Here is a 57671-nt window from a genome sequence, read left to right on the forward strand (position 1 = left end):
GCCCGCCTCGTGCTCCTTCAGAATGCCGATAATCTGTTCGTCTGTAAAACACTTGCGCTTCATTCCCTGGTCCTCTCAATGGGCCAGAGCTTACTTCAAAATGGATCATTTCAACGGGCAAGGTCAGTGGACCAGGTTGTCACTGCGTACACGCCCAAGACGGGAAACGCCTATTTTGAAGCCCAGAAGGGCGACAAAATTGCAGCGTATGGCGCCATGACTGTTTTTGCGGGTATTCTCGGAGTTAAGTATGGCAAGGCGGTTGGCGCGGGTGCAATTGCTGTCGCCCTCATATTCCTAAAGAAGCTCTGGTTCATTCTCTTGCTACCGCTTGTCTGGCTGAAGAGTCTGTTCGGCAAGAAGCGAAATGAGTAGTGGTTCCCTCTATTCCGAGGGCGAACTTGAGGAAATGAGCCCTAACGGCAATTCCCCGGGAGAGCCGCGCGAGCCTGGCTGGGCATATGGGTGCTGGTGGCGCTCGCTATGCTCGGAGCGATCGTCGGCGTCATCGCCAGTTTGGCGAGGCTGTTCGGTTTCGTCGGCTGAAGCTCACGGTACGCTACCAGACCGGACCATCAACGGAATCTAATAGTTTTGCACCATGGACGAAGTGGCGCAGCCCGTTGGGCGCGCTGCGTTGTTCCAATCATGTTGCGGGATTTGGAGGTTGTTCCTGCGCATGAGGGGCGACAGGGCTCGCTTTCCGTAGGGCGGGCCCTCGTCCTCTGACTAACCTCTGAAGCAAAATCTGGTTGGACTGGACGCCAAATTGGAGTGACCCCCGTAAGGCGGCCGCGGTCTTGCAAGCACAGAAGGAAGCCTTCAATACCATGATTTTCGCCCGATCAATTCAGAGTTCGGGTGGGCGTTCGACCGTTTCGGCCAGCCGAATTAAACGTGTGGCGAACGGACCGTTGATCGCGCCCTGCGGAATCTCCCCCCTTACAAGGCGAGCCATTTGTTCCACCACATCCTCCGCCTGATACCTGCGCGCCTCTGCCGTAACCCCTCCGATGTGCGGTGTGACGACGGCGTTATCTCGATTGTGGAACCGCATTGTGGGTCTCTGATCCGCGCCGAGCCCGACATCCAATGCTGCGCCAGCGATCTCGTGGGTGTCGAGGGCATTCGCCAACGCATCCTCGTCGACAAGGATGCCGCGCGACAGATTGATAAAATAGGCGCTTTCCTTCATCGCCGCGAATTGAGCGGCGCCGAAAAGGCCTGCCGTCTCGGTATTGGCGGCCGCGAGACAGACGACGAAATCCGAGATGTCCAACACACCCGGAAGATCCAGCTTCTCCACGGATGGGGTCGTCTCAACCGGATGTGGGTCATAGGCGACCACCCGCATTCCCAAGGCCAGTGCTATTTCCGCCAGCCGACGGCCGATCCGTCCGAACCCAACGATGCCGAGCGTGCGGCCACGGAGCTGAAGACCGAGCCGAATGGGCATGGCCGAAATGGACTGCGCTCGGCTGTAGCGGGATATCCCGCGAGCCAGGTCAAGCATGAGAGCGACCCCAAGTTCGGCAACAGCGTCGGAGAACCCTGCTGCGGCCCGCGTGACAAGGATTCCATGCTTTGACGCAGCGTCGATATCGATCGTGCTGACATCCACCGCCGACCTCATGAATGCGACCAGCTGCGGAGCGATCTCGAACGTGCTTGCCAGACCCGGAACAGACCGATGCGCGATGATGATCTGGCATCCTTCCGCAGCTTTTGCCAGCTCCGCTCCGCTCTGGGTATCGCGTTGCCGGTTGTGGACGAGATCCGCGAGCCGCCCAAGCGCCTCGACACAGTCCGGAGGAAACGCGTTGCCGAGTTCGTCTGGCGTATGGGTAATGTAGGCGCGAAGTCTCAAGATGCAGCATCCGTTTGATCGATTTGCCGGGCAGTTGCAGGAAACCCGTATAGTTTGCACGGATTTTCGACGAGTATTCTCCAGCGCAGATCGTCCGAAGGCGCCCAGGCTCCGAGCATATTAAACAGGGCGACATCATCTGGAACAGGCATCTCCCCGGCAAGTGCGGCGGGATGCGGCCAATCAGTCCCCCACAAAAGCCGCTCCGGCGCCGTTGCGATCCAGGCTTGTGCAATCGCCGCAGTGTCGGAGTAGAACTCCGGCCCCTCACGGCTGTCCAGATAGACGCCCGAAAGCTTGATCCATGTCTTTCCGGCGTCCACCAGGCGCCGCAGGTCATTCCATGACGAGTCGGTCAATCCGGCAGGCTGCGGCAGGCGGCCCATGTGGTCGATCACGACCGGAACCGGCAGAGCCAGCAGCCGGTGCGCGAGTTCCGCGACAAACGGACCGCGCGCATTCAACTGCACATGCCAGCCAAAGGGTTCAATCCGGCGTGCCAACGCCTCCAACGAGTCGATGCTCGTGTCGACCTCTCGGGCCGGACTGAACCGGATTGCGCGTACTCCCAGGTCATGCATACGAACCAGCTCTCGCTGGCTCGTATGCTCGGTAATCACGGCGACGCCTCTTGCACTCGACCCCAGCAGATCCAGGTGATGAAGCAGGCAGGCGTTGTCGAAACCGTAGGTCGAGGGCTGAACGACGACGCAGCGCTCTAGACCAAGCGCCTCTTGCACGTGCCGATAGCGTTCGAGCGTCATTCCTTGCGGTTGAAGCTTGGCCCGTGGATCTGCGGCAAACCGATCGTCGTAGAGATGGATATGGCAATCGACGGATCCGGAGGGTGCTCGCCAATTGACATCCGAGCGCTGCACGACACTCATTTCACGCGGTCCCTCATGCCCAGCGCATCGACCGTGAGCGCAAGGAGCCCGCCCAGGAAGACCACCACGGAGAGGAACACAAGGGGCATAGACATGGCTTCCGGTGTAGTTCTTGATCCACCCCATGACGAAGGGCGCCACAAAGCCGGACAAATTGCCGAGCGAACTGACGAGCGCGAGCCCTCCGACGCTGACGCCACCGCTAAGCCCCTCAGTCATCAGCGAGAGAGACGGGCCCTTGACGGCATAAATACCTATACCGGCCACCGCAACCATCGTCATCTGTGCGACCAAGCTGTCGCTGAAGATGCAGGAGGCCATAGCGCCAGCTGCGAGAAAGCAGGGAATTGCCGTGAACCAGCGCCTTTCGAGCTGACGATCGGACAAATAGCCCCAGGCAACCATGGCCAAGCATCCAAGTGCGAATGGAATAGCGGTCAACAAACCTACAACCAGATTACTGACACCGAATCCCTTGATGATCTGCGGCAGCCAAAAGCTCAGACCGACGCTGGATGCCGTGGTGGTGAAGTAAAGGAGCGCATAGAAAAGCACACGGCGATCGGCAAGCAGGCCAAGGCCCAAACCATGTCGAGAGACATAAGCGCCTTGGACATTTTCCCGATCCAGTCGAGCCTGCAGGATCTGCCGCTCGCGAGGGCTCAGCCATCTGGATTGAGCCGGGCGGTCCTCGAGATAGTAGAGGGCAAACACACCGAGCAGGACCGCAGGCAACGCCTCAAGAACATAAAGCCACTACCAGCCATGCAGGCCGAGGACGCCGTCCATGCCGAGGATTGCGCCCGAGATCGGTCCGCCTATCACACTGGACAGCGGTATCCCGACTTGGAATGTGGCGATGATGCGCGCGCGATACGCCCGCGGAAACCAGAATGTGAGGTAAAGAAGCACGCCGGGGAAAAAACCGGCTTCGGCGGCTCCCAGAATGATGCGGACGAAATAGAAGGAATATGGTCCGACCACTAAGGCCATCGACGCGGCGATCAATCCGAAGGTGATCATGATCCGCGCAATCCAGAGGCGCGCGCCAACGCGCATCATGATCTTATTGCTCGGATATTCGCACAGGAAATATGCCAGGAAAAAAATGCTCACGCCGAAGGAATATTGTATCGTGCTTATTCCGAGGGCCTGGTTGGCCGTAATCGAGGCGAAGCCTAGGTTGACGCGATCGAGATAGGCAAGAAGCTGTGCAGCGATCAGAAGCGGAACGAGCCGCACTGACAGTTTCCAAACGATCGCCTTAATCTCGGTATCCGTTTCATCAATATTTTTCGCCGCAATTGCCGCGTCTGAAATTCCATTTTGGCTCAACATCCAAACCTCCTCCTTGATATTACTTCCGAGGCCGACATAAGCCCGTCGGCAGGGCTCCGCAGATTGGTATGCGCGTCTGGTGGGCAGTGGATTGCGCAATACGCAACCACCTGCCCAGCGCACGTCTCCTTCAGTGGTAACTGTCTTCGATGATCTCGCAGCCTTTGGCCGCCAGTTCCTTGTCGATCCAGGACGTGTCAATGGTTCCGGCGAGGATCGACTTCATCTTCTCCGCTTCAGCCGCTTGCTTTTTCTTTGCCTTTTCCACGATGCCGGCTGCATCCCCGGGGCGAACGACCACCACGCCATCGTCGTCGCCGACCAGAATATCGCCGGGCATGATGACGACGCTGCCGAGCGAAATCGGCACGTTGATTTCGCCAGGTCCCTCCTTGTACGGCCCCGCCGGCGTAACGCCAGCCGCAAAGATGGGCAGTTCCATCTCGCGAAGCGTAGCGAGGTCGCGAATTGCGCCGTCAATGATGATGCCGCCGAGTTTCTTTCTTGCGGCGGTCTGCATCATCAGTTCGCCTGTGATCGCATTGGTGATATCGCCATGCGCATCGAAGACGATCACGTCGCCGACTTCGGCCATGTCCAGCGCCTTGTGAAGCAAGAGATTATCGCCGGCGCGCGACTTCACAGTGAAGGCTGGTCCGAAAAGGTTACCCTTGCTGATCTTGCGGATGCGAGCGTCGACCATGGAGGCGCGGTTCATGCAGTCGCCGATGTTGGCAACGGGAAGGTCCTTGAAGCCGTCGACCAGGGCGGCAGGCGGCCGATTGATCTTTGTAAAAATACGGAAGCCGGGATTCGGCATGACAGTCATCCTTCTGCTTTCGGTGTCTCTAGGCGTTCAGCACCGAGAATATCTCGTGATAATCGACAGGCGGCTTGCCCCGGAAATGCTCCTTGAAGCGGTGCTCGACGCACCAGGCGAGCTTTGCCTTTGCGGCGCGAGACATGGTGTCATCGACACCGAGGCTCCGCAGCGTCGCGATCACCTCGTCCATTTCGTGTTCGCGGCGCTCGGCATGGATGACACCTCGTGCAATGAGGTCATTGGCGTTCCGCAAGAAATCTCCGCCGGTGATCGTATCGCGGATCGAGGCCAACACGTCGTCCTCGAGCCCAAACTGGCGACCGGCAATCACCGCCTCGAGCAACAGCATCACGTAGCCCTTCATGAAGATGCTTCGGAACATCTTCGACGCCGACGCCTTGCCGGCGGGGCCGGCCAACGCTGTCACGCTCATGCCGTAGCCGTTGCAGAATTCCGCGAAGGTGCTCGCGCCTTTTCCCGACGCCAGCATCGGCACTTTGTGACGGTTGCCGGGTACTGTTCCCATGACGGCGACGTCCACGAATGTCGCATGCGGCGAAACGACCCTGTCGACCGCGACCTTGGTGTCCGGCCCTGCGGAGTTGATGTCGACATAAAGCTGGTCTGGCCTCAGCAGGGGCGCGCATTGCTCGGCGATCGGAAGTGCCAAATTGGCGCTGATCGAACAGACGACGATATCGGATTTTTCGACCAGATCCTGCAGTGTCGGTTCCAGCACGACATCGGCTTTGGCCGCGCGCGTTTTAATGAGTTCGGATTGCGGCACCTTCTGCCAGGCCGCATCATAGGCGCGGATTCCTTTCAGGCCCTCGCCGCGCAATCCCTCGGCAATGTTAAACGATGCCTCGCCAAAACCGAGGAAGCCGATCGTCTTCATCGTGTCGAACCTTTCTTGTCAAAATTGAAGTGCGGCCAGCACCAAGAGGCTGGCCAGGGAGCAAAATCCCCGGCGCTCCGCCGCTGAGAAAATCTCGATGTTCGTCCATCAGCAGGAACAGAGAGGCTATCCGCGGCCTGCTCCCGTGGTTGCCGAGCCCCGCTCGGCCGTTACTGAGTCCTCCGTGCGACGACCGGTCCCGGCCACCATCGCTTTGCAGGTCATCAGCCCGGCACGACTCATAACCAAAATTTCTCGACCAGCCTTTGGAAAAGCTGCGCCGTTGATTTCTGCGACTATTGACCGATAGAAACCGGGGCGTCTATTGGTAATATTTCAAGTACTCATTACTTTCAGTTATCAAATGGACATTCGCGATATTCGATATTTCCTAAAGGTGGCAGAGTACTGCCATCTCGGCAGGGCTGCGGAAGAACTCCACATCTCCCAGCCGGCGCTCTCGAAATGCATCAGCCGGCTGGAACAATCCTATGGGGTCCAGCTGTTCGACCGGGTTGGCCGACGGATCGCGTTGACAGAGTCCGGACAGCTGCTGCGCGAGCGGTATCAACTCCTTCAACAGGATCTGCAGGAGATCCAGCGCGAGGTGTCATCATATCGCAGCGGCATCGCCGGCGTGGTGCGCGTCGGCTGTGCAGCATCGATTGCCTCGTTCGTTTTGCCGGACGTCTGCCGCTCGATGCAGGAGAAGGCACCGGACCTCCGGCTGCAGATTCGTGTCGCCATGGACGATGTGCTGCAGGAGGCGTTGAGAGCTGGAGCGATCGACATCACGATCAGTCCGCACCGTACCGATGAACCGGACGATGCGATCGTATCTAACCGCCTCCTGTCGGATACCGTAGTCGTTGTGGCCCGACGCGGTCACCCTCTCGCAGGTCGCCAGTCGTCACTACGGGAAATGTCCGAGTTCGGCTGGGTATTGCCAACGCCATCCGTCTCTACCCGGCAGTGGCTCGACGCCGTCTTCGTCAAGGCAGGTCTACCGCAGCCAGAAACGATCATATCCGCGTCTCCCCTGGTCGCTGCACCCGCTATCACGGTGAAGACCGATCTCTTGAGTTTCATGTCGCGGCGAAATCTCCAAGTAGGCGAGATTGAAGAAGTCGAAAACGCGGCAACGACCTTGCACCGGTTCTTCGATATCGCCCATCGGGCCAGAAGCTTTATGTCGCCTGCGGCAAGGTATCTTATTGCATTGCTGGAGCGCGAGGTGGAGATGATCGCTTAATGCTTGCGGCGAGAAGGCTTTGGATGGCAGATGCAAACGCTGAGGCTGTTCGTCGGCAAGGTCGTGAGGTGTATCAAGTGCGCAGAAGCGCCGCTGGCGATAATGGTGGCTGAACGCTCTAGTTCACCTGCCGGACACGTCAGTTTATGGCTTACAGCAGAGCTGCGGGCAGACCACCCAGAACCATGCATCTTCTGGACGGCGTAACGCTGGACGGGGTCGTCATGCTCTCTGACTATGCGGGGGCCGCCGACGGACCTCGTCCGTCGTTGTGACGCGGCCATGAACAACCTGAACGATGGCACATCCTTGGTTTGGTAAAAAAGATGCTCCTTCAAGATCAGACGTCTAGCGGAGTTGACTTGCTCTCCATAGGCGATGGGGTGAATTTTCCTCGTAGCCGAGCTTGTCGAAGCTTGCGACCTCCAGCATAGCCCCCATGGTGCCCGAAAATAGGTCCAGTCGAAGCCCGCCAAGGGGCTGTCTCCATGTGCTCGGCCCGGTGGATATTTTGGTTCTGTCGTAAACCCGCATTGAAGATGCGAAATGCCGTCCGACCGATGGTCATGCAGTAAGGATCTCGAATTGCTCTGCGATCGATGGCGCTGGAATATTGGCGTAATTCGCCTGTCGTTTGCGCATCATGTGGACCAATTCAATGCCTGACAAAATGGTCGCGGCTGTGGCCCTGGACTTAAAACCGAGCATCGGTCTGACCGTCGCTTGATCCGTCGGTGATCCTGCTCGATGCGGTTGTTATCAGGCATGAATAGGCGCGACGCGCCAATCCGCATTTTCCTGCCCGGATGGATCGGGTACCCTCGGCCTACCGGGATTGGGGTGTCGGGAGCACGCATGGCGGGCAGGCCGAAGTATCTCATGAGCTGCGAGCTCGAGTTGTTATCTGGCCGCCCCCTTCGACTTGCCCGGTTGCGCTGCGAGCGCGGATCCGTAGTTGTCGTGTAGCCCGCCGGCTCCCATGGTTGCTGACCCTGGAAAGGAGCCGGGAATGAGAATCATTGCTCTGGATGTCCACCGATCATTCGCTCAAATGGCAATCCTGGAGAAAGGCAAGATCCGGGATGCCGGGAGGGTCGATCTCGAACGCAGCCGCCTGCTGCAGTTTGCCACGACGCTCAAGCCGGATGACGAGATCGTCATCGAAGCGACAGGCAATACGAGTGCGATCGTGCGATTATTGTTGCCTTTTGTAGGCCGAGTGATCATCGCCAATCCGATTCTGGTCCGGGCCATTGCCTGGGCCAAGGTCAAGACCGACAAAATTGACGCGGCAGTGCTGGCCAAGCTCCACGCGAGTGGCTTTCTACCCGAAGTCTGGATGCCGGACGAGGAAACCGAGACGCGCCGTCGCGTCGTGGCGGAACGAACGCAGCTCGTCTCTCAGATGACCCGTCTCAAGAACCGGATCCACTCGGTTCTGCACGCCAACCTGATCCCGCCTTACAAAGGCACGCTGTTTTCGAAACGCGGCAAGGCTTGGCTGGTAGCCCAGCCGCTTGCCGACGATCAGCGGCGAGTCGTCCTGCGCCATGTCGGAGAACTCGAGCGCCTTGGTGGTGAGCTTGCACAGGTTGACAGGAGCCTTGCGCAGACGGCTCTCCGGGAACCTCGGGTCAAGCGACTAATGACGATCACCGGCATCAATGTCACGGTGGCACTGAGTATCGTGGCAGCGATCGGCGACATCGAGCGGTTCTCTTCTCCGGAAAAGCTCGTCAGCTACGTCGGGCTCAACCCGCGGGTCCGGCAGTCCGGCGACAGGCCGGCCTACCACGGCCGCATCACCAAACAAGGCCGAACCCACGCGCGATCGATGCTGGTCGAGGCGGCATGGGTCATTTCTGGCGTGCCCGGCCCGCTGCGCGCTTTCTTCATGCGCATCCGCGACAAACGCGGCAAGCATGTCGCCGCAGTCGCAACGGCACGGAAACTCGCGATCATCGTCTGGCACATGCTAATGAAGGAAGAGGATTATACCTGGATCCGCCCGGCGCTGCTCCAGGGGAAACTGCGGCATTTGGAACTGACGGCAGGTCATCCTTCTCACCGCGGCGGCAAGCAGAAGGGGTCGGCTGCAGCCTACAGCAACAAAGCGGTGCGCGACAGTGAACGGGAAATGATCGGCCAGGCGGAAGATGTTTACCGACGCTTTGTCGCAGCGTGGAAGCAGCGACCACCGAACAGGTGCCCGGGTGCCGCCAATGAGGTGCGACAAACGTAAGCTGCGCGACAGGGTTGCAACCTCGGACCTGTGCTTCGCCACGGGGTCACCCGAGCCGCTGCAGCATAGCAAAATCACCGGTGGCACGCCACTTCAAGCAATGTCACAGACGCGGGTCTGTTGCCTGACGTTTACCTCAGCGATCCACCATCAATGAGCGGCAGCATCGTCAGCCAAAAGCCTTCTCGTCGGATAAAGAATTACCTTGTCAATTACATCCGTACATCCGTGCGATATTGGCTCCGCCAGATACGGATCGGCCTCAGTATTCGGCCCGATCGATCCCGTAGCCTGTTTTCATCATCGCAGGCGATGATGGCCGCGCGGTTTGTTGGGCTGCCGTCAATGACGATTAGATCAGGTCGACCATGGCGCTCCAACGCCATACAAACGAAGCGTTTGGCAGCCAAAAGGTCACGGTGCTCGCTGAAGAAGAATTCGACGGTGTCACCAACGCCGTCGATGGCGCGGTAGAGATACATCCAGTGACCGCGAACCTTGATGTAAGTCTCATCCATATGCCACTGGCCAGTGACCGAACGTTTCCGCTGATTGAAGCGCTCGAGCAACAATGGCGCAAAACGTACGACCCGCCGATGAATCGTGGAATGGTCGACACAAAACCGCGCTCGATCATCATCTCTTCCAAATCGCGCAGACTGAGATTGTAAGCCAGGTACCAACGTACGCACAGCAGGATCACCGAGCGTTCGAAATGACGGCCTTTGAACATCGAAGAGCTCTCCCGAAATGGAAGAGCCTTCATGCCTCAGTGGTGGTTGACGATAAGCTTGCGACAGAACCTTTCCAGAGCTGTAGCGGACACGCTGTATCGTCAATTGGCCGACGGTTTCAAACCTTGCTGGATCAAGATCACCGGAGTTGACCTGCGGAGATACATGAATGGTCCGTGGGCTAACGAGACCTCGGTGATGCTCCGTGAAGCGCGCTGACCGCGAGGCAGTTGCCGATTAGGCGCTGCTTATCGAGCACAGCGAGAGGATCGAGCTCGGATGCATACGCGACCTGTAACGCTTTCCCGGATCCCAGCAAAACAACAGAAACGAAAAAAGCCTGCCGCGGGAGGAGGTGCGGCAGGCTTTTGAAAAATTCGAACAGCGATTGGGAGGAGGAGTATCGCTGTTCCCTCAGGCGTCCCTTGGGAGGAGGAACGGTCCGCCTGAAAATACGAAGCTTTGCGGGAGGAGGTGCATCGCTTCGTTGGAGTTAGTTATACGGGCTCGCCGGAAAACGCGAAAGATGCTGCGCCGCAACACAGACATGCGCATCATGCATAGGCGCACGAGCTTGTGCCCAACTCCCAGCCATTAAGCCCTGAAGCGGTCGAATGCCGTCAAATACCGGGTCGGCGGATCCGCCTCAGGATAGCGATAGATCTCGCTTCTCAGATAGCGAAGCTCTTCTTCAAGTTCAGGTTCATCGACTTCGATCCACCAGGACTTGGGCCTTCCTTCACTTCCGTCCGACCATCGATAGCCGCGTGCCTTCAGGTGATCCTTGAGATCGAAGGGGCTGTTCTCGGCGAAAATCCGGACCCGGCATCTCTGGCTTGCCTCATAAAGTTCGGCCAACGGCGTCACCATTTCAGCGCCCGTATCCCGAACGAGCGCTTCCAGCAAAGCAAAACAGTCATCCACCGCTCGATGGCCGTCGTGAAAGAATCCTGCCTGGCCGATCAGATAGCCGAGCTTCGTCCCCTCGAAACCGCGCGAAGACCAGTCGATCTCGGTGTTCGAACATGCCCACGCCTTGTTGGAAAATAGTGAGGAGAATGTTTCGCAGAACGGACGGTCGAACCCGGCATTGTGGGCAATGATCAGGTCCGCCGGCTCGATCAGCGACCGCATAGCCTCCATATCGATCGTCTGCCCCGCGACCATCTCGTCGGTGATGCCGGTCAGCCTGGTGATATCGGGAGGGATCGGAACGCTCGGCTGTCGAAGGCCACCGTAGACCCCGGTGACGTCGCCAATCCGACCCTCGTCATCGAAGGAGAACGCGATCGCGCCGATTTCGATGATCTCGTCCTTGCGGTGATTGAGCCCCGTCGTCTCCGTGTCGAGGATGACGCCGAACATCGGAAACTGTGGCCGGAGCGTTTGGGCGACCTGCCGTGGTGGGAGCTTGTGCAAAATACGATAGCGGCCGGTCGCCGTCAGGTGCGAGACCATGTCCGCCTCATCCATTATCCCGGCAGGCCTCTTCGAAGGCCGGTCGGAAACGGGGATGGCCTCGCGAACGGGCAGCACCTCCGCAAACATGTCGAATTGGGCAGGCGTCACGAGAATTTCCGGTCGGGTCATCGCTGGAGACTTAGCATGAAGGGGACCCGCCGTCATTACCGCAAGCATCTGTGAAAGCGGGCAAGAAATAGCTCAGGTAAAATTATTCTCCACTTCCTCCGCTTTGAACGCAATCGAACCGGCGATGGCTAATCGTCTTTTGCGTAAGCACCTGATAGATCACAGACCGCTGAGTATGAGCTGTCTGGCACCATCTTCAGAGTAGAGAAACCTCGGACCGGACTGGAGACTATTGATGGGTTGGAAAACACCGAAGATTGAATACGTGAATGGTTATAAGATTGTTGAAGTTGATGGGCCTACCTTCAAAGTCTACGATGGCGACCGTCAGTTCGGGGATGATTTCCCCTATCCCGGCGAGGCTGCTGCTTACGCAACCTCTTTGCCAAAACGGGATCATCCACGCAGCTAGGCGAGAAGCCGCGGAAAATGATTGAAAAACCCTTTATGGCAGCCTTACCGTATGCGGAACAAGATTTGACCAGCTCCCACCCTTCTTCACCGCTGGAACTGCTTGGGTGGTCTGAATTCTTCGCGGATCAGGTCCAGCCCGGCGAAGCGCACCTGATCCCCAGACGCGTCGCTTCAGTTCACCGGGCACGCATCGAGGCGATCGATGTCACCGGGCCTGTCGGACTGAAACGTCCAGCCAATACCAACACTGCCGACCACGCGGTAACGACTGGGTTCTTGCCGATCCACTGACTGACATACTGATCAGCCGTCTTGACCGAAAAAGCATCTTTCAACGACGCCAGGAAGGCGGACGTGGCCAGCAACTTGTTGCCGTCAACGTCGATACCCTGTTGATCGTGACCTCGTGCAACGCAGATTTTAATCTTGCTCGGCTGGAACGTTACCTGATCATGGCCAACCAGGCCGGGAGCAATCCGGTGATTGTGCTGACGAAGGCTGACACCGCGGAAGATGCTGGCGTGTTCCAGGCTCAAGCCGAGGCTCTGCAGCGTGACCTGTCTTGTCATTGCCTTGAATGGGCGCTCCGCGGACGCCGTTTTCCTGTTGGGGCCCTGGTGCGGCGTTGGCCAGACGTTGCGCTGGTGGGATCCTCCGGTGTCGGAAAATCGACGCTGGTGAACACCATGACTGCGCCTGAATCCGACACAAACCAGAAAACCGGCACTATCCGCGAATACGACGCGCAGGGTCGACACACTACCACGGCGCGATCGCTGCATGCTATTTCAGGCGGCGGCTTTGTCATAAACACCCCGGGAATAAGAACGCTATACTCGAGTGATGTCACCGATGGTATAGACACTCTCTTTGCGGAAACAACCGATCTGGCGCCGCTTTGCCGATTTCGCGATTGTACACATGCCCATGAACCGGGGTGCGCGGTTCAGGCAGCTGTCTCAAGCGGTGCCCTGCTCGCCGATCGCTTGGAACGCCGGCCGGCTCTGGTTACAGAAAACCGCGACCGAACACCGGTCGTAAGCGGACTACGTGGCAACAAGATCGTTCGCAAGAAGAAATATTGAGAGTTTTGATCGTTTGCGTCGGTGCTCATCGGCGTTAGCCACGATCCGCCGCCTTGGTGAATTGACTGGCTGTGGTCACCGCGTCAGGACTCAATGATTGGGATAGCGGTCAAGAGGAAGAAGCTGGAAGCGGCCGCTCCCGCTTATAAGGGGTATGTCTTTGAACAACCGCTATATGAGGCGCGGTCGCAATCCTTGCCTCTCATCGATGAGGAGAAATGACATCCTCTTTATCTCGATCGTGATCACGCCTGCATTGTCATGGCGACGATAATTCCCCGAATCGATCGCATGGAATCCGTTTTCCACCGCCCAGGCGGCTATCATATCCGCGTTCATCAAGGTCCTGCTTTAGGAGATTCGGACGTGCTTTCTCTAGCTGTCCCGCTCGTGCAAATCGCTTTGCAGTCCTACGGATACCGTAACTGAAACGCTCCAATCCAGCTAAATCCGTCCAAGATTACAGTTCCCGCTTAGGTGTTGCGAGAAAGACTCGCAGCAATCGGTACGACTCTGCCGTGGCCCCGCCCGTTTGGTGCTCTTGAAGGGATCTGAACTAGCGATCCCCTTTGGACCACTCGACAACAACGATTTATTGGCCCTACGCTCAGGCAATCTCGCCTTCGTCCAAAAATCATTCGTTCAGACGACCAGCCAAACGCTTCATGAGATCCATTCGTTCATGAAGAATTGCCACGATGAGGGCGGGCCCATCCCCTCGAAGCAAACAAAAGACGTAGTGATGTTCGCATCGCGCCATTCGTAACGCCGGATAAAGCGCGCTCATATCCTTGAAAGGAGCTTTGCCCTCGGCAAGGTTAGCGATACCGCGCTCCAACGCCGAGACGTAGCGGCGTACCTGGGCGGCACTCCATTGAGCGCGGGTGTAGCGGATTACCGAACGTAGATCCGATTCCGCCTCTGCGGTAAGAATGTAGGCCGTCAAGCGCGACCCTCGGCAATCTCCTCGTCGAGGATCTCACCTACGGTTTTGGTCGAAAGTTTTCCGGCGAGCCCGTCGTTGATGCGCGCGTTCATCAATGTCTTCAGCTCCTCCCAGGCTCGTTCTCCATCTGTGTCGCCGGGAAAGAGGCGCTCAAGTGCATACTGCTTGATTGTCTTGCCTTGCAAAGCGGCCAGCGCCTTTAAGCTTTGATGTTGCTGGTCCGTTATGTCGATCGTCAATCGGCTCATCTAACGTGTTCCTAAACTATGAAACCCCACATTAACACATATGTGGGTATGTGGCCACCGCCGTGAAGCTCTGATCCGATGTCGCTTGGACGGACCTGCTATCTCGAAGAAGATGCCGACCCGCCTAGCGGAGCCAAGGACCTAACCTGCACCCTCGTTGCCGATAGCACGACGACAGCCCAGAGCGGCGTGGCGCTAGGCGTCAATCTCTTGAGGTGGGAGTTAGTGGGCCATGATGCGCCCTTCGACGACCTCACCTTAAAATGCCGATGAATGGCCTCAACGGCGAGGACCTAGACGGAAACCCAGCCGGTCACACAACAGGAATATAGATCGACGACGGCGAGATAGGCGAAGCCCTCACAGGTCCGGATATAGGTGATGTACGTGACCCACGCCGTGTCTGAGCCTCGACGTCGAACTGCCGGTCGAGCGCATTATCTACGACGACTGAAGGCCCGCCGCCGTAGATGCCGGGACGGCGTTTGTAGCCAATCTGCGCCTTGATCCCGGAAAGGCGGGTCAGATGCGCAATCCAATTCGGACAGCACATCTCGCCCTGATCGAGAAGATTGTCGTGCAGCTTGCGATAGACGTTACCGCTTTCCTCCCACGCCTTCAGGAGCAGATCGGTCTGTCGCTTGTCCTCGCTGGCTCGCCGGCTCAACGGGTTCTTCCCCCAGGCATAAAATCCGCTCGGATGAACCCGCAAAAGACGGCACATCGTCCGCCCCGAGAATTGCAAGCGATGCAGGGCAATGAACGCGTACGACGACAAACGTGGGAATGGCCCCGAACTGATGCTCAAGATCAGCTGGTCCAGAGCTTGCTGAATTGCGTCGCGACTATCTCGTCTGGATCCAGCTTTCGCTCTGTCAGCCCATTGGCGCCAGCGAACCTGTTAAGCCCTTCGATTGCCTCCGCCCCGATGTCCGCAGTGTAATAAGGACTATCCCGGGCCACGAGGGTGGGAATGAGTTCGGTCTGATCCTTAGGGAAGAGGAGGTCGGCACCCACCTGTCGTGCGAGGGATGCGTCCGCTTTCAACGCCTCCTGTGTCGCCCGTATTGCGCGGATGGCGGCGGCGGCAATTTCAGGTTCATTCTTGATCAGCGCGTCTGTGACTGTGAGGGCAGCGAAGTTGTAGTATTGCGCTCCGCGCGGTCCATCGCCACGTCGCAGATCGAGATGCAACTTGGCGAGACCGGCCTTCTCTGCCAAGGCAAGCCGCATGCCATTGCCCCAAAACGCATCCGCATGGTTTTGCTCGATGGCTTTGACGCCATCGAGACTATGCCATTCCGACTCCGACGCTAGGCTCTCGACGATCTGCACGTCATCCAGGTTCAAGCCCGCCTCCATCAGCATGTGTCGCAGCGCCGTCCGGGGAAACTTGAACGAGGATGCTATGCGCAGACCCTTAAGGGCAGCGACGTCACCGCGAGGAATGTCGATATCCTTGCGGATACCCATGAACCAGTAGGAATATTGCGCGAGGGCGCATAAGAGCTTGGCGCCTTTCCACATTGGAAAGGCTCGCGTCGCCGCGAACGCCGGGCCGCCAAAAAAGTGGATTGAACCGTCTTTGAGTTTCTCTGGCCCGCTTTTAGCGCCATATTCCGGCACGAATTCTACATCGACGCCCTCCGCCTTGAAGAACCCCAGTTTTACGGCCGCCGTCGCGACGAAATATGAAGGGGAATCCACATCAGCAACCATCAACCTATACATTTTACCCTCCAATAGCTTCAATCTTTTGATAGCTCTAACTTTTTGCGGTTTCGAATTAAGGCTGGCGCCTTGCCGTAGGCGCCACCGATCTTCCAAGGCGGGTCAATTGTCGGGTCGCAAATTGAGATTGAGCGACCAATTTATCCGCGCAGACGTGCAACTTCCCGACGCCGTTATCGCAACAGGTTTTCAATCCCGGAACTCACACTGAAGACCGCTGTGTCGTGTCCTGGCAAGCCTGCAATCGTTAGACCCGTGGGTGCGTCGCCTTGTCTGTGCATTGGAATTGAGATAGCGCATCCATCCAACAGATTGATCGTCGTTGAGTTTCTGAGCACAAGAAGATTCTGGTCGGTGAACGACTGGTCGTCGTTCAGCTCCGAAATCGCCGGAGCGACTATCGGAACGGTGGGGAAGAGGATGGCATCGAAGTCTCGGATCCTTCGGGTCACACCGGCGATGTAGGCTTTGCGGGCAGCCTGTAGATCTATGTAGTCTGCGGCAGACATCTGCTGGCCGCGCTCAATCCGCATCTTGATGCGCGGATCGTAGCGATCCGGATACCGGTTCAACAAGTCGCGATGCCAAGCAAAACTTTCCGCGGCGGCAAAGCCGCCCTTGGCATTGATGCGGGCGATATCGGCAAATTCGGGGATGTCGATCTTCGTGATCCTAGCACCGGCTCTCGATAGAACGGACAAAGCGCGATCGAAGTCGGCGGAAACCGTCGCGTCCATCCGGTCGAGGACCAGCGTGTTCGGCACGGCAAGCCGTAATCCTTCGATGGATGCGCGCACAATATTTCCAAGCGAGCTGTCGGCGATAACAGCATCCAACGCTGCGCAGCAGGCAACGCTCCGGGCCAGCGGGCCGACGGAATCGAGACTGGTCGACAGCGGAACTGCTCCATCTGTCGGCACGCGCCGTGCGGTCGGCTTGAAGCCGACAATGCCGGTAAAGGCAGCCGGAATCCGGCATGATCCGCCCGTATCCGTGCCGAGGGTCGCATATGCCATTCCGTCGACGACCGACACGGCGCCACCGGAAGTCGAGCCACCAGGAACGCGCCCCGTTTTCCTGTCCCAAGGGTTGCGTGGCGTATCGAAATGCGGATTGAGACCCAGGCCGGAAAAAGCGAACTCGCTCATGTTGGCGCGGCCGATCAATACGAAACCGGCACTGCGGAGACGTGCCACAGCCGGCGCATCCTCCGTTGCAGGCTTCGCCTCCGACAGTACTTTGGCGCCAGCTTTGGTGACCTGACCCCTAACGTCGAACAGGTCTTTGATCGATATGGGAATGCCGGCGTACCGGGAGGGTTCCGCGCCTACCGCCCGAAGCCTGTCCATTGCATCTGCCTGAGCGAGCGCAGTTTCTCGATCGGCCGCGATGAAGGCCCGCCGACCCTCACCCGCCGGATCTTCAATCCTCTGGAGGCAGGCTTCGACAAGCGCGCGACTCGTCGTCCTGCCATGCGCCAGATCTTCGGAAAGGCTTTTCAAAGTGGCATTGGGGGACATCGCGCTACGCCTCAAGCCGGATCGAAATAGTGAATTTCGAGGAGCAGGCAGCCGGTCTTCGACAGGAAGGGACCATGGAATGCGCCCGGCGGACGGCAGGCATAGGTAAAGGGCGCGAAGGCTTCTCCGCCCTGCCCGTTTTCGTCGTTACCGACAGTCAGATCACCGGAGACAAGGAAGACCTCTTCCCAATAATCGTGAACGAAGGGCTTGGTCGTGAAGGTGCCGGCGTCGAAACGCAGCAGGCGTGTGCGACTGCCTTTCTTGTTCGTCTCGTCCAATGAGCCGGATATGATTTTCTGCTGGATGCCGGAAGGATAGCCTTGTGGTACTTCCCAGCCGGAAGACATATCCAACGTATGAAATTCGTCGTGTAATTTATTGATTGCCATGGATTCATTTCCTTTCGTATTGCGAATTACGCAGCGTTCCAGAAGTGGCTGAACCGGGTCGCCACGATGTCGTCATAGTCGACGTCGTTCTTGAGAAGCCCGAGATCGCGTGTGAAGCGGTTCATCCCCGAAACGGCCTTTTGGGAGATCCGTGGGCTGTAATAGGGAAGATCACGGCGGATCAGCTCGGTGATGAGACCCGCCTCGGTTGGCGGGAAGAGCGCCTTGCCTGCCGTCCCCGCCCGTCCGACGTCGGCCCTAAGAGCCTTCTGCGTGGCGACGATGCCCTTTACCATGGCCGCGGCGGCTTCCGGCTTCTCGGAGATGAGACGGTCGCTGGTCGCAATAGACGAAAACGTATAGTCGAAGCAGCCTGCGGGTCCGTCGCCGCGGCGGACATCCAGCACGACCTTGCCGACGCCGCGTGTCACGGCCACTTCCGTGCCCATGCCGTTCGCCCAGAAGCCGTCGATCTTGCCTTCTCCTAGCGCTTTCGCCGCAGTCAGCCCGAAGTTGACACCGGCACCAACTGCGCCCGGTACCGGCGCAATGGTAACCTCGTCGCGCTGTTCATCGATACCGGCAGCCTTCAGCAGTTCCTTCAAGCCCATATCGACCCAGGGGGCCGCACCGATGCGCTTGCCCTTGACGATGCTGAGATCACCTTCCACGGGGTTGAGATCGGCGCGCATGACAAGAAACCAGTACATGCCCTGCGCCTGCGCGCAGAGAAGCTTACAGCCCTTCCAGTCGGGAAATGCCGCAAGAGCCGAATGGGCAGATCCGCCAACGAAGTCGACTTCGCCGTCGCGGAGCGCTTCATACGCTTTGCTCACCGGAAAAATCAGTTCGAGGCTGATATCGAGGCCGAGGTCTCGAAGGAGCCCTAGTTCGACTGCCGCGGCGGCGGGAAAATATGAATTGGAAATGAGATCGGGGACAGCGATACGCATGGTCCTGCTCCAATTTCTGTTACAGGTCTATCGGAATGAGATGAAAGTAGCGGATCGCTTAATTGCGATCCGTCAGTTCGTATTGCCACGGCGCCACCCAGCGCTCGACGAGGCTCACGAGGCCGTTGAGCAGCGTCGCCAGGATCATCAGGACGAAGATCGGCACGAACATTGTCGCCGTGTCGAAATTGTTGGCGGAGTTGATGATGATGCCGCCGAGACCCGAGATCGCGGTGAAGAATTCGGCGATCACCATCGCTACCACGGCGCGGCCGACGGCAAGCTTGATGCCCGTCATGATGTAGGGCAGCGTCGCCGGCAGCACGATCCTGCGGATGATCACCGAATTCGGAGCCACCAGGGCACGGCCGACTTCAATCAGCGTTTTCGGCACAGCCCGAACGCCAAGCCACGTGTTGATGCAGATCGGGAAGACCGACATCAGGAAGACGATCGCAGCCTTGACCATGAAGCCCAGTCCGAACCAGAGGATCAGCAGCGGGACAAAAGCAACGAGCGGCATCGCGTTGCCGGCGGTGATGTAGACACCGACGGCATTTTCGAGAATGCGTGACCGACCGATGATGAGACCAAGCGGCACGCCAATGACGATCGACAGCGCAAAGCCGACGGCAAAGGCCTGCATGCTCGTCATCAGCGCTGTCGGCAGCTCTCCGGAAACAAGAAGTCCCCAGAAGGCGATCGCGATTGCGGATGGGTAGGATCCGAAGATCGGATTGATGTCCTGACCGAAAATCTGCCAGACGGCGATAATAACCACGAGCGAGATCGTCGTGATCATCCAGCCGGGCATCTCTCGGGGCTTTGGAGGCTCGATATCGTCTTCGGCAGTTTGCTGCGTTTCCGATCGAAAGGCCGGTGTTGCCATGATGCTGTTTCCTTTCATCGTTCAACCTTCAGTGCACGCTATCGGGCAGTTCGTGGAGCGCGCGCCAGATCCGGTAGCGCGCCGCCGCAAATTCCGGCGAACCGCGCAAGGCCCCGAGGTCGCCTCTCGGGCGGGGCAGGTTGATGTCGATAACTTCCTGAACCGTGCCGCTGCGCATGACGATAACGCGATCCGCCAGAAGCACGGCCTCGTCCAAATCGTGGGTCACGAACAGGATCGTCTTGTTCGTTCGTGCGTGAACTTCCAGAAGCTCGCTCTGCAATCCTTCCCGCGTCTGGGCGTCGAGAGCGCCGAAAGGCTCGTCCATCAGGAGAACAGACGGATCGATAGCGAGAGCGCGGGCAATGCCAACGCGCTGTTTCATGCCACCCGACAATTGGTGTGGCCGCCGGTCGGCTGACTCTGCCAACCCGACCAGATCCAGGTAGCGCATCGCGGTTTCCTGCAGCTGCGCGCCGCGCATTCCCTTCATTTCCAGGCCGAACATCACGTTCTGCAGGGCGCTCAGCCACGGCAGCAATTCTGCATGCTGGAAGACAAGGCCGCGGTCATGGCCGCAGCCGTTGACATCGCGACCATCAACGACCACGCGGCCGCGCGTCGCCGATTCCAGTCCCATGGCGATCCGCAAGGCAGTCGTTTTCCCGCATCCACTGGGTCCGATGAGGACGGCGATTTCACCGTCCCTGATGTCGATATTGACCGATGATAGGGCCCTTACCGTTTTGATTTCATTGTTGATGCGCAAGTTGAAACGCTTGGACACATCGACGAGGCTGACTTGGCCCATCTTCGATCCCCTTGTTACTTTTTGACGAGCGCCAGCGCCTGATCACGGGCGCTGGTATCGATGAGCTTGGTGAGGTCATTGGGCGTCTTAAGGTTCTTGGTCTTGACGAGCAGATCCTGCATCCAGCTAAGCTTTTCGGCGGAGACAGGCATCGTGCTGTCGACCGCATGGTATTTCTGCACTTCGTCGAACATATCGGCGGCGCGCGTATCGTTTGGATCGGCCTTGGTCAGTGTCTTGGTCAGCGCGATCGACTCGTCACGATGATCGAGCGCGTATTGAACGCCTTGCATCTGCGCGGCCAGATAATGCGCGAGCTCATCCTTGCGGGTTTCGAGCGTCTTGCTGGTCACATAGGTGCAGAAGCGCAGGAAGTTCGGGGCCACGTCCTGAGCGTGGACGAGCAGCTTGACGTTGTGTTCCTTCGCGAAGTCGATGAACTCGGTCGAGGCGGCGGCGGCATCGACGACCCCTGTCGTCAATGCGCGCATGCGATCGACATCGCTACCCATCTGCGTGAAGCTTACCGACGACGAAGCAAGGTCGTTTGCCTGAAGAACGGCGCGAGTGATCAGATCCGGCAGCGAGCCGGGGCCGGAAATCGCCAGCGTCTTTCCGGACAGGTCCTTGGCGGAGTTCAGGCTCGGCTTGGAGAAGATCGCGTAGGTCAGACCCGGCCAATAGCAGCCGACGATCTTGATGTCGGCGCCGCGCGAGGCTGCCAGAAGCGGGCCGCCCGGGCTGCCTTCATAGCTGTCCAGTTCACCGGCGATGAGAGCCTTGAGCGCCAGCGCGTCTCCGGTGAACTGCATGACATTGAGATCAACGCCCTGGCCTTTGGCGAAGCCCTTGTGATCGGCCATCAGCACGATCCCGGCATCGCTCTTGGCCTGGACGATCCCGTGGCGCCACGGCTTTGCATCTTCGGCAGAGGCTGTACTGAATGCTGCACAGGACAGCGATGCGGTTGCCATGAAGGCGATGATGTTTCTGATGCGGTTATTCATGTTCCACTCCTATTTTTATATGGGCTCTATGGCCGGTTTTGCGTTTATCCGCTGGTGCTTGCGATAATGGGGATCAGGCGGTGTCCCCCAGGCTCTTCATGTCCGAAAGATGCGCGATGATCTCGTCGACATGCATGACGTCGGCATATTTGTGGTGCATATCGAAGAGGTTGACCTTGTGAGTGAGCGGTGCCCGGTCGAAGGTGCATTCTTCGGCGATCGTCACATGCAGTCCGGAGGAAAAGGCCTCGATCACGCTGGCGCGCACGCAACCCGACGTCGCTTCGCCGCAGACAATTACACTGCGGACCCCGAGCAGGTTCAGATGCGAGAGCAGCGGCGTGCTCTGGAACATGCTGGCACGCTGCTTGCGGATCACAACATCGGTCGGGAGCACCTCGAATTCGGGATAGATGTCATAGTCGCCGGGCATGACCGGATGCTGGGTCCGCTTGGTCGACACCGTATTCGGCGGTTTGCTATGCGCGGCAATGTCCTTGGTGCAGAAGAAGACCGGCAGTCCGGCCTGGCGCGCGGCGGCAAGCAGGTGTTTCGTCGGTTCGATCGCCTGATGGGCATAGATGCCGCAGCTGTTGGGATATTGCTTTTCCAGCTCGTAAGGGGAGCCCGGACCACCCTTGTAGACGATATTGTAGTGATCGATCATAAGGAGCGCCGGACGTGGGCCGACGAAGGTCTCTCGCCGATAGGTCGCGTAGAGCTGGATATCCTCCTGAGGAATGACGTCCTTCCAGCAGTGATCTTCGAATTTGTCGATTGACGCCATGCGATTTTTACTCCGCTATCGATCCCATCCGGCCTTCACCGCGCGTTGCGGCCGGTGAGGCATATTGTCCGTATCCCCGCCGTGGGCGCGGCAAAGGATGGTTCATGGCAACGTCGCTCGGCAAGGCGATGCAGCGACGATGCCGCATCGCGTCGCCAGACTTCCGCTTGCCGAACGCTGCCCTTAAGCTGAATGGCGATGACGGAATAACTGCGCTCCGGCCCGCCGGACGGTGCATATGTGTTCAGGGAGGCAGGAACGGACGACGGTTTTTCCGGCATGATGCGACGTCCCTAGTTGAGGTGATCCGAAAGCCAGGCGGCGAGGGAAAAGAGGTTCTCGTCGGCACCGGCAAATCCGATAATCTGCAGGCCGAGCGGCAGCTTTCCCATCCGCAGCAAAGGCAGTGACAGTGCCGGCACGCCGAGCAGCGAGGCCGGAACGGCGAAGGTGGCGTCGCCCGTCGAGGCGAGGCCGAGCGGCGCGACATCCGGCGCCGACAGCGTGATGGCGGCGTCGTAATGCCCGGCGACCAGAGCATGGACACGCCGCGCGGCATCGCGCTCGGCAAGCGCCCTGCCGTAATCCTCCTGGAACATGGCTTCCGCCTGCTCCAGTCTGGCCTCCATCACGGGGCTCAGCTTAGCGAAATCGCGATCCCGATATGTATTGAGCGGCCAGCGCGACTCCCAGGCGTTGATCCGCCGGCTGAGTTCCTGTGCGTGCTCGATGGCACTTTCCAGCTCAGCGAGCTGCGGATCGCTTTCGGCATCGGCGATATCCAGTCCGACGAGGGCCAGCCGATCACAGGCGCGAGAAAAGGCATCGATCGCCTCCTGCGGCGCGGATGGCCAGCCGGCCGTGCGCACCAGGGCAAGCCGGGCGGGACGCTGCATCTTCGGCAGGGCCATCGGGCCGGACAGGCCCTGGTATCCCGCATCTCCGCCGCAGCGTGCGGCAATTTCGCGGGCCACCTGCCAGGTATCGGCGAGATCCGCGCCCAATACGCCGATCGCGCTCTGGCTCATATAATCGTGGCTGCCGCCGCGATTGAGGGCGTGGACCGTCGGCTTGAAGCCGATACAGCCACAATAACCGGCCGGTCGGATAATGGATCCGATGACCTGGGTTCCAAGCGCCGCGCTGAGCATGCCGCAGCCCACCGCCGCAGCAGAACCGCTGCTCGATCCGCCGGGTGTCCGCTCACGGTCGTGAGGATTGCGCGTCTTGCCTGGCTGGGTTGCCGCAAATTCCGTGGTCACCGTCTTGCCGACGATGATTGCACCGGCTTCCCGCAGAGCTTTTACACTCGCCGCATCGCGGCCCGATCGCCAGCCTTCGAACAGAGGCGACCCCATGCCGGTCGGCATGTCGATCGTCTCGATGATATCCTTGATGCCGAGCGGCATCCCGTCGATCGGCGAGATCGCCCTTCCCGACCGCCAGCGATCCGCCGCTGCATCTGCCGTCTTGCGCGCGCCCGCCACATCCAGGTCGACGAAGGCGCCGATATCGGCCTCCCGCTCGTCGATGACGGCCAGACACCGTTCCAGAAACGCGCGCGGGGTATCATTCCCTGCGGCGAAAGCCGAAGCAGCCTTGAGATAGGGCCGTGTGCTGGAAGGGGCCGCGGCAGAGGACATTAGGCCGCCTCCAGGCTCAGGTTTGCGACCCGGCGCTGGGCCGACAGCATCGAGGCGCGCAGCAGGAACCCGCGTGCCTTGTCCGGATCGGCCGCGACCTGCGACAGCTGGTCGAAATTGCGCTGACGCGTTTCCTCGTCGCGCGCCTCGAGCTGACGCTTGTTGGCGATCGACTGCTCCTGGACGAAATCCACTGCGACGGTGCGACGCTGCAGACTATAGAGGTCGAGCAGCCGGTCATCGGCGCCGTTCAGCAGGATCTGGAGCAGCTTCTTGCAGAGGTTGCCGGCATCCTGAAGGCCGCCGTTCAGCCCCATGCCACCAATCGGATTGTTGACATGCGCCGCATCGCCGGCCAGCACCACACGGCCCGACCGGAAGGTCGTCGCGACGCGCTGATGCGTCGTGTAGAGATTGCGGTGGACGATGTCGTAGCGCTGGTCCGACGGGAAGAATTTCTGCAGCCGCGCCTGCACCGCCTCGTCGTTCATCAGTTCGGCTTCCGCAAGCGCCGGATCGGTCGGGAATACGGTGCGCCACAGGCCGGGCGGACCGTCGGCGGCAACCTTGAAGCAATTGCACCATTCGTCCGGATCGGCGAAATAGCTGCGATAGGAATAGCCGCGATGCTTGAGGAAATCGAATGGCGTCGTGAGGACGATGAAACGTTCGTTCCAGGTGAAGCCGTCGAAGGAGATATTGCACTGCTTGCGCACGACGCTGCGGCCGCCATCGGCGCCGATCAGATAGGACCCCTTGTGCGTGGTAATACCGTCCGGCCCTCTGACCGAAACCAGGACGCCGTCAGCCACCTGCTCGACCTGGAGCACGTCGTGCTCGAAGAAAACCTCGACATTGGCAAGCTGCTGCACCCGTTCGAGCAAAAGCTTCGACGTCTTGAACTGCTCGCACTGGATCACATAGGGAAAATCAGTCTCGCCGGCGAGCAACGCATGGTCGAATTCCGCCACAAGGCGGCCCGAAGGCCGGTCCCAGAACTGGAAGATGGGCGCGACGAGGCCGACTTCGGCCATGGCCTCGACAAGCCCGTCAACGTCGGAGAGCACCTCCAGGGTCGCCGGATGGGTCGTTGCCGCGCGGGGATCCCGCTGCAATGTCGCGTTGACGTCGAACAGGCGCACGCGGATGCCCTGGCGGCCCAGGAGGAGCGCCGAAAACAGGCCCACCGGGCCGCCGCCTGAAATCAAAACCTGCGGATCCGTCGTCATTTCGCGCTCCCTTCGTTCCACGTTGGCATCGGTTGTCCCGTCGCCGCACTTCCCATGATGTTCCGCTGGAATCCCTCGATATGCAGCCGCATCGCCTGTTCGGCGGCGTCGGCGTCGCGATCCAGGATCGCGGTCAGGATCGCCAGGTGCTCGTCGTAAACCTCTTGCAAGTGGCCAGGCGCATTCAGCGAAATGATCCAGAAGCGCAGTGAACGGTCGTGCAGCCGGCCAAGCTGTTCGCCGAGCACGTCGTTGCGTGAGGCCTGCGCCAAAATTCCGTGGAACTCGCGGTCCAGCGTCATCATCATTTCGTTGTCGCGGCTCGCCATGCCGTCCTTCGATCGCGCCAGGACGGAGGCGAGCTGATCGATCTCGCCCTGGCTGGCGCGGGTCGCCGCAAGGCGCACGCCGTAGCATTCGTTGAGCAGGCGCACCTCGATGATCTGCATGACCTCGTCGAGGCTGATTGGCTTGACGATGATGCCCTTGCGGGGCATGACCTCGACCAGCCCCTCCACCTTCAGCCGGTCGATGGCCTGATGGACCGGCGTGCGTCCAATCCCGAGCGATGCGGATACCAGCGCTTCGTTGAGATACTCGCCCGGCTTGTAGGCACAGGTCGTAATCCGCTGCTTGATCAGATCATAGGCAACGTCGCGAAGCGAGCGGCGCGTGCCCTCGTCCTCTTCAAGCACCGAATTCTGCAGGAGCGAGGGTTTCGTGGACATCAGCCGGCCACCGGAAGCGTGATGATGTCGTAGCTGTGGCTGATCTTGCGTTGGCGAACCGGATCTTCGATCTCGATCTCGAAACGGCTGGACGGGCGGATGCCACCGTGCACGGCGAGCGTACCACCGAACATCAGCGTCCCGTCTTCCAGATCCCCGCCGTTCCAGCGGCTCAGCAGACCATCCGGTGGAAGCATGCCGGCGACCGGCCCCTCCTGATAGACCGCCCGCTTGCCGCTCTCTACGATATACGAACGCAACACCAATGCGTCCCAATGCGGTGCGACATCCTCGTAGGCCCAGAATTCCGGCGAGATCGGCTTGTCGCACATCTGCTTCGAGACGGTCACGCTGTAGGTCTCGACCTTGCGGTCGGTATGGTCGGAGCCGACCCCGACCCAGATCCGCCCGCCGACTTTCATCAGCACGAATTCGACTTCGCCGCTGGAATCCTCCCCGCTCACTTCGACCGCTTCCTGGGTCGTCAGCCGGGTCGCCGCCACGCGGTAGAAGATCGGCGTCGAGGCGGGCCGCTTGACGCCGAGCTCTTCGAGTTCGGCAATGTGCTTTTCGACGGCGGCGACGTCACGGCCGGTCCAGCCGGCCACGACGGCATTCTGAATACCGACTTCGCTATGGGTGGCTTCGACGCCGCTGTGCAGAACTGCCGGGAAAGAGAAGATGGGTGGTTTCACTCCGAAGTTCCTCTAAAATTTTTCTTATATGACTGTGATATTTCACATCAGTATCTAAAGCTCAGCCGAAAAAATAGTCAAGGCACAAAAATAGGCAAAAGCGCGAAATTTCCTAGAGCCGATTTTCGAGGAGAATTTTACTGATCGTAAGCCATTGAAACAAATGAATACTTCATATGGGGCTCCGGCCCTCTCCAGCCTCTCCGTCGATATGATTTGACCCAAGATCCTCGTTTTCAGCGCTGGACATGCTCTTGACAACCATTTTCACAAGATATCATTTCATATGAAACTAATTGTCAGCCGACATTGGGGGGGCGGGATGAACGCCTTTGAAGAGAAGTTCAATAACGAGGAATTCCTGCTTTATCTGCTGCCGTCGGTGGCACGAAAAATGTCCCGTACCTGCGATGCGGTCTACACGGAATTCGGCCTGAAGATCACGGAATGGCGCCTTCTCGCGCAGATCAGCAGATTCGGCAGCATTTCCGCCAAAGAGATCAGCGAACGTATTTCGCTGGATCAGGTGAGCATCAGCCGCGCGGCGTACAGCTGCGTCAAGCGCGGTTTGATAAAAGAGATTCCCGATGCTGATGATCGTCGAAGCAAGAAACTTGCTCTGAGCAAAGACGGCGGATCCTTCATCGACCGGTTTCTCCCACGCGCCTGTTTGCTCGCCGAAGCGATGGAAAGCGGACTGTCCGCCGAAGAGGTCGCGACGCTGAAAACCCTTCTGAAGAAACTCGACGGGCACCTCAAGACGATGTCGCAGGTCGCGGAGGCGGATGCCGCTGCCTGACGTCCCGGGTCGACCTGTTTTCGAGATTGGGAGTTATACGGATATGATCAACTGGCGGGCGCCACATACCATCAGCCGCGAAGAGCTGGTTTTGACCTCCGAGAAGCTGCTGGCCCGGCCAAGCATGCCGATCGTGGAAACCGAACATATCTTCCGCATCGAGGCGCTTGAGCTCGAATGGGACATCGGCGTCATGTCCTATGCCCCGCTCGACAAAAGCAGAATACCGACCGGCATCGACGGCCGAAAGATCGGTTTTTTTCTGCTTCACGGCGGCGCCGCCGACTTTCGCTTCATGGCACCCCTGGCACGCCTTCTTGCCGGCAAATACGGATATCATGTCGAAAGCATGACCTATCCCGGCCGGCTGAACCTCAACGACCCTTCCCGCGACTGGCCAGGAGATACGATTGCCCCTGACGGATCGGTGCGCCTGCCGATCTGGCTGGCCGGCGAGAATATCTCGCAGGATCAGGTGGAGATCGTCGAGGACCAGACTTTGCGTGCGCGTTACGGCACGCGCACCAATGCCCGGGCCAGACCGGGAACGCGGTTCTACGATCGGATGGCCGCCTGGCCCGTTGCCTTCGAGCTCGCGATGAAGACGGCCTGCGCCCGCCAGTTTCCGGAGGATCAATATTCGATCTACGTGCACGGCCATTCGACCGGCGGCCCCTTCGCGCACATGTTGACCCAGCGCGTCGGAAACATCGTGGGCGTGGTCGGCATGGAGAACTCGCCCTTTGGTTACATCTACCAGCGGATGCTGGACATCGAATGGCCGGTTCCGTTCAACGACCTCTATATCAGGACCTGGCGCGACATCGCCCGCTATTCCGGTGCGGAGATCTATCATCAGGAGGGCGCGCAGGCGCTGATGCGGCTGCCCTGGGTGATCGAGGACGTCTTCGCAAAATGGGAGAGAGGGAAGACCCAGCCGAATTTCAAGGCGGAATATCCGATCCACTATGCATCCGTTCCGGCACTGACGGCCGCTGCCCGCACCGCAGCGACCCGCCTGAAGCTCGGTAAGGCCGCGACCGACGAGCTTGTCGCACGCTATATCGGCTACACTCGGGAGCGCCCGGGGCCGAAGCCGGTTCCGCCGATCCTTCTCAGCATCGCGAAGTTCAGCCGGGACCATCGTCCCGAGATCTACGAGTCGGTGGTTCTGCCGAGCTTTGCGGACATCAGGCCCGCGCCGCGCGTCGAGCTTAGCCGTTTCGATGCCGGCACGCATGCCTATGAACGTGCGGAAGACGGCCTGCCCTTCGGGCTTGTTCCCGCCATGGTCGAGCTGTGGAAAGAGGCGATCGACGCCGGCTATTTCACGCCGCGACCGCTGTGACATTTGGCGACCCATTCCTGTCTGAAGGAGGTCAGGAAAAGAACGGACCGCGCTGAGAACGAGACGACGCACCGGCGCGGACATCCAGCCCGACGTCCTCGGGGATATGAAAGGCAATCGTCAATCGGCCCGACCGTCGCCGCAAAAGGGGCGCGGCCTAACCATAAAAAGGGAACGTACAATCATGAATATCAGGCGCAGAATCATCGGAGCTTGCCTCCTCCTCACACCCATCCTGCTTTCCAGCGCAACTGCGATGGCACAGCAACTGCCGCAGTGGAAGCACGGCATCACCGCCTCCGATCTCGACTCGGCCTTCACCACGCTGGCATCGACCCGCGACTTCGCGAAGAAGCAGGGTGTCGATATCACATTCGTCAAATTCAACAGCGACGCGATCGCGCTCAAGGCGCTCATCGCCGGCGAGATCGACAGTTACGAAGGCAGCCCGGGGAGCCCGCTGATCGGCATGTCGAAGGGCGTGGACCTGCGGATGGTTGGTTGTTACTGGCCGGGCCTGACCTATGGTATCTACAGCAAGGACAGCATCAAGACGCCTGCCGAACTCAGCGGCAAGACGATCGGCATTTCAGCTCCCAGTTCCTTGCCCGACATACTGACGCGTGCCATCCTTACCAACAACAAGATTGATCCGAAGAGCGTCAATTTTGCCGCGCTCGGCACCGATGCGGCCCGCTTCAATGCGCTTTATGCTGGTTCGGCCGACGCGGTCGCCGCCTCCACATCCTATGTGCCGGTCGTCCAGAAGGGTTACCATCTTCTTGCCTCTGCACTCGAGGACGCACCCGAATTCTTGCGCCTCTGCACCTATATGACACCGGCGGCTATTCATGACCGCCATGATGCCGCCACCCGCTTCATGGCAGCCGAAATGAACGCAATAAAGTACGCCCTGCAGCATCGCGACGAATTCCTGGATTACGCCCGTAGCGCCGCGAAGCTGCCGGCCGACGATCCGCGGCCGGCCTACATTTTCGATGAAGCGGTGAAATACAAGGCGATCGATCCTGCGATGACGATCCCCGTGGTCCGCGTGACATGGCTGAAGGAGCTGCTCGTAAAGACAGGAAGTATCACGGCCGATTTCGACGCCGCAAAGATCGTCGACGACACGGTCCGCCAGGATGCGCTGACACGAGCCGACAGCCATTAGGACGGCAAGCCTCACGCACAAAATTCGAGCATCAATCCGAACACGAATGTGCGTTTTCCATGGAGACGCCCAACCCCGAAAAACCGCCTACGGGTTTCCGTTACGCTTTACGGCATGCTGGGCGTATCGCAAGCCTGGCATGAATTGCAGCAAGGGTTGGGCGTCAATGTCAATCTCTTCTTGTGACATGGATCCTTCAAACCGGGCGTGCCGAGAACTTGCTCATCAGGCGGACCTGGACCGAACCTACATCAGCTCTTTGGGCGCAGCGAACGGCCCGACCATTGAAGACGTGGACCGTTTGGCAACCGTTTTGGGAGTTGATGCGGCCGAGTTGGTCAAAAATCGTGGGTACCAAGCCCCTGTGTGCGCGTTGCGAACGCGCGCTGATCTCTATCTCGGGCTATCGAGCGGGCTCCGACTAAGAGAGGGCGCTCTTGAACCAATTCGGACCGCCGATCCGCGTCTCTTTTTGCTAAGCCAAGGAATTTATTCGCGATTTGCGGCATAAGCTTCTATTATGGAACTCTGGTTTGATGTAGTCCGCCCAGCCAACGTTAGCGGCAGTGACAAGGCGATCTCACATCGGTAGCTCAGCAAGTTGGAGTGTTGGATTCTGATTCCAAAGGTCACAGGTTCGAATCCTGTCGGGTGCGCCAATCTTCTCAATCACTTACGATTGATTTGGCAAGCCGCTCAAATACTGCAGGACGCACATAGGAAGCAGATCCACATCGGTGGACAAAGAGAGCAATCCGGACGCCGGTTGATGACCGGGAGGATCGATGACAGACGAAGCGACAGAGGCTCTTCTAAACTTCGTCCGCGCGCTGGCTCGACAGCAGGCACGGATAGACCATGCTGCCGGTGTGAGGTGGGAAGCGCTGGATGCCTATTCCCGGAAGACCTCCCCTGAAAATAGAGCCGAGGTGGAGAAGCACATTGAAATCGCCTTGGAGCTCTTGATAAAGCCTCCGAACATCCGCCGCCGGAAACATGACGGTGGCGGCTAGTGCGGATCCAACTGTGCAAAATCGAACCGTGCGTTAGGATCTGCCCTTGGCATGGTCGCGGCACCGTGGCTAAGTTTTGCGCATGACCGACACACCCCAAAAGAATCGCCGCGACGAGCCGCTACCGTCCGAAGACCTCGCCGTCTGCAATGATGTGCTGAAGGCGATCTCGCGCAAGTGTGGCATCGAGAAGGACCGGGAAGCCGTGATGCGGCTGGCGAGGATCATCATGGGGCTTCAGGCGCAGGGCGTGCGAGAGCCTGAGCAGCTGGCGATGCTGGCGGGAGCCACGCGCGAGTAATCGCAGCACCGCCTACTTCTCTCGCTAGTGAAGGAATATGCGAAGGCGAAATTGCCTACGATGAATAACGCTGACGCGACGATCCAAAGGCGAAAAACTCCGCGTTTAATGTCCATTGAAAGGTCGCCAACCTGGCCGAGCATTTATGCATAGGCCGAGTGAACGCATTTATCGCGAAGTATCGATTAGGCATGTATCAGCAGCTTGAATATATCGGAATCATGTCTACGTTATCCAATGGTTTAATTTGAGCCTGTTTTAGGGAAACGCATGGTAGACAACAACGATCGCCTTAAGCAGGCTATCTTCACAGCGAAGCAAAACGCTGCGCAAGAGGACGAGGCAAAATTGGCGCGGGATGCGTCCATGAATGAGGAGCGCCAACGTCAGCGAGACCTCGCTGGCAAATTCCAGTCTCTAGTCGCCAAGCTGGCCACGGACATAACCGTGACCAACTCTCAACTTGAGAGTAGCGATATTCCGGGAATCCAGTTGACGCGCAGCCAGGAACCAGGTGCGTCGTATGTATCGCTAATAATGCGCAACGTGATAGGGCAAAGAGCAATCATCGGCCAGCTGACGCTCGCAGGAGATTCGCTGCGGTTGACCTTCCAATGGGATGACAGGAATAGCCCAACAATTGGTGTTCCCCCCCGCCTATACGCCATTGACAATTTTGAGTCCGCCGCGGCAATCGCGGACATGATAGAGGCCTACAATCACCTTCGATCGAAAGCGATGAACGGGCTTCCCTTCCGCGAGTAGGACCCCATGCCGGAGTAAGGCAATTGGCCGGAATCAATAGCTTGCCGATTTGTGAGACAAAAAGACCGTTTCCGAAATCATCATGCCTTTCGCCGGGAATGTCTCACTCGATCTCATAACCGCCGCCTCATCCTGCTCCTCTCGCAGCCCCTTATATGACGCGTGGCGGAGTTTCCCGTCATGTGTCCAAGCGCGATATTCGCCAAAGGATGAAAGAGCTTTTGGATGAAAAAGGCTTGCGGGTCGAATGGAGTGGGGCGGTGGACGCAACACCTTCTCACCGGCCGCTGGTGAATATCTACCGGGCGAATGGTGAAGAAATCGGCAAGAAGATGCTCAAGGTTGGCATCGCTCGAGAGTGGCGGCCGGGACACAAGAACGACTGGTGCGGGGAATAGGCGGGCCGAAGCCCGCCACCTTACGAAAGCCGCAGCGGCTCTAAAATTTCAAGCGCCAATTCTGCAAACGAAGGAGGGAGATCTCCCTTTTTCACCTTGCCTTGCAGATAATTCCGGAACTTCCCGCCCTCAAGATATTCGTCTTGAAGCCACGTCCGGAAATCACCCAAAGCGGCGATCGGATAGCACCAGGACTCGTGTGGATTAGCCTTCGATTGCGGGTGGCTCTCTGGATACCAGTGAGGATACTTGCGCCGGACGTCGTACTCTTCTGCAAGTCCGCTCGGTACTGTCACATTGATTTTTCATCAACGTGAGTGGTGTTATGAAGCTGGCATGAGTATCTCGGCGCCGACCTACAAGAATCATCGCTTCCCTATCGAAATCATCGCCCGTTCGATCTGGCTGTATTTCCGGTTCAATGTCAGCCTGCGGGAAGTCGAAGAAATGATGCTCGAGCGCGGTGTGGCAGTCTCCTACGAAACGGTCCGCCGATGGTGTCGCTTGCACGGATCAAAGATTGCCGGACAATTGCGAGCAAAGCCTCCTTCGCCCAGCGATGTATGGCACCTCGATTAGGTTGCCGTTCGCATCGGAGAGAAAAAATGCTGGCTGTGGCGCGCCGTCGATCAGGACGGATATGTGCTGGATGAAATCGTTCAAACCCGCCGCAACACCAAGGCTGCCAGGCGTCTATTGATCCGGTTGCTGAGGAAACAGGGATTGGCGCCAAAGCGCATCATCACCGACAAGCTGCGATCCTATGGTGCCGCCCGGCGTCAGGTCATGCCGCATCTCGAACATCGCTCTCATAAAGGCCTGAATAACAGGGCCGAGAATTCTCATCTGCCATTTCGAAAGCGAGGACGAACGCGGCAAGGATTTCGGTCAATCGGGTCGTTACAACATTTTGTCTCGATCTTCTCAGCCGTCCGAAATCATTTCGTTCCCCTCAAACCAAATCGCCCCGCTGCCCAGATCCGATCCTGCCGCCAAACCGCCACTACCGAATGGAGAATGGCCGCGCTGCAGGTCGCCTAAAATCCAGCTTGCTGCTTCCGTGTGCCCGAACGCAAACAATGTGACAGCACCTTCCGACGCTTTCCCGTGTGATCGCTCAATTCGTAGTCAGGAAAGAGGGCTCCCGGTACGATGTCGGATCTCATGTTGGTTCCTCCCTTACGCGACGTGTGTAGGGCCGCTACAGGTCAATGACGATGTCGCTTGCAGGCCGCGAGCAGCATAGCAGTACGTTGCCATCCGCCGCTTCATCGATCGGGCTTGGCTGGTACGTGACCGAACCCGAGATCATTCCGGTCTCGCAGGTGTGGCAGACGCCGGTCCGACAGGACCATCGCGCCGGGATGTCGCAGGCCTCCGCCAGCTCCAGCAAGCTATGAAACCTCGGATTCCATCGCACGTTAAGACCGCTACGAGCGAACGTCACCGACGCGCCAGTGCCCTGGGGGCCTTCGGGCAGGTGCGGTGGGCGCCCAGACGAAACCGCGATGCCGGGGGTGATGGACGGACCCGAGCCGAACGTTTCGGTGTGGATCCGGCGGCGTGAGACACCACGGCCTGCCAGTCCTGCGGTCAGATTGCTCATGAATTTCGAAGGCCCGCAGAGGTAGAAGTCGCCTTCGACAGGCAAGCCTACCGTCTGAAGAACAGCCGGATCCAAGTGGCCCTGCGCGTCATAATCGACGCCTTGCCGGTCGGTTGGTCCGGGCGCGCTGTAGCGGATGTGGCTATGGGCATGCGGGAGCAATCCGAGAAGCTCCCGCACCTCTTTTGCGAACGGATGTTCATGGCTGTTGCGAGCTCCATAAAGCCACCAGACTTCCCTCGGCGACTTGTCGGCTGCGAGGGCATGAAGCATGCCGAGTATCGGGGTCACTCCTATTCCGGCGCTCAGCAGAACGACTGGCGTGTCGCCAGGCGCCAGCGTGAAGCTGCCGCGCGGGGCGCTCGCTTGCACTAGGTCACCTTCGCTCAGTTCTTCGTTCACGTATCTGCCGGCGGCGCCCTGAAGCTCCCGCTTAATGCTTACCCTGAACCGCTTGTCGTTTGGCCTCCCTGACAGCGAGTAGCTGCGCAGCAGGAGTGGAGCCGAGCGTGGCTGCATCCGGAGCACGATGAATTGCCCTGGCAGGTAACCGGCCAGCGGATTCCCATCCGCCGGCTCGAGTGTGAGCGAAGTGACGCGATCAGCCTCAAATGTCTTGCGAAGCAGGCGGAACTGGCGGAAGCCTCGCCACGCTGGAGCTGGATATACCATGCCCGTGAGGCCGGCGTTCCCCGTCGTCTTCCCGCCTTCAACTGATTGAGTCAGCAAAGCCTCGAAAGAACGGTGCCAGCCGGCACTTAGCGCCGTGATACGCAATGCGTGCTCCAGTCGATCACGAGGATGCCCCGGCTTGTAGAGCAGCCCATTGACTTCCGAGATGGTCATTCCGCCCTCGCCGGAAGCTGTCTTTACGACCTCGTCACCCGCCTGGATCTCCCCTTCCTCAAGGACACGGAAATAGAAACCCGGCCTGTCAATGCGACACCAGCAGCGCCGCCATCTCGGGCACTTCCATTCGAATTCCCAGCCGATAGCAAGTGACACGCGGCTGCGTCACCTCGAACAGGGCGCCGCCGATCCGGAAGCGGTCGCCGATGCAGACCTCCGCGTCCGGCAGGCCGTCGACGGTGAAGTTTTCACCAAACTGGCCATAGACAAAGTCGCTTCGGCACAGATGCCGTTCCCAGTACCGATAGGATTCCATCTGGTACACGAACACCGTGCGCTGCTCGCCACCATGTCCGGCGCGGTCCGCCTGCCCGTCGCCCTCAATGTTTAATCGCCGGGCCATGCGTGTACCGTCGACTGGAAGCTTCCAGATAGCGGTGTTCACGATCCCGCCCTGCCATTCGACATCGCGGGGCAAGCCGACGTTGACCGAAAGAAGGCGAACCATGACACGTGCTCCAAGGTTCCGACGAGGTCTTCGGGCATGCAGAGACGCCGCCCCTGCACAACGCCGCCGTGAGACGCCGCTTTACGGGAGTGAACAACCGAAGCCTCGCTCAATCCATTATACGAAGGTGTCGTCGATACTTTCGTTGGATAGCGGCTGAGCAACCATGCTGCTTTGATCTCCCTTCGCCGATCTCGAGTCCGGCCAAAGACGAATAGCTGGGCAAGCTTCTTTTCATGGCACGGATCTTGTCCAAACGATACGTATCGTTTATATGAGTCGCACAAACGGCCAATGGTTCTAGTTTGGAGCCGCCTCGGGATTTCGTTCCTCCACGGCGCTCCAGGACAAAGCTCTCGACGGTCGGTTGCCGGCCCTCTTGGTGGAAGATGCGGAGGCGGGTCGAGAAGCTTCGTCATGTTCAAATTACAAACCAACGACTTGGCGAGCCGCATCTTCTGCGTGAACCTGAAAGCCTACGCAGTACGCCATCGCCAGCATTCTTGAACGCTCAAGCGCGAACAAGGGTTCGTCGAAAAGCGGACATCGGATCCCACCAAACGGATGAAGACAATGGCCTGGTTGCGAAACAAGAACCAAGTAAACCAACGATCTGCGACCAACGTTACGGCATTGATGCCGGGAGGCCAGGAGAGCGTGACCGCTCCTGCTCCTTCCCCTGCGACCCTACCAATGAAGACGTCGCCGTCTTCGTTCGTCGTGCCCGTCACTGCAATAGCGGTCGCGCTTTCGGCCGTCGTCGGCGCCGGAGCCAACTGGGATTGGTGGGTGGCCAGCCGCCCGATCCAAACAACCGACGACGCGGCGGTGTATGCGGACGTCTCCTCCATCAGCGCCCGGATCGGCGGCACCGTCGACGGGATCTCGGTTCACGACTATGCCAGCGTCAAGGCCGGCGACCTGCTGTTCTCGATCGACCGCAAACCCTTTCAGGTTGCGCTCCGCGCCGCGAAGGCCAGGCTCGAGGCCGCGCGTGTCCAACTAGAGGACAACGACACCCAGCGCACCTACCAGCTCACCCAGGTCGACGTCGCAGTTGCCCAGCAACAGGCATCCACCGCAGACGAAATTCAGGCCAGCAAGGAGCTGGATCGTCAGACAAGACTTGGCCTCGACGGCAGGGCGAGCTCGATCCAGACGCTCGAGAGGGCCACTGCGGCCCACGAGCGGGCTCTCGCGAATTCGAAGATGACCCAGGCGACTGTCGTCGCCCAGCGCGTCAAGCTCGACGTGATTGCGAAGCAGCGTGACGTACTGAAGGCGAACATCGACACCGCCGCTGCGGATGTCGCCGCGCGGGAACTTGATCTCGGCTACGCAGATGTGCGCGCGCCGGTCGATGGCGTCGTCGCCAAAAGGAACGTTCAGCTCGGGAACTACGTCGCCACCGGCACCGGCCTGATCTCTATCGTTCCGCTCCCCAAGGTCTACATCCTAGCGAACTACAAGGAGAATCAGTTGGCGCTCGTTCGCGAGGGACAACCAGTTGACATATCGGTTGACCTGCTGCCGGGCGAACACCTGCACGGTACCGTCTCGAGTATCTCGCCGGCGAGCGGATCGACGTTCGCACTGCTGCCTCCTGACAATGCGACCGGCAACTTCACCAAGGTTGCCCAGCGTCTGACCGTCCGGATCGAACTCGATCCGAACCAGCCGAACTTCGACCGCCTTCGTCCTGGCATGTCGGCTATAACCCGAATAAACACAAAGGCAGAGCATCATGTCTAGGAATGCTCCTCCGAGCGATCTTCCCCGTCAGGGATATGTCGCCGTCGCCATGGTCATGGCGTCGATCTTGACCGCCTTCGACGTCCGTACCGCAAGCATCGGCCTGGCCGATCTGCGCGGAGCCTTCGGTCTAAGCTTCGACGAAGGTGCGTGGCTCAGCACCTTCGCCACGGCGCCGCAAGTCCTTGTCGCGCCGAGTATCGGTTGGTTGATCGCAGTATTTGGCGTGAAGAGAGTGATGATCGGGCCGTCTATCCTCTATGCGGCCATATCCATCGGCATCCCATTCGTTCATGGGTTCGAGCCCCTCATCGCGTTGCACGCGGTCAGAGCGATGGTGCTCGGAATTTTTGTCGGGGCGACGCTCCTGGTCGCCTTTCGCAACCTCGATCGAAAATACTGGATCTTCGCTCTCTCCTTCTATGTCCTGAGAATTCCGTTCGCGCAGAATCTCGGCCTGTATACCGCCGGAAGCTACACCCAGACCATCGGGTGGCAATGGCTTTACTGGCAAGGCGCGATCATCGCCCCCGTAATCGGGATACTGTTCTGGTATGGTGGCAAGCCGACGCAGGTCGACCGCGAGCTCCTGAATCGCGCCGACTGGGGCGGCATGGCGCTCTTTGGGGTGGCATTGACAACGCTGTACTTCGCATTGGACCAGGGCAATCGCCTGGACTGGTTTCGTTCCGGCTACGTCGTCTCGCTCCTTGCCGCGACGGGATTTCTCGCCTCCGTCTTCCTGTGGCACGAGACGCGCGTCAGAGAGCCGTGGGCGCACGTTTCAATCCTGTACCACAAGAACATCGCTCTGGGTTTCGCCGCCATTGCCTGCTTCATGATCGCAAGTCTTGGAAGTTCGCTGCTGGAGCCGAATTTTCTGATTAGCGTGGCGCGCCTGCGTCCGGAGCAGATCGGGGACTTCACCGCGCCATACGCTATCCTGCTTCTCCTGGGAGCGACGGCCACTGCGGTCACCCTTGTCAGGACGGTCAAGCAACGGGCCACGTTGACGATTGGTTTCACCTGTTTCGCGCTATCGGCATGGCTTGGCACTCAGTTGACCAGCCTGTGGTCGCTGCCTGAGTTCAGGTTAATCGTGATCCTGCAGACATTCGGCGAGGAAATCGTGTTTCTCGCCGCCGTCGCGACGCTGTTTAGCAATGTGAATCCGGCGCGCGCGATATCCTTGGTCGCATATGTCCAGGTCATGCGCCTGATATGCTCGGAAACCGTTGCTACAACGATGACGACATGGATTCGTCAGCGCGAGCAACTGCACTCCTATCTGATCGGCCTTCATGTCACCGGCGCGACGCCGGGATGGAACTCGACGCTGGCTCAACTGGGGTCGGGGTCGACACCAGGCGCGTCACAGGCTGAAGCCGCAAAGCGTGGCGTAGGCATTCTTGCAACCATCGTCCAAAGGGAAGCCAATGTGCAAGCCTACATCGATGGATTCTGGATCACCTTCATCGCGGCGATCGTCGGGCTGATCGTCGTGTCCCTGATGAAACCCTCCCCGGTGCACCCGCTGACCACGTGATGAACCGCCCTATCCGACCAGTGGGCCGTGGATGACATGGCCTACGAACCAGGAGAACTGCCGTGGACGATAGCCACGTAAAGGAAATCACAACCTGGCTGATGCAGGCTGGGCTGATGGGACTGCCTGAGGCGGACCTGCTCGCCGGCTTCTGCGAGCGTTGCAACGCTGGCGGACTGCAAGTCGAGCGCGCAAGCGCCGTAATGGATACCCTGCACCCGGTGTACGAGCGCCGTGCCTTCCGCTGGGATCGGAGCCGTTGGGTGCAGCCTGTCTTCGAGTTCGGCTTCGCCACCCCCGGCGGTGTTCCAAGCGACTGGCATCGCTCCGCCTTCCATTACCTGAAGACGACCGGTGGCAATGAGGTACGGCGGCGTCTTCTCAACGGCGACCCTGCTGACTTCTATCTGCTCGATGCGATGAAGGCAGACGGCTTTACGGATTTTATTGCGATGGCGCACCGGTTTGGCGCGCAGGGCGCGATCGGCGAAATCGACTGCTTCTTTTCGCACTTCGGGACCCGCGCAACCGGTGGCTTCTCACAAACGGACGAAGAGGCACTGCGGAATTTCCTGCCCTACCTCGCGCTTGCAGTCAAATGCGTGGTCGTCAGCGGCGTCGCCAGCACCATCGCCAAAGTCTACCTCGGCGAGGACGCCGCAAGCCAAGTGCTGCACGGCAGGATCACCCGTGGCCGCAGCGAGCGTATCTCCGCAGCACTCTGGTTTTCCGATCTCGCCAATTTCACGCGGATCTCAGACACGGTGGATCCGGACGAAATCATACCGATGCTGAACGACTACGCCGACGCGGTGATATCGTCGATCAAGGAGGCCGGCGGCGAAGTGCTGAAGCTGATGGGTGACGGTACGCTCGCGATCTTCAGAGGCGAGGTCTCCAGCGAGTCCTGCGCGGCCGCGCTGAAGGCCCGCACGCTCCTCGACAAACGGCTTGTTGATCTCAACGCGCAACGCCGTATCGAAGGTCGCCCTGTGACCGATATCTATCTCGGTCTGCATTTTGGGGATGTCTTCTATGGAAACATCGGCAGTCAGGATCGCCTCGACTTTACGGTAATTGGCCCGGCTGTAAACGAGGTCAGCCGCATCGTATCGCTATGTCGATCGCTTCAGCGAAAGCTCCTGATGTCGGCGCCCTTCGCAGCGATCGTGCCGCCCTCGCAAACCGAGAGCCTGCTCCCGATCGGCTCCCACGTTTTGAGGGGCGTCAGCCGAGCCCAGGAACTCTTCACGATGACTTCGGAAAGCGCGACGCCCGCAACGCGGACGACGGCGCTTGAAACCGGCGTCATTCGTGGTTCTGGCGTCCGCGCGGAAGCCTGCTGACACTAAGGTACAATAGGCTGAAATACCGCACCGTCTTAAAAAAGAGACGATACGAAAAATGTCACCGCAGTTGGTCTGGCTGGTGTGCGCCGAAGAACGGTCGCACTCGGGCAAGTCTTTGCTCTAAATCGAGGGAATTGCCACATGGAAGCCCCCGACATGCTTCGCTACAAAAGGATTCCGCTCAACGATGGCACCGGCACAATGCCGGCCGTCGGTTTCGGTACCCTCATCCCCGATCATAATGCGACGAAACAGGCAGTGAAGACGGCTCTCACCGCGGGCTTCCGTCATTTCGATTGCGCCGAACGATACCGCAACGAGGAAGCGGTGGGCGGCGCGATACGGGAATCGATCGCTGCGGGAACGCTCAGCCGCGATCACCTTTTCGTCACAACGAAGCTCTGGAACACCAATCATCGTCCGGAACGGGTGAGGCCTGCCTTCGAGGAAAGCTGCCGCCGTCTGCAGGTCGACTACATCGACGCCTATCTCATCCATACGCCCTTCGCCTTTCTTCCTGGCGACGAACAGGATCCGAGAGACGAACACGGCCACGTGATATACGACCGGGGGGTCAAGTTAATTGACACGTGGCGCGCCCTTGAGGAACTCGCGAATAGCGGGCAGTGCAGGTCGATAGGCCTCTCGGATGTCACGCTCGACAAGCTGAAGGAGATCGTCGAGGCCGCACGGATCAAGCCGGCCATCGTGCAGGTGGAGTCGCATCCTTACCTTCCCGAATGGGAGATGCTGGACTATTGCCGGCAACACGGGATAGTCCTTTTGGCATTCGCGGCTCTCGGCCATGGGATGACGCCAAACCTTCTGGAGGATCCTGTCATCACCGCAATAGCGGCTCGCCTCGGCAGGACACCGGCACAAATCGCTCTGGCGTGGGCCGCACAGCGCGGAACAGCGTTCCTGACCACTTCAGTGACCCCGCGACGGATCGAGCAGAACTTCGATATCTCCAGCCTCCCCGAAGACGCGATGCGGCAGATCCGCGAGCACATAACTACGAACTTCCGCTTCAACCGCGTCGTCGAGACCGGGGTTCCGGGCTTCATTCCTCGGGTTAATGCGGAACAGGCAGCCAAGTGAGAGTCGAACGTTCCGGTTGCGTCGCGGAGCTATCGATCCTGCCTTGTCAACGCGGCGTCGCGATGAGTGAAAAAGACACTGCGGCTTGACAAAGCCGGGTGTCGTCAAACGGAAATGCCGGAGGCCTTAGATGAAAGACCAGAAATTGAGGACGGCACTCGAACTACACTGGGCCGCTTCTGATGCAGGAGATTTCGACCGCGAACACGAAATCTATCAGGAGGATGCTCTGCTCGAATATCCGCAGTCTGGTGAGAGGATCCACGGGCGTCGGAAGATTCAAGAAAGTCGGCTTGTCCAACCAAACAAAAAGCGCTTTAGCGTGCGTCGAATTGTCGGCGCCGGCGATCTTTGGGTCACCGAATTCGTCCTGAGCTATGACGGCATACCCTCTTACAGTGTGAGTATCATGGAGTTCCAGAACGGACTTGTAGCGAAGGAAACCCAATACTTCGCAGATCGGTTTGACCCCGCGCCATCGCGCGCTCACCTGGTCGACCGATAGTGGGGCAATCGTGGTTGATTGGTGACATGGACTTGAGATACGCCTTATCCATGACGACGAAGACAAAGCCCGCCCCAGCCAGGAAGCGAACGTCCATCGGATCGCGCCGTAGTCCGGAAGCCGAGGCAGCAGTACTTTCCGCCGCACGGGAGTTGATTTCGGAAAAGGGCTATGCCGGATTTTCGGTCGACGAAGTCGCCCGCCGGGCTGGAGCGGGAAAGACGACCATCTATCGCTGGTATCCAACAAAGGCCGACCTGTTCATCGCGATCTATACGACCGAGCGTTCGACCTTCGTGCCGGTTCCCGACATGGGGAACTTGGTCGAGGAACTGGTGCAGTACACGACGAGCCTGTGGCGGTTTTGGGCGTCCTATCCGGCCGGGGCGGCGCTTCGCGGATTGATCGCCGAGGCGCAGGGTGCGCCGGAGGCGCTGAGCGCCCTTCGTGAGAGGTTTCTTCCGGACCGCACCGCCGATGTAAGGCGGATGTTGACGGACGCGGCCGCTCGCGGGGAATTGCGCTCCGACGAGGTGGGCGACAAGGTCTCGCTCTGGGTTGGATTTAGCTGGTTCAAGCTGCTGGTCGGCGAACTGCACGAGGAAGACGCCATACGGTCAGTGATGATGCAAATTGCAGACGTCCCGCGCGGCAATGGGCCCTGAAGAACAATAGCCAGCGGCGCCTCCGCTGCGGGAGCTTCGTCGCTGGGCAACGCTGGCAGTAAACGACGTCGAATTGTCCGTTATTGCCAATACTTCACGATTCCGGACAAACGACACCCGCCTATAGTGCGTCAACAGCCGAGAGCTTCTGCGCTACAAGTGGAAATGAGCCATGACGATCAACATCAAGACATCGACGACCTCCTCGGCAGATCACGGCGAAATGACGGGTGCCGAGATGGTTGTACGGGCGCTGGCGGACCAGGGGGCAGAAATCCTTTTCGGCTATCCGGGCGGCGCGGTGCTTCCAATCTACGATGCCCTATTGGACGAACCCCGGCTGCGCCACATCCTTGTGCGCCACGAGCAAGGTGCTGCCCACGCGGCCGAAGGATACGCGCGCTCGAGCGGAAAGCCGGGCATCGTTCTCGTCACCAGCGGACCTGGCGCGATCAACACCGTCGTGGGCATCGTCGACGCGCTGATGGATTCGATCCCGCTGATCGTCATCACCGGTCAGGTGCCCACCCATCTGATTGGCACGGACGCCTTCCAGGAAGCCGATACGATCGGGATCACCCGGTCGTGCACGAAGCACAACTACCTTGTTAGGAGCATCGAGGAACTTCCCCATGTCATGCACGAGGCCCATCGCATTGCGACCACCGGAAGGCCCGGACCGGTCTTGATCGACATCCCCAAGGACATTCAGGTCTCACGTGGACCATATGTCGCTCCTGGCGAAAGTCTGCCTCTGCATCGCTACGAGCCGCAGACCAAGGGCGATCCCGCAAGCATCGCGGAAGCGGTCAAACTGCTGTTGGGGGCCCAACGGCCCATTCTCTATACCGGCGGCGGCGTCATCAATTCGGGACCGAAGGCTAGCGAGCGTCTAAGGGAGTTTGCCGCTCTGTTGGGCGCTCCCGTCACCTCTACGCTCATGGGTCTTGGGGCGTTCCCGGCCTCCGATCCGCTGTGGTTGGGAATGCCTGGCATGCATGGCGCGTACGAAGCCAACCATGCGATGCACGATTGCGACGTCATGTTGTGCCTCGGCGCACGGTTCGACGATCGCGTCACCGGACGTCTCGACGCCTTCTCGCCGGGATCGACGAAGATCCACATCGATATCGATCCGTCGTCGATCGGAAAGATCGTACCCGTCGACGTCGGCATAGTCGGGGACGCCCTGTCGGTCTTGGAAGACCTCATCGCTGCGTGGCCGCGGGAGCGTCGGCAAGAACGCACCGAGAAGCTCGCGCCATGGTGGCTCCAGATCAACATCTGGCGGGCACGCAAGGCGTTCAGCTACCTCAATTCGTCGGAAGTCATCAAACCTCAGTACGCACTCGAGCGCCTACGGGCGCTGACCCTTGATCGGGATGTTTACGTGACGACGGAGGTCGGGCAGCACCAGATGTGGGCCGCGCAGTTCTTCCATCTGAACGAACCGAACCGCTGGATGACGTCCGGAGGGCTCGGAACGATGGGCTACGGCTTGCCGGCGGCGATCGGCGTACAACTCGCGCATCCGAAAAGCCTCGTCATAGACATCGCCGGCGAGGCGTCGATACTGATGAACATGCAAGAGATGTCAACGGCCGTGCAGTACCGGCTTCCGGTCAAGATCTTCATTCTCAACAACGAGTACATGGGGATGATCCGCCAATGGCAGGAATTGCTGCACGACGAGCGCTACAGTCATTCATATTCGGAAAGCCTGCCGGACTTCGTGAAGCTGGCCGAGGCGTACGGCGCGGTCGGCATTCGCGCGGAGACACCGGACGAATTGGACGGCAAGATCCTAGAAATGCTCGACACTCCTGGTCCGGTGATTTTTGACTGCCGGGTCGAGAAGACTGAAAACTGTTTGCCGATGATTCCGTCGGGACGACCCCACAATGAGATGATTCTGTCAGAAGAGATCGTCGACATGGGCTCTGTGATCGCTGCCGAAGGTCGTGCCCTGGTGTGATCCTGCCAGGAGGAATGTCATGTCTATAGAAGCCGGCCGCGATGACGATATGCTGGCGCGAGGCGCCGGGTTGTCAGACGTTCTCGCGCCCGGTCTCCGCGTTGTGTTCTGTGGCCTTAATCCAGCTCTGACTGCTCAACGAGACGGCCACAATTTCTCGTCTCCCAGCAACCGCTTCTGGCGGGTACTGCATTTGGCCGGCTTCACTCCCCGGCTGTTACGGGCGGAGGAGGAACAGCACCTGCTGCAATATGGCTGCGGGATCACGGCCGCGGTATCCCGCGCGACCAGAAGCGCAGCCGAGCTGGTAGCCAGCGACTACCTCACGGCAGTACCCCAATTGGAGGCAAAGATCAGCAAGTTTGGACCGGCCCATCTTGCATTTCTCGGTAAGGCGGCATTTGCCGCTATCAGCGGTCGAGGCGATTGCGATTGGGGCAGACAGAGCGACGTGTTCGCGGCTGCGAAAACGTGGGTCCTGCCGAACCCAAGCGGTCTCAACAGAGCGTTCAGCTTGGATCGCTTGACCGGGCACTACCACGACCTAAGATCACAAATCTAGCTGCTCCTTCGCAGTCCGGGAGTTTACGAGCAGCTAGCAAGGAACCGCCGGAACGCAGACGAATCCGTAAGGCAGGGCAAAAATGCGTATCGCCATTCTCGCCATTCCGGGCGTCCAAATGCTCGATGTAGCCGGCCCGATGGACGTGTTCTCCGAGGCCACCACCCTACTGACGGGGCGATCCGGGTACACGGTCAAAATTGTGGCACTGTCCATGGAACCTGTCACAGCCCTTAATGGCACTCGATTTCTGCCGGACTTGTCGATCGAGAATACCCTAGAAGGATTCGACACCTTGCTGATTGCCGGCAGCCCCAGCGTGCGCCAATACGAGGACCATCGCGAGCTTGTTCAATGGATCATCCGGGAGGCGCGCCACGTCCGCAGGCTCGCGTCGATATGCACTGGCGCCTTCCTCTTGGGCAAGGCGGGCCTACTCGATGGTCGGCGTGCGACGACGCATTGGAATTCGACGTCCCGTCTCGCTAGCATGTTCCCGACGGTGAGACTGGAACCCAATACCATATTCGTGAAGGACGGGCCCATCTATACAAGCGCGGGCGTTACCGCGAGCATGGATCTAGCGCTTGCCCTTGTCGAAGAAGACTTCGGTCGCAGCATGGCGCTACGGGTAGCAAAGGAGCTCATCCTTTTTCTGCAGCGCCCCGGCGGTCAGTCGCAGTTTAGCGTCCATCTCGAAGCTCAGGCGGCGGGGATCGGTCCGATCCGGGATATCACGCAGTGGATCGTCGAGAACATAGCCGACGATCTGTCCGTGGAGACGCTGGCGGCGCGCCTAGGGATGAGCAGTCGCAACTTCGCACGCACCTTCAAACGCGAGACCCACATGACACCTGGCGACTACGTCGAGGCGGCCAGGGTCGAAGCCGCTCGAAGAATCCTGGAAGAAAGCGACACGCCCCTGAAGAGGGTCGCAAGCCTGTGCGGGTTCGCAGACCAGACGGGCCTGCGCCGAGCTTTCATGCGAAGGATCAATGTCACGCCCGTCGAGTATCGTCACCGGTTTCGGCCGCCCGAGACGGCCGCGATCGCCGAACCACCACCTCGAAGACGGGCGTCGCTCGCGACCGCTTGACGGCGCCATTCCTCTGTCATCGAACGGCAAATTGCCCAGGGAGGTAGTTATGGAAAAGAGCTTCACCGCGATGGTGATCGATACGGTGGACGGCAAAATGGCGGGCCGCTTTCGCGAGGTTTCCATCGACCAGTTTCCCGACTACGACGTACTCGTCGAAATTGCCTACTCGACGCTCAACTACAAGGACGGCCTGGCGATCACGGGCAAAGCGCGGATCGCTCGGCGGATGCCCATGATCGGCGGGGTTGACCTCGCAGGGACGATCGTCGAAAGCAGATCTCCTAGATGGCGGCCGGGCGACAAGGTCATCCTGAACGGATGGGGGCTGTCGGAGACGGAATGGGGAGCCTACGTCAGGTACCAGCGGGTCAAGGCGGAGTGGCTGATCCCCCTCCCCGATGCCTTCTCGATGCAGGAGGCGATGGCGATCGGCACCGCCGGCTACACGTCCGCACTATGTGTCGACGCACTGGAGAAGTGGGGAACGATACGGCCCGGCGAAGGTGAAGTGCTGGTCACCGGAGCGGCCGGCGGCGTGGGCTCCGTTGCTATCGCTCTTCTTTCTGCACAAGGCTACAGAGTGACTGCGTCGACCGGTCGGCGGGAGACTCACGACTATCTCGCTTCGCTTGGAGCAAGCGGCGTCATCGACAGAGCGAGCTTGCAGGAAAAGGGCCCACCACTTCAAAAGGAACGCTGGACCGGCGGCATCGACAGCGTCGGCTCGAACACCCTGGTCAATGCCCTTGCTCAGACCGTACGCGGTGGTGCGATCGTGGCCTGCGGGCTTGCCGGGGGAGCAGATCTTAACGCAACCGTGATGCCGCACATCCTCCGGAGTGTTGCGCTGATCGGGATGGATTCCGTGAGCGCGCCGATAGAGCAGCGGCTAGGTGCGTGGAAACGTCTGGCACGCGATCTCGACAGAGAGAAGCTCAGCAAAATGACTACAGTCGAGCCTATGTCGAAGCTCCCGCAGCTCGCGGAGGACATCATCGCGGGCAGAATCCGCGGGCGTGTGGTTATTGATGTCCGTCAGGTTTGACCGCAGCCTCCCCGGTCATAGATCCTGCGTTAGCTGTCTCAAGAACATGGCAATCGCTTCCTCGTCGCGCTTGTAGAACATCCATTGCCCCACCCGTCTCGTGGTCAGGAGGCCGGCAGCGCTCAACGCAGTGAGGTGGCCCGAGACGGTGGACTGCGCCAGTCCGCTTCGCTGGAACTGGTTCGCGCAGACGCCCATTGCTAAGGGATGCTCCTGAGCATCGAAATGCTTCTCCGGATCTTTCAGCCAACTGAGGATGTCCATTCGAGCGGGGTGCGAGAGCGCCTTGATGATTGCAAACGTGTCCATAGTCGTTCCTTGGAACTCGATCTGCTGCCGTATGCTTCGCCGCTTCTTCAAGCATTTCGCTCCACCGGGAGGCATTGGACAGCGGCTGCCTCAACCGGCGGAGCTCGGCAGGCCTCCCCAGCTTGCCGAGCAGGTGAACATCGATATGCAAGTAGTCCGCCGTCGAAGCGGCTATTGCCGCTAGTTCCGATATATATCGCTCGTGAGTTCAAGCGCATCGGGTTCCGGTGCCGAACTTGCGAACTGCGCGGCGTCCTGAACGACGCCCTTCACCGACGCGTCGATCTCTTCTAGGGCGTTTCGCTCAACATCCCGTCGTTCGATGAGAGAGCGCAGACTTTCGATGGGATCGCGTGTCGACCTCATAGTGTCGACCTCCTCGCGCGTCCGGTATTTCGCCGGGTCCGACATCGAGTGGCCGCGGTAGCGATAGGTCTCCATCTCGAGAATTGTTGGACCGTCCCCAGCCGCCGCTCTCGACCTGGCTCGCGCCCCCGCCTCCCGCACCGCGAGGATGTCCATGCCATTGACCCTCTCGCCGGGAACGTTGAAGGCGAGGCCGCGCTGGTACAGTGGGACCTCGGTGGTTGACCGTTCGACCGAAGTGCCCATGGCGTAGCGGTTGTTCTCGATGACGTAGACGATGGGCAGGGAGTGCACAGCCGCCATATTGAAACTCTCCGCAACCTGACCCTGGTTCACCGCGCCGTCTCCCATGTATGCGAAGCATACGGCCCCATTGCCGCGATAGCGGTTTGCAAACGCAAGCCCCGTGCCGAGCGACACCTGCGCACCGACGATGCCGTGCCCCCCGTAGAACCCCTTGGCAACATCGAACATGTGCATCGATCCTCCTTTGCCCCGAGACACCCCGGCATCCCGTCCGGTCAGCTCCGCCATCACCGCCCTCGGACTCATGCCCGCCGCGATCATATGCCCATGATCCCGGTAACTGGTGATGATCTGGTCGCCCGGCTGAAAGACCGCGCGCATTCCCACCGCGATCGCTTCCTGGCCGATGTACAGGTGACAGAAACCTCCGATGAGGCCGGACCCATATAGCTGGCCCGCCCGTTCCTCGAACCTCCGGATAAGCAACATTGTGCGGTAGTAGTCGAGCAGTTCGGGGAGGCCCGCTTCAAGATAGCCGTCAGGCGGTTCCGGAATGGCCGTCGACCTATGTGATATTCTGGGTGACATCGACATCGCTCCTTTCATGGCACCATCTGCAGGCTCAAGGCGCGAATGCTGCGTCCATAAATAGGCCAGTCTCGGCAATGTGGCGAGACATCTGACCCGCCGCCGTCGACGCCGATGCCGGACGCCCCACGTACTGCGGCCGGGTTGGGGTTCCTCGAGCTTGCTTGATCGCCCATTCGATGTAGGTCTCAACAAACGACCAAGCCCCCATGTTCTTCGGCTCCTCCTGGCACCATACGATGTTCGCGTTGGGGAACCGCGCCAGCTCGGCCGCCAACGCTTTCGCCGGGAACGGGTAGAGCTGCTCAACGCGGAGAAGATAGACGTCGTCGAACCCGCGCTTGGTCCGCTCCTCCTCGAAGTCGTAGTAAACCTTGCCGGAACACAGCAGCACCTGCCGGATCTTGCTGTCCTGCGCCAGCTTGATTGAGTTCTCGCCGTCCGTTTCGCTGTTGTCTCGCAGAATGCGCTGGAATTTTCCGTCGGCGCTCAGGTCCGCCAGGTCCGACTTGCACAGCTTGTGTCGCAACAGGCTTTTCGGGGTCATCAGTATCAGCGGCTTGCGGAAGTCGCGGGTCAACTGCCGTCTGAGGATGTGAAAATAGTTTGCCGGCGTTGAGCAGTTGGCCACCTGCCAGTTGCCCTCAGCCGAACTCTGCAGATAGCGCTCCAGACGAGCCGAAGAGTGCTCGGGACCCTGACCGTCGTATCCATGAGGGAGGAGACAGACTAAACCCGACATCCGGAGCCACTTGCGCTCGGCGGACGAGAGGAATTGGTCGAACACCACCTGAGCGCTGTTTGCGAAGTCGCCGAATTGCGCCTCCCAAAGAACCAGGGCTTTCGGCTCGGCAAGCGAATAACCATACTCGAAGCCAAGCACGCCCTGCTCCGAAAGCATCGAGTTGAAAGTCTCGCACGGCGCCTGTTTAGGAGTGATTGAATTCAGCGGCATGTACCGAGCGCCGGTCTCCTGATCGATAATCACCGAATGGCGCTGCGAGAACGTCCCGCGCTCGCTGTCTTGCCCCGATAGTCGGACGGGATATCCGTCGTCGGCAAGCGACCCCAAGGCGAGCGCTTCTGCCGTTGCCCAATCGATACCTTTGCCTGCCTCGATCGCCTTCCGCCGCGCCTCGATGAAACGAACGACCGTGGGGTGCGCGTTGAAGCCCTCGGGGAGAGTCGTGATCTTTTCCCCGATGGTTGCCAGCCTAACCACGTCGACGCCGGTCAGGCTATCGGATTCCTCCTCGCTAGCCGACTGGCCGGAGCCGAGGCCCGCCCATTTGCCATCAAGCCAGTCGCCCTTCTCCGGCTTGTAGGACTTCGACGCCTCAAGCTCCAAGTCGAGATGCTCGGTCCACCTGGCGCCGGCTTCCTCGACTTCGCCTCTTGCTACGACGTCCTCCGAAATCAGACGCTCTGCGTAAATATCGAGCGTCGATTTATGCCTGCGGACCTCCTTGTACATCGCCGGCTGTGTGAACGACGGCTCGTCGCCCTCATTGTGGCCGAAGAGCCTGAAACAGATCAGATCGATGACAACGGGCTTGTGGAACGTTTGGCGATATTCGATGGCCAGCCTTGAGACACGAGCCACAGCCTCGGGATCATCGCCGTTGACGTGGAAGATGGGCGCCTCGACCATTTTCGCGATGTCAGACGGATATGGTGACGAGCGGGAGTAGCTGGGATCCGTCGTGAAGCCGACCTGGTTGTTGATTATCAGATGGACCGAGCCGCCGGTTCGAAACCCCTTCAGACCTGAGAGGCCGAGGCTCTCGGCAACGACGCCCTGCCCCGCGAAGGCCGCGTCCCCATGGATCAAAAGCGGCAAGACGGTCGTTCGATCGACGGAATCGTTTCTCTGCTCCTGCTTTGCCCTGACCTTTCCGAGAACCACCGGATCGATGATCTCGAGGTGGGAGGGATTCGCAAGCAGGGACAGATGAACCGTCTTGCCATTGAACTCCCGATCCGACGAGGTGCCTAGATGGTACTTCACATCTCCCGAACCTTCGACCTCATCGGGAAAGAACGACCCCCCTTTGAATTCGCTGAAGATTGCGCGGTGAGGCTTGCGGATGACCTGACTGAGGACGTTCAGGCGACCACGATGCGCCATTCCGAAGACGACCTCGACCACGCCCAGAGCCGCACCGCATTCTAGGATTTCTTCCAGCGCAATGATCGTGGACTCTCCGCCGTCAATACCGAAACGGGTCGTACCGACGAACTTCTTGTTGAGATAGCGCTCGTAACCAGTAACCTCGACAAGCTTCTGCAAAATGGCGCGCTTTCGATCAACAGCCAGTTCGGTGACGTTGTCCTGGGCTTCGACTCGCTCCTGAATCCACGCACGTTGCACCGGATCTGAAATATGCATGTACTCATAGCCGACTGTACCGCAATAGCTGCGGCGCAAGCAGGTCACGATCTCTCTCATCGTGGACAATTCGGACCCGAAGGCGCCGTCGATAAATATCTTCCGTTCCAAGTCCCCTTCCCCGAAACCGTATGAAGAAGGGTTCAGCTCTTCATTGTCCTTCGGGATCTTCAGGCCCAGTGGGTCGAGCTGGGCGCTAAGATGACCGCGCATCCGATAGGCACGGATGATCGCTAATGCGCGCGCGGTGTCGCGGTTCGCCGTGAACAGATCGCTTTTCGGTATGGCGCTAAGTCCAGCCCCAGCCGTTCGTTCCGGGCCAGCGTCTTTTGACCAGTTCCCATCCAGGGCGGAGATCAGCTCGCCGTTCAAAGGTAGGGGCCAGTTCGCGGACTGCCAGGAGGCGCCGTTCGCAGTCCGTCGAATGTCGACTGCGTCGTCTCCCAGCGAATTGAAGAAATCCCGCCATTCGGCGCCGACGGAGCTGGGGTCATCCAGATAACGGGCCTGCAAGCTTTCGATATAGTGCGCGTTCGCAACGTCGAGAAACGACGTCTGCGAGAAGATTTCGTTGGACGGTTGTTGGCGGCTCGCGCGGTTCATCTGAGCATTCCTTGTCGTCCCGGCGCTCCGGGCATCCTCCGCGTGGATCTTTTGCGGGCCCCTAGGAGCGGGCAGCGTGGAACCACCGCGCCGCCTCTCTGTATGGCGATCTGCGGGTTCGATCGGTTAAAGGGAACCCGTCTGCAGACTGCGAGGCGATTATAGCGGCTGCGTGATTGTCCGATATCAAAAGGAGAATGCAAAAACGGACAACTTGGGGCATATACCGCCGCATCGCGTACGAAAGTGGTGACGCGCCGTGGAACCTCGTAGCGCTCCCCGACGTGCAGCCACGAAATAATGAATGCCGAAAATTTTGCGAGTGCCTATTGTACCAAAGTGTCTCCGGTCCTGCTGGTCCAGCGGAAGAGTGAGTTCCGACAGCGATGGTCAGGCTCGAGGCGGCGTAACGCCGCCGAGGCTACTCTGGCCATTTTCGAATACTTCGCGTGGGGCGCTGAGTTCATATCTTTTCCGTTGCACGGGAAGATCCGACATCACAGCGGGAATTCCGAGTTAAGACGCTCCAAGAGCGCGTCGCGTTCGGCTATTCCGGCGTCATACAGACAAAGAAGTTCCCGAGCTGCCGCGAGCGCCTGCGCGCCCCCCCGATCGCACTGCCGGGCTCGGCAATATTCAACGAGGACGGCGTGCAATATGGAGAGGTCGTCTGGCCCCAGCGGCCGATTGGCCTTGTAGTCGAAGGCTCCGAACATCGCGCCTATCCTTGTCCGCCCCGCCCTGCACAGAGAGCTCGCATTCCGGCATGGTGGTAGCGGAACGCCTGAGCCAAGCGATCTCTGCCGCCGGCACCCACCGGCGAAGGAGCACGAGCCTTATGGATCATCACCAGCGCGAGGACCATCGTCACCATCGCAACCGCTCTAGCAACGAGATGAAAGCTTGAACTTGCAGGTTTGTTGTCGGGTAGAACATCGTCGGGTCCCGTGAAGGCTGGCTGCGACAGCGACTGAACGTCTTACAGTATGACGACTGGCCGCGAACGCCGCAGTTGCACATAGGTATCGCCGATACCAAAGTCCAATGGCGGCCCGTTTGGCGCTGCCTCAAAGTCCACTCCCCTGAAGGCGCCTCGTCGTTTCCCACGGGTGTGGCGACGCACGTTCACGCAAGGAGCTCAGTCATGGATCTGTTATCCTTGGCGAAGGACATCGCCGAACGTATCGAAAAGGAACCCTCGCGCGCCAAAGTGCGTAACGGTTCGTGTGATCGACGTCCACCGGGACACCGTGCTCCAGCACCACATGAATGGCGCGCTGGCTTTTTCAATGCTGATATCGGAGCGCAAGGCCTACACTTCCGCGCTCAGGATTAAGAACGCCGACCTCTTTCACCTAGTGCAATCTGGAAAGGACCTTTTCCACCTAGTTTCGCAGGAGAAATTCTGCGCCATGGGCGGCGGAGCGCCTCGCGAACGGGATGGTGAATTTGTCGGCGGCGTGGGCGTCCAAGGTGGAACCGTCGCAGAGGACGTGGGCATCTTGGAAGCAGCCCTCAAAGGACCTCGGATAACAACATAGCAACCTCGAAAGATCTCGCCGCGGCAACGGCTAGATACCACCTCGTTCCAACATGGTCGGAAAGTCATGCCCAATTTCGAATTTGCAAATCTCAGCCGACGTTCGTTCGCTGGCATCGCCCTAGGCGCGACGGCAGCCGGCGTTCTAGGGGAACGCGCAGTCGCACAACGGGCGACTGGCACCGAAGTCTCACTGAACGACCACGCTGCGCTGAATGCAAGTGAACGGATCGACGCCGGGGATCTCAGCGTCTCGTACGCCGCGCTCGGTCCAGACGATGGACGGGAAGTGCTTCTGCTCCATGGCTGGCCTTACGACATCAATAGCTTTGCCCAGGTCGCGCCACTGTTGGCGGAGCAAGGTCATCGCGTAATCGTGCCGTTCCTGCGAGGATTTGGAGGCACCAGATTCCTGTCTGCGAAAACGAAGCGGAACGGACAACCATCCGCGCTCGCGGTCGACATGGTCAACCTGATGGACGCTCTGAAGATCGAAAAGGCGACGATCGCCGGTTTCGACTGGGGAGCGAGGACGGGGGACATCGTCGCTATTCTATGGCCGGAGCGCTGCAAGGCGCTCGTCTCCGTGAGCGGCTATCTGGTGGGAAGCCAGAGCGCCGGCAAGACGCCGCTTCCACCCTCGGCGGAACTTCAGTGGTGGTATCAGTATTACTTCGCCACCGATCGCGGTCGCGACGGATACGGAAAGTACACCAACGACTTCAACAAGCTGAATATGGAAGTTCGCCTCTCCGAACTGGAAGTTCGACGACGCGACCTTCGAACGCAGCGCCGCGGCGTTCTCAAAGCCCGACCACGTCGAAATCGTCGTGCACAACTACCGCTGGCGACTGGGGCTGGCGCAGGGGGAAAAGCGGTTCGACAAGCTCGAAGCCAAGCTGGCGAACGCACCTGAAATCCTCGTCCCGACGATTACCATGGAAGGCGACACAAACGGCGCGCCTCATCCAGATCCCAAAGCTTATGCCGAGAAGTTCAAGGGCAGATACGAACATCGTCTGGTCTCGGGCGGGATCGGCCAAAACCTACCACAGGAGGCTCCCGAGATCTTCGCCAAGGCTATCCTAGAGGCGGAGTCATGGTCATGAGGAATTTTGGGGACGGGATCCCACCTAGACTGCTTGGCAACTTCTTCATCGGATAACACCGGCTTCTCGTGATAGCCGAAACCCAGGCGCGAGACTTCCAGCCCGCTGTTTTCGGCAAGGTTGCCGTAGATCCAAGCTCGCAGCGCAAGGTCCACGCTATGCAGGGGCCGTCATTTGAGTAGACCGGGGTTTCATGAATGCCCCAAGTGCCCCCGCGAAAAAGGGCCCGTGGTCGCAACTTCAGGACTCTGCGACCACCGATCTCTCGTCGCGGGTTCGTGCCGCCTGTCATGCAGCCGTACAGCCGACCGCTTGCGTCGCACCAGAAAGAAGCTTGACGAGCGCTTGAGCGCCCGCCGTGGACGACGCCGGGTTCTGGCCCGTGATCAGCCGGCCGTCAGTGATGGCAAAGGCTTCCCAGTTTCCCTTCTTTTCGAAAAGTCCGCCCAGCCGTTTGAGCTCGTCCTCGACCAGGAACGGCACGATCTTGGTGAGTTGAACCTCTTCCTCCTCGGTGTTCGTGAAACCGGTAACGCGCTTACCCTTGACGAGCGGCGCACCTTTGTAGGTAACCCGATGTAGCACGCCCGGTGCGTGGCAAACGGCCGCGACTGGTTTTCCGGAATTATAGAAGGACTCAATCAGGGCGATCGAGTCCGGGTCCTCGGCAAGATCCCACATCGGCCCATGACCGCCGGGATAGAAGACCGCGGCAAAATCTTCCGACCGCATGTCCTTCAGCTTCTTCGTCATCGCGAAGACCTTCTGCGCGTCGGGATCCTTCTTGAAGCGGGCCATCGCGGGGGTCTGGTTTTCCGGCAGATCGCTCTTTGGATCGACCGGAGGCTGACCGCCCTTCGGCGAGGCGAGCGTCAGATCGATGCCTGCGTCGCGAAAGACGTAGTATGGCGCGGCACCTTCTTCGAGCCAGAAACCCGTTTTGCGGCCGGTGCTTCCGAGTATGTCATGCGAGGTGAAAACCATCAGGACTTTCATCTGTCGGCTCCTTCCTTTGCTGTGACGCAGCGAAACTGACTGCACGAGCCGGAGTATGCTAACGACCATCACCCGGCACACTTGCACATTGGTATCGGTGATACCTTAGTATCGGTTGAAACGGTGCTCCGAATGCACGGCTAAAGTCCTGGAGATGATGGGACAGGCGATCGTATCGGCGATGCCTATGCGGGATGGCGAAGGCGAAGCGCCGATATCAAACTTGCTGCTTTACAACCTGATCCATAGGAAGGATGGCCAGGATGACGCACGCACTAGAGAGCAGATCCGGATCGATAAGGTCGCCAGTCTGTTGGCAGATCTCTTTTGACAACCGCGCCTGAACGTCATGGGCCCGCAATTCGGGCAAGAGGTTCGCGAACTTGCGTAGCAACTGCCACCAGAGTTCGAGGCTTGGTCTTCGCTCGTACGATGATCCTACGGGGCGCGCATCCATTTCGTACGGTTCTGCTTCAGACCATCTTGCCATTTATTTGATTGATCGCATAACAGATCGATTAGTTCGATATCAGACCTATTGAGCGCCGTTTCTTCGAACGAACCACCTAGTCGACCGAAAGCTCCCGGGAAGCGTCTCGGAGCCCGATTTCCAGTTCCCGCAAGGTAGCAACTGCCTGGTGGTCTTTGCTACCTGATGCCGCAAGTTCCGCGTTGCCCCGACGAAGAGATAACTTTGCATATGCGTCGCTTGTCAATGCAAGGGATGTTGCTAGACAGCCTTGAATATTTCAGCGTCGAGCTGGCTGGCATGCGCCAGGATCCGGACCGAGAAGTCTTCGCTTAGCTTCGTCGAGGTGAAGGAATATCGTTCTCGTTGCTGTCGTGCCCCACAGCCAACACCTTTGTATAATAGACACTGTCCGTCAATAAATGGAAGCTTCCCCCCGCGCGATGGACCGGGGTGGACCGAGTTCGTATGCTTTGACGCGATCGGGCGCCGATAATATGGGGCAGCAGGCGCGAGACAGAGTGAGGACTGTTATCGCCCATGAAAACGCGCACTTCCACAATTCGATTCGCCAGCTCGGAATTGAGCCGAAGCAGGCACGTATGTGCGTTCTTCAATAATCAGGAAGACGCCTACAAGGTCCTGTTGCCTTTCATCGTCGATGGTTTCACCTGTGGGCACAGGGCGGTCCATCTCCTCAATCCCGGAGACGAAGCGCAGCATCTATCGCGATTGCGATGCGAGGGGATCGACACGGAATCAGCGCAGAGATCCGGGCAGCTTGAAGTGCGAACGAACGCCGACGTTTATCTTCGGGAAGGTCGGTTCGATCAGCACCGAATGTTCGCCGAATTCGAGGAACTGGCGAGCGGAGATGCGGGCAGCAAGTTCCCCTTGAGCAGGATCGTCTGTCAGATGGACTGGGCAGGAGAAGGCCGTTCGGACGTCACCGATCTCTTGGCGTTCGAAGCTCGCGTCAATGATTTGTGGGACCAGCACGAGGATGCGGTAATCTGCGTATACGACCTGGCGAAGTTCGGAGGCGAGACGGTGATCGACATCATGAGGACCCATCCGATGGTTGTCGTAGGGGAAACGATGCAGGAGAATCCCTTCTACGTTCCTCCTTCCCAATTTCTCCAAGAGTTGGGAAGAAGGCATCACCGCAAATCGGGCCAATCCTAGAAAAGGAAGCGGGGATGTCTGATCTCGTCTACTTCCCTTCCCCGGAAACCGATCGGCTTCGCCGCTGTGTGAACGATCTGGTCGCATTGATCGCCCTTCCGGCGATCTGGTCGGGCGGCGACCTTCTCCACGTTGGGGAGACGCTCCTCGACGTTCTCAAATCGATGCTCGACGCGGACTTGTTGTACCTGCGACTCTTTTCGAGTTGCGGAGATGCGCCCCTGGAGTTCGCTCGCGTCGCCTTTGGCGAAACAGCCGTCAGGGCGGCCACTGTAGGTGCGGCCCTCGACAGTGCGCTCGGCCAGCTCTCCGGATGGCCTCCGATCTCCATTGCGACGTTTACAGGCGCGGACTTGGTGATCGCGCATGCTCAGCTTGGACTTCAAGGGGCCGCAGGCGTGCTGGTTGCCGGCTCTCGCGACGTCGCGTTTCCAACGGAAGAGGAGCGGCTGATCCTCAGCATTGCCGCCAACCAGGCTGCCGTCGCGGCACATGACGCCGCCAGACTTTCAGAGCAACGAAATCTCGCCGCCGTCCTTGACGGCCGCGTGGCCCAACGGTCCGCCGAGCTGGCAAAAGCGAACGTCGCGCTAAGGAAAGAGATGGAACAGCGGCAGCGGACCGATGCGGAACGACGTCTTGCCGAGGAGGCTCGCGACAAGTTCCGCGCCGAACTCTCGCATATCAGCAGGGCGATGAGCCTGGGGACGATGTCGGCGGCGATCGCTCATGAAGTGAATCAGCCTCTTTCCGGCATTATAACCAATGCCAACACGTCCCTCCGGATGCTTTCCGCGACACC

The 57671-nt window shown here is 59.2% G+C and carries 52 protein-coding genes, 1 tRNA gene and 8 pseudogenes (1 of these 61 running past the window's edge); 30 read left to right on the forward strand and 31 right to left on the reverse strand.

Translation table 11 applies throughout. The annotated features are described in order from the left end of the window. The coding region (locus HGP14_RS26465; protein WP_168832855.1) for a DUF2167 domain-containing protein at nt 1–375 on the forward strand (375 nt) is incomplete at its 5' end. 475 nt (nt 376–850) lie between these two features. On the opposite strand, the gene HGP14_RS26470 is transcribed toward HGP14_RS26465, so the two are convergent. The 5 genes and pseudogenes from HGP14_RS26470 to HGP14_RS26490 form a co-directional block, all read right to left on the reverse strand. Continuing rightward, nucleotides 851–1867: an NAD(P)-dependent oxidoreductase gene (locus HGP14_RS26470; protein ID WP_168832856.1), complete on the reverse strand. Its 1017-nt coding sequence runs from the start codon at nt 1865–1867 to the stop codon at nt 851–853. Next, on the reverse strand, nt 1864–2880 hold the full coding sequence (locus HGP14_RS35730) for an amidohydrolase family protein (protein WP_312862190.1): 1017 nt from the start codon (nt 2878–2880) through the stop codon (nt 1864–1866). The genes HGP14_RS26470 and HGP14_RS35730 overlap by 4 nt, the downstream gene beginning before the upstream one ends. 18 nt (nt 2881–2898) lie before the next feature. Beyond that, nucleotides 2899–4092: pseudogene (locus tag HGP14_RS36745) on the reverse strand (MFS transporter); the annotation flags it as partial. A 130-nt stretch (nt 4093–4222) separates the two neighbouring features. Continuing rightward, entirely contained in the window at nt 4223–4912 is a 690-nt protein-coding gene (locus tag HGP14_RS26485) for an RraA family protein (protein WP_168832859.1), read from the reverse strand. A 28-nt stretch (nt 4913–4940) separates the two neighbouring features. Then, nucleotides 4941–5813: an NAD(P)-dependent oxidoreductase gene (locus HGP14_RS26490; RefSeq protein ID WP_168832860.1), complete on the reverse strand. Its 873-nt coding sequence runs from the start codon at nt 5811–5813 to the stop codon at nt 4941–4943. Nucleotides 5814–6177: 364 nt separating this feature from the next. On the opposite strand from HGP14_RS26490, the gene HGP14_RS26495 reads away from it, so the two are divergent. Further along, complete coding sequence (locus HGP14_RS26495) at nt 6178–7065, forward strand: LysR family transcriptional regulator (RefSeq protein WP_168832861.1); 888 nt, start codon at nt 6178–6180, stop codon at nt 7063–7065. Nucleotides 7066–7629: 564 nt separating this feature from the next. Here the strand turns inward: HGP14_RS26495 and HGP14_RS26500 are convergent. Then, nucleotides 7630–7823, reverse strand: a pseudogene (locus HGP14_RS26500) (DDE-type integrase/transposase/recombinase); the annotation flags it as partial. Between the two features lie 266 nt (nt 7824–8089). Between HGP14_RS26500 and HGP14_RS26505 the strand changes: the two are divergent. After that, complete coding sequence (locus HGP14_RS26505) at nt 8090–9307, forward strand: IS110 family transposase (RefSeq protein WP_168832959.1); 1218 nt, start codon at nt 8090–8092, stop codon at nt 9305–9307. Between the two features lie 233 nt (nt 9308–9540). Here HGP14_RS26505 and HGP14_RS26510 read toward each other — a convergent pair. Both HGP14_RS26510 and HGP14_RS26515 read right to left on the reverse strand, forming a co-directional pair. Beyond that, a pseudogene (locus HGP14_RS26510) lies at nt 9541–10040 on the reverse strand (IS6 family transposase); the annotation flags it as partial. Between the two features lie 595 nt (nt 10041–10635). Continuing rightward, the gene (locus tag HGP14_RS26515) at nt 10636–11631 is read right to left on the reverse strand and encodes a 3'-5' exonuclease (protein WP_409527105.1); all 996 of its coding nucleotides are present in this window, start codon (nt 11629–11631) and stop codon (nt 10636–10638) included. A gap of 235 nt (nt 11632–11866) precedes the next feature. Between HGP14_RS26515 and HGP14_RS26520 the strand changes: the two genes are divergently transcribed. From HGP14_RS26520 to rsgA, 3 genes are read left to right on the forward strand one after another with little or no spacing between them, the layout of a single operon-like run. Beyond that, nucleotides 11867–12043 carry a hypothetical protein gene (locus HGP14_RS26520; protein WP_168832862.1) on the forward strand — a complete coding sequence of 59 codons (177 nt, stop codon included), beginning with the start codon at nt 11867–11869 and terminating at the stop codon, nt 12041–12043. A gap of 17 nt (nt 12044–12060) precedes the next feature. Next, a complete protein-coding gene (locus tag HGP14_RS35740; protein ID WP_246704590.1) occupies nt 12061–12336 on the forward strand; it encodes a hypothetical protein in 276 nt (91 codons plus the stop codon). 35 nt (nt 12337–12371) lie between these two features. Continuing rightward, nucleotides 12372–13130 carry a ribosome small subunit-dependent GTPase A gene (gene rsgA, locus HGP14_RS26525; protein WP_312862191.1) on the forward strand — a complete coding sequence of 253 codons (759 nt, stop codon included), beginning with the start codon at nt 12372–12374 and terminating at the stop codon, nt 13128–13130. 90 nt (nt 13131–13220) lie between these two features. Here the strand turns inward: rsgA and HGP14_RS36505 are convergent. The 16 genes and pseudogenes from HGP14_RS36505 to HGP14_RS26600 form a co-directional block, all read right to left on the reverse strand. After that, a pseudogene (locus tag HGP14_RS36505) lies at nt 13221–13469 on the reverse strand (hypothetical protein). 295 nt (nt 13470–13764) lie between these two features. Beyond that, nucleotides 13765–14076, reverse strand: a complete 312-nt coding sequence (locus tag HGP14_RS26530; protein WP_168832863.1) for a type II toxin-antitoxin system RelE/ParE family toxin — start codon at nt 14074–14076, stop codon at nt 13765–13767. Continuing rightward, complete coding sequence (locus tag HGP14_RS26535; protein WP_168832864.1) at nt 14073–14324, reverse strand: antitoxin; 252 nt, start codon at nt 14322–14324, stop codon at nt 14073–14075. Before HGP14_RS26535 ends, HGP14_RS26530 begins: the two co-directional genes overlap by 4 nt. Before the next feature lie 305 nt (nt 14325–14629). Then, nucleotides 14630–15096: pseudogene (locus tag HGP14_RS26540) on the reverse strand (IS3 family transposase); the annotation flags it as partial. A gap of 38 nt (nt 15097–15134) precedes the next feature. Then, complete coding sequence (locus HGP14_RS26545) at nt 15135–16151, reverse strand: ABC transporter substrate-binding protein (protein ID WP_168832865.1); 1017 nt, start codon at nt 16149–16151, stop codon at nt 15135–15137. Between the two features lie 77 nt (nt 16152–16228). Further along, entirely contained in the window at nt 16229–17575 is a 1347-nt protein-coding gene (locus tag HGP14_RS26550) for an amidase (protein ID WP_168832866.1), read from the reverse strand. An 11-nt stretch (nt 17576–17586) separates the two neighbouring features. Continuing rightward, complete coding sequence (locus HGP14_RS26555; RefSeq protein WP_168832867.1) at nt 17587–17967, reverse strand: cupin; 381 nt, start codon at nt 17965–17967, stop codon at nt 17587–17589. A gap of 26 nt (nt 17968–17993) precedes the next feature. Next, on the reverse strand, nt 17994–18920 hold the full coding sequence (locus HGP14_RS26560) for an ABC transporter substrate-binding protein (protein ID WP_168832868.1): 927 nt from the start codon (nt 18918–18920) through the stop codon (nt 17994–17996). A 58-nt stretch (nt 18921–18978) separates the two neighbouring features. Further along, a complete protein-coding gene (locus HGP14_RS26565) occupies nt 18979–19809 on the reverse strand; it encodes an ABC transporter permease (RefSeq protein WP_168832869.1) in 831 nt (276 codons plus the stop codon). 28 nt (nt 19810–19837) lie between these two features. Continuing rightward, nucleotides 19838–20620: an ABC transporter ATP-binding protein gene (locus HGP14_RS26570; RefSeq protein ID WP_168832870.1), complete on the reverse strand. Its 783-nt coding sequence runs from the start codon at nt 20618–20620 to the stop codon at nt 19838–19840. 14 nt (nt 20621–20634) lie between these two features. Next, a complete protein-coding gene (locus HGP14_RS26575; protein ID WP_168832871.1) occupies nt 20635–21627 on the reverse strand; it encodes an ABC transporter substrate-binding protein in 993 nt (330 codons plus the stop codon). Nucleotides 21628–21700: 73 nt separating this feature from the next. Further along, nucleotides 21701–22414, reverse strand: a complete 714-nt coding sequence (locus HGP14_RS26580) for a cysteine hydrolase family protein (protein ID WP_168832872.1) — start codon at nt 22412–22414, stop codon at nt 21701–21703. A 293-nt stretch (nt 22415–22707) separates the two neighbouring features. Then, nucleotides 22708–24057, reverse strand: coding sequence for an amidase (locus HGP14_RS26585; protein WP_168832873.1), 1350 nt, complete (start codon nt 24055–24057; stop codon nt 22708–22710). Continuing rightward, a complete protein-coding gene (locus tag HGP14_RS26590; RefSeq protein ID WP_168832874.1) occupies nt 24057–25286 on the reverse strand; it encodes an NAD(P)/FAD-dependent oxidoreductase in 1230 nt (409 codons plus the stop codon). The genes HGP14_RS26585 and HGP14_RS26590 overlap by 1 nt, the downstream gene beginning before the upstream one ends. Next, entirely contained in the window at nt 25283–26014 is a 732-nt protein-coding gene (locus HGP14_RS26595) for a GntR family transcriptional regulator (protein ID WP_168832875.1), read from the reverse strand. Before HGP14_RS26595 ends, HGP14_RS26590 begins: the two co-directional genes overlap by 4 nt. Next, entirely contained in the window at nt 26014–26709 is a 696-nt protein-coding gene (locus tag HGP14_RS26600; protein ID WP_409527106.1) for a DUF2848 domain-containing protein, read from the reverse strand. Before HGP14_RS26600 ends, HGP14_RS26595 begins: the two co-directional genes overlap by 1 nt. Nucleotides 26710–27031: 322 nt before the next feature. On the opposite strand from HGP14_RS26600, the gene HGP14_RS26605 reads away from it, so the two are divergent. The 8 genes from HGP14_RS26605 to HGP14_RS26640 all read left to right on the forward strand — a co-directional run bounded on the left by HGP14_RS26605 (nt 27032) and on the right by HGP14_RS26640 (nt 32507). Further along, entirely contained in the window at nt 27032–27508 is a 477-nt protein-coding gene (locus HGP14_RS26605) for a MarR family winged helix-turn-helix transcriptional regulator (RefSeq protein WP_168832876.1), read from the forward strand. A 43-nt stretch (nt 27509–27551) separates the two neighbouring features. Beyond that, nucleotides 27552–28856, forward strand: coding sequence for a hypothetical protein (locus HGP14_RS26610; RefSeq protein ID WP_168832877.1), 1305 nt, complete (start codon nt 27552–27554; stop codon nt 28854–28856). 184 nt (nt 28857–29040) lie between these two features. Next, a complete protein-coding gene (locus HGP14_RS26615) occupies nt 29041–30030 on the forward strand; it encodes an ABC transporter substrate-binding protein (RefSeq protein ID WP_168832878.1) in 990 nt (329 codons plus the stop codon). Between the two features lie 588 nt (nt 30031–30618). Then, nucleotides 30619–30689 (forward strand) — tRNA-Gln (locus tag HGP14_RS26620). A 126-nt stretch (nt 30690–30815) separates the two neighbouring features. Then, entirely contained in the window at nt 30816–31043 is a 228-nt protein-coding gene (locus HGP14_RS26625) for a hypothetical protein (protein WP_168832879.1), read from the forward strand. Between the two features lie 82 nt (nt 31044–31125). Beyond that, on the forward strand, nt 31126–31344 hold the full coding sequence (locus HGP14_RS26630) for a hypothetical protein (protein WP_168832880.1): 219 nt from the start codon (nt 31126–31128) through the stop codon (nt 31342–31344). A gap of 270 nt (nt 31345–31614) precedes the next feature. Continuing rightward, entirely contained in the window at nt 31615–32109 is a 495-nt protein-coding gene (locus tag HGP14_RS26635; RefSeq protein WP_168832881.1) for a hypothetical protein, read from the forward strand. A gap of 182 nt (nt 32110–32291) precedes the next feature. Beyond that, nucleotides 32292–32507 carry a hypothetical protein gene (locus HGP14_RS26640; protein ID WP_312862192.1) on the forward strand — a complete coding sequence of 72 codons (216 nt, stop codon included), beginning with the start codon at nt 32292–32294 and terminating at the stop codon, nt 32505–32507. Between the two features lie 20 nt (nt 32508–32527). On the opposite strand, the gene HGP14_RS26645 is transcribed toward HGP14_RS26640, so the two are convergent. Further along, nucleotides 32528–32803 (reverse strand): hypothetical protein, encoded by a 276-nt coding sequence (locus HGP14_RS26645; RefSeq protein ID WP_168832882.1) that lies wholly within the window; start codon nt 32801–32803, stop codon nt 32528–32530. 40 nt (nt 32804–32843) lie between these two features. Here HGP14_RS26645 and HGP14_RS26650 point away from each other — a divergent pair. Beyond that, nucleotides 32844–33548: pseudogene (locus HGP14_RS26650) on the forward strand (IS6 family transposase). 160 nt (nt 33549–33708) lie between these two features. On the opposite strand, the pseudogene HGP14_RS26655 reads toward HGP14_RS26650, so the two are convergent. After that, nucleotides 33709–35470, reverse strand: a pseudogene (locus HGP14_RS26655) (MOSC domain-containing protein). 693 nt (nt 35471–36163) lie between these two features. Here HGP14_RS26655 and HGP14_RS26660 point away from each other — a divergent pair. The 10 genes from HGP14_RS26660 (at nt 36164) to HGP14_RS26705 (ending at nt 47069) form a co-directional block, all read left to right on the forward strand. After that, the gene (locus HGP14_RS26660; RefSeq protein ID WP_246704591.1) at nt 36164–37222 is read left to right on the forward strand and encodes an HlyD family secretion protein; all 1059 of its coding nucleotides are present in this window, start codon (nt 36164–36166) and stop codon (nt 37220–37222) included. Nucleotides 37223–37271: 49 nt separating this feature from the next. Beyond that, nucleotides 37272–38768 (forward strand): MFS transporter, encoded by a 1497-nt coding sequence (locus HGP14_RS26665; RefSeq protein ID WP_281408124.1) that lies wholly within the window; start codon nt 37272–37274, stop codon nt 38766–38768. 62 nt (nt 38769–38830) lie between these two features. Continuing rightward, nucleotides 38831–40114 (forward strand): adenylate/guanylate cyclase domain-containing protein, encoded by a 1284-nt coding sequence (locus HGP14_RS26670; protein ID WP_168832885.1) that lies wholly within the window; start codon nt 38831–38833, stop codon nt 40112–40114. 159 nt (nt 40115–40273) lie between these two features. Continuing rightward, nucleotides 40274–41218, forward strand: a complete 945-nt coding sequence (locus HGP14_RS26675; protein ID WP_246704593.1) for an aldo/keto reductase — start codon at nt 40274–40276, stop codon at nt 41216–41218. Nucleotides 41219–41348: 130 nt separating this feature from the next. Then, the gene (locus HGP14_RS26680; RefSeq protein WP_168832887.1) at nt 41349–41723 is read left to right on the forward strand and encodes a nuclear transport factor 2 family protein; all 375 of its coding nucleotides are present in this window, start codon (nt 41349–41351) and stop codon (nt 41721–41723) included. Nucleotides 41724–41773: 50 nt separating this feature from the next. Continuing rightward, complete coding sequence (locus tag HGP14_RS26685; RefSeq protein ID WP_168832888.1) at nt 41774–42388, forward strand: TetR/AcrR family transcriptional regulator; 615 nt, start codon at nt 41774–41776, stop codon at nt 42386–42388. Nucleotides 42389–42560: 172 nt separating this feature from the next. Then, a complete protein-coding gene (locus tag HGP14_RS26690; RefSeq protein WP_168832889.1) occupies nt 42561–44363 on the forward strand; it encodes an acetolactate synthase 3 large subunit in 1803 nt (600 codons plus the stop codon). Nucleotides 44364–44382: 19 nt separating this feature from the next. Beyond that, complete coding sequence (gene mug, locus HGP14_RS26695) at nt 44383–44925, forward strand: G/U mismatch-specific DNA glycosylase (protein WP_168832890.1); 543 nt, start codon at nt 44383–44385, stop codon at nt 44923–44925. Nucleotides 44926–45007: 82 nt separating this feature from the next. Then, nucleotides 45008–46021 carry a GlxA family transcriptional regulator gene (locus HGP14_RS26700; RefSeq protein ID WP_168832891.1) on the forward strand — a complete coding sequence of 338 codons (1014 nt, stop codon included), beginning with the start codon at nt 45008–45010 and terminating at the stop codon, nt 46019–46021. A gap of 49 nt (nt 46022–46070) precedes the next feature. After that, a complete protein-coding gene (locus HGP14_RS26705; RefSeq protein WP_168832892.1) occupies nt 46071–47069 on the forward strand; it encodes an MDR family oxidoreductase in 999 nt (332 codons plus the stop codon). Nucleotides 47070–47084: 15 nt separating this feature from the next. On the opposite strand, the gene HGP14_RS26710 is transcribed toward HGP14_RS26705, so the two are convergent. The 4 genes from HGP14_RS26710 to HGP14_RS26725 form a co-directional block, all read right to left on the reverse strand. After that, nucleotides 47085–47378, reverse strand: coding sequence for an ArsR/SmtB family transcription factor (locus HGP14_RS26710; protein WP_168832893.1), 294 nt, complete (start codon nt 47376–47378; stop codon nt 47085–47087). A 180-nt stretch (nt 47379–47558) separates the two neighbouring features. Further along, entirely contained in the window at nt 47559–48578 is a 1020-nt protein-coding gene (pdhA, locus tag HGP14_RS26715) for a pyruvate dehydrogenase (acetyl-transferring) E1 component subunit alpha (protein ID WP_281408125.1), read from the reverse strand. Between the two features lie 34 nt (nt 48579–48612). Then, entirely contained in the window at nt 48613–51570 is a 2958-nt protein-coding gene (locus tag HGP14_RS26720; RefSeq protein ID WP_168832895.1) for a 2-oxoglutarate dehydrogenase E1 component, read from the reverse strand. A gap of 497 nt (nt 51571–52067) precedes the next feature. Continuing rightward, entirely contained in the window at nt 52068–52286 is a 219-nt protein-coding gene (locus HGP14_RS26725; protein ID WP_168832896.1) for a hypothetical protein, read from the reverse strand. Nucleotides 52287–52835: 549 nt separating this feature from the next. Between HGP14_RS26725 and HGP14_RS36750 the strand changes: the two genes are divergently transcribed. Both HGP14_RS36750 and HGP14_RS26735 read left to right on the forward strand, forming a co-directional pair. After that, nucleotides 52836–53111: a heme-binding protein gene (locus HGP14_RS36750; protein WP_409527107.1), complete on the forward strand. Its 276-nt coding sequence runs from the start codon at nt 52836–52838 to the stop codon at nt 53109–53111. Between the two features lie 66 nt (nt 53112–53177). After that, nucleotides 53178–54219, forward strand: a pseudogene (locus HGP14_RS26735) (alpha/beta fold hydrolase). Nucleotides 54220–54507: 288 nt separating this feature from the next. Here HGP14_RS26735 and HGP14_RS26740 read toward each other — a convergent pair. Further along, on the reverse strand, nt 54508–55215 hold the full coding sequence (locus HGP14_RS26740; protein ID WP_168832898.1) for a type 1 glutamine amidotransferase domain-containing protein: 708 nt from the start codon (nt 55213–55215) through the stop codon (nt 54508–54510). Nucleotides 55216–55372: 157 nt separating this feature from the next. Here HGP14_RS26740 and HGP14_RS35275 point away from each other — a divergent pair, with 157 nt between their 5' ends. The 3 genes from HGP14_RS35275 to HGP14_RS26750 form a co-directional block, all read left to right on the forward strand. After that, complete coding sequence (locus HGP14_RS35275; RefSeq protein WP_205927356.1) at nt 55373–55546, forward strand: hypothetical protein; 174 nt, start codon at nt 55373–55375, stop codon at nt 55544–55546. A 678-nt stretch (nt 55547–56224) separates the two neighbouring features. Further along, nucleotides 56225–56869: an MEDS domain-containing protein gene (locus tag HGP14_RS26745; protein WP_168832899.1), complete on the forward strand. Its 645-nt coding sequence runs from the start codon at nt 56225–56227 to the stop codon at nt 56867–56869. Between the two features lie 14 nt (nt 56870–56883). Then, nucleotides 56884–57671: the 5' portion of a sensor histidine kinase gene (locus HGP14_RS26750; RefSeq protein ID WP_168832900.1), read on the forward strand. It continues 625 nt past the right edge of the window; 788 of the gene's 1413 nt are visible here — the first part of the coding sequence; it begins with the start codon at nt 56884–56886; the stop codon falls past the right edge of the window.

The organism is Rhizobium sp. P32RR-XVIII (assembly GCF_012641395.1).
Lineage (GTDB): Bacteria > Pseudomonadota > Alphaproteobacteria > Rhizobiales > Rhizobiaceae > Rhizobium.

Excerpts from the sequence above, each read along its gene's own strand:
- HGP14_RS35730 (WP_312862190.1), bottom strand. The coding sequence starts at position 2,880 with ATGGGGTGGATCAAGAACTACACCGGAAGCCATGTCTATGCCCCTTGT.
- HGP14_RS26485 (WP_168832859.1), bottom strand. The coding sequence starts at position 4,912 with ATGCCGAATCCCGGCTTCCGTATTTTTACAAAGATCAATCGGCCGCCT.
- HGP14_RS26490 (WP_168832860.1), bottom strand. The coding sequence starts at position 5,813 with ATGAAGACGATCGGCTTCCTCGGTTTTGGCGAGGCATCGTTTAACATT.
- HGP14_RS26495 (WP_168832861.1), top strand. The coding sequence starts at position 6,178 with ATGGACATTCGCGATATTCGATATTTCCTAAAGGTGGCAGAGTACTGC.
- HGP14_RS26515 (WP_409527105.1), bottom strand. The coding sequence starts at position 11,631 with ATGACCCGACCGGAAATTCTCGTGACGCCTGCCCAATTCGACATGTTT.
- HGP14_RS26520 (WP_168832862.1), top strand. The coding sequence starts at position 11,867 with ATGGGTTGGAAAACACCGAAGATTGAATACGTGAATGGTTATAAGATT.
- HGP14_RS35740 (WP_246704590.1), top strand. The coding sequence starts at position 12,061 with ATGATTGAAAAACCCTTTATGGCAGCCTTACCGTATGCGGAACAAGAT.
- HGP14_RS26535 (WP_168832864.1), bottom strand. The coding sequence starts at position 14,324 with ATGAGCCGATTGACGATCGACATAACGGACCAGCAACATCAAAGCTTA.
- HGP14_RS26550 (WP_168832866.1), bottom strand. The coding sequence starts at position 17,575 with ATGTCCCCCAATGCCACTTTGAAAAGCCTTTCCGAAGATCTGGCGCAT.
- HGP14_RS26555 (WP_168832867.1), bottom strand. The coding sequence starts at position 17,967 with ATGGCAATCAATAAATTACACGACGAATTTCATACGTTGGATATGTCT.
- HGP14_RS26560 (WP_168832868.1), bottom strand. The coding sequence starts at position 18,920 with ATGCGTATCGCTGTCCCCGATCTCATTTCCAATTCATATTTTCCCGCC.
- HGP14_RS26565 (WP_168832869.1), bottom strand. The coding sequence starts at position 19,809 with ATGGCAACACCGGCCTTTCGATCGGAAACGCAGCAAACTGCCGAAGAC.
- HGP14_RS26570 (WP_168832870.1), bottom strand. The coding sequence starts at position 20,620 with ATGGGCCAAGTCAGCCTCGTCGATGTGTCCAAGCGTTTCAACTTGCGC.
- HGP14_RS26575 (WP_168832871.1), bottom strand. The coding sequence starts at position 21,627 with ATGAATAACCGCATCAGAAACATCATCGCCTTCATGGCAACCGCATCG.
- HGP14_RS26580 (WP_168832872.1), bottom strand. The coding sequence starts at position 22,414 with ATGGCGTCAATCGACAAATTCGAAGATCACTGCTGGAAGGACGTCATT.
- HGP14_RS26585 (WP_168832873.1), bottom strand. The coding sequence starts at position 24,057 with ATGTCCTCTGCCGCGGCCCCTTCCAGCACACGGCCCTATCTCAAGGCT.
- HGP14_RS26590 (WP_168832874.1), bottom strand. The coding sequence starts at position 25,286 with ATGACGACGGATCCGCAGGTTTTGATTTCAGGCGGCGGCCCGGTGGGC.
- HGP14_RS26595 (WP_168832875.1), bottom strand. The coding sequence starts at position 26,014 with ATGTCCACGAAACCCTCGCTCCTGCAGAATTCGGTGCTTGAAGAGGAC.
- HGP14_RS26605 (WP_168832876.1), top strand. The coding sequence starts at position 27,032 with ATGAACGCCTTTGAAGAGAAGTTCAATAACGAGGAATTCCTGCTTTAT.
- HGP14_RS26610 (WP_168832877.1), top strand. The coding sequence starts at position 27,552 with ATGATCAACTGGCGGGCGCCACATACCATCAGCCGCGAAGAGCTGGTT.
- HGP14_RS26615 (WP_168832878.1), top strand. The coding sequence starts at position 29,041 with ATGAATATCAGGCGCAGAATCATCGGAGCTTGCCTCCTCCTCACACCC.
- HGP14_RS26625 (WP_168832879.1), top strand. The coding sequence starts at position 30,816 with ATGACAGACGAAGCGACAGAGGCTCTTCTAAACTTCGTCCGCGCGCTG.
- HGP14_RS26630 (WP_168832880.1), top strand. The coding sequence starts at position 31,126 with ATGACCGACACACCCCAAAAGAATCGCCGCGACGAGCCGCTACCGTCC.
- HGP14_RS26635 (WP_168832881.1), top strand. The coding sequence starts at position 31,615 with ATGGTAGACAACAACGATCGCCTTAAGCAGGCTATCTTCACAGCGAAG.
- HGP14_RS26660 (WP_246704591.1), top strand. The coding sequence starts at position 36,164 with ATGAAGACGTCGCCGTCTTCGTTCGTCGTGCCCGTCACTGCAATAGCG.
- HGP14_RS26665 (WP_281408124.1), top strand. The coding sequence starts at position 37,272 with ATGGTCATGGCGTCGATCTTGACCGCCTTCGACGTCCGTACCGCAAGC.
- HGP14_RS26675 (WP_246704593.1), top strand. The coding sequence starts at position 40,274 with ATGCTTCGCTACAAAAGGATTCCGCTCAACGATGGCACCGGCACAATG.
- HGP14_RS26680 (WP_168832887.1), top strand. The coding sequence starts at position 41,349 with ATGAAAGACCAGAAATTGAGGACGGCACTCGAACTACACTGGGCCGCT.
- HGP14_RS26685 (WP_168832888.1), top strand. The coding sequence starts at position 41,774 with ATGACGACGAAGACAAAGCCCGCCCCAGCCAGGAAGCGAACGTCCATC.
- HGP14_RS26690 (WP_168832889.1), top strand. The coding sequence starts at position 42,561 with ATGACGATCAACATCAAGACATCGACGACCTCCTCGGCAGATCACGGC.
- mug (WP_168832890.1), top strand. The coding sequence starts at position 44,383 with ATGTCTATAGAAGCCGGCCGCGATGACGATATGCTGGCGCGAGGCGCC.
- HGP14_RS26700 (WP_168832891.1), top strand. The coding sequence starts at position 45,008 with ATGCGTATCGCCATTCTCGCCATTCCGGGCGTCCAAATGCTCGATGTA.
- HGP14_RS26705 (WP_168832892.1), top strand. The coding sequence starts at position 46,071 with ATGGAAAAGAGCTTCACCGCGATGGTGATCGATACGGTGGACGGCAAA.
- HGP14_RS26710 (WP_168832893.1), bottom strand. The coding sequence starts at position 47,378 with ATGGACACGTTTGCAATCATCAAGGCGCTCTCGCACCCCGCTCGAATG.
- pdhA (WP_281408125.1), bottom strand. The coding sequence starts at position 48,578 with ATGTCACCCAGAATATCACATAGGTCGACGGCCATTCCGGAACCGCCT.
- HGP14_RS26720 (WP_168832895.1), bottom strand. The coding sequence starts at position 51,570 with ATGAACCGCGCGAGCCGCCAACAACCGTCCAACGAAATCTTCTCGCAG.
- HGP14_RS26725 (WP_168832896.1), bottom strand. The coding sequence starts at position 52,286 with ATGTTCGGAGCCTTCGACTACAAGGCCAATCGGCCGCTGGGGCCAGAC.
- HGP14_RS36750 (WP_409527107.1), top strand. The coding sequence starts at position 52,836 with ATGAATGGCGCGCTGGCTTTTTCAATGCTGATATCGGAGCGCAAGGCC.
- HGP14_RS26740 (WP_168832898.1), bottom strand. The coding sequence starts at position 55,215 with ATGAAAGTCCTGATGGTTTTCACCTCGCATGACATACTCGGAAGCACC.
- HGP14_RS35275 (WP_205927356.1), top strand. The coding sequence starts at position 55,373 with ATGGGACAGGCGATCGTATCGGCGATGCCTATGCGGGATGGCGAAGGC.
- HGP14_RS26745 (WP_168832899.1), top strand. The coding sequence starts at position 56,225 with ATGAAAACGCGCACTTCCACAATTCGATTCGCCAGCTCGGAATTGAGC.